The organism is Kitasatospora sp. NPDC051702 (assembly GCF_040681575.1).
Lineage (GTDB): Bacteria > Actinomycetota > Actinomycetes > Streptomycetales > Streptomycetaceae > Kitasatospora.
The window spans coordinates 54287-99250 of sequence record NZ_JBFAZB010000035.1; the positions used below are offsets into that span (position 1 = coordinate 54287).

Sequence of the window (44964 nt, forward strand, 5' to 3'; positions counted from 1 at the left end):
CGACCGCGGCGAGCATGCCTCCGAGGTGGCAGCCGATGCTGCCGGCGCCGAGCACCGCGATCCGCGCTCTCCGCTCCACTCGCAGCCCCACCCGTAGCTCCTTTCCGGGAACGGTCCGCCGACGCCCGGTCAGCCGGCCAGGTCCGGGTCGGTCGCGCGGATCTGCTCGAACAGCGGCTGCGCCTGGAACCAGCCGGCCAGCTGCCCGCCGACCTGCCCGCGGGTGATCAGCGCGGTCTCCCGGTCGATCGACTTCGGGCTGCCGGCCGCCATCGCGAGCAGCTGGGCCTGGCAGGAGCGCTCCATCGTGACGAACCACCAGACCGCCTCGGCGACGGACCCGCCGACCGTCAGCAGGCCGTGGTTCTGCAAGATCACGGCCTTGTACGCGCCCAGGGCGGCCGCGATCCGCTTGCCCTCGTCGACCTCGTTCACCACGCCGCGGTAGTCGCTGTACAGCCCGTGGTCCTCGAAGAACGCGCACGCGTCCTGGGTGAGCGGATCGAGGGTGATGCCGAGGCTGGAGAAGGCCTTGCCGTGCAGCGAGTGCGCGTGGGCCGCCGCGATCGCGTCCGGGCGGGCCGCGTGCACCTGGGAGTGGATCACGAACGCGGCCCGGTTCACCGGCCGGCTGCCGTGCAGCAGGGTGCCCTCGTGGTCCACGAGGATCAGGTCCGAGGCCTTGATCATGCTGAAGGGCATCCCGAACGGGTTCACCCAGAAGCGGTCGGGGTGTTCCGGGTCGCGCACGGTGATGTGCCCGGCCACCCCCTCGGAGAAGCCGAACCGGCCGAACAACCGGAACCCGGCGGCGAGTTGTTCCTTCCGGTACTGGCGTTCCGCGGCCACCGAGTCGAAGCTCGGCGGGAGCGGCAGGGTGACACCGGCGGGCAGTGGTCCGACGGCGGCGGCGAGCGCGGCGGGCAGCGGGGTGCCCGCGCCGGAGGGCGGTGGGGTGCTCATGGGCCCAGAAGATACAATGATGTATCCGATACGACAATGGATCCGATCTGCCGGCGGACCCGACCGGCGGCGACGCGACCGGCGTGGGACCGGATCTGCCGGCTCCGAGTGAACCGGGACGCCACCGATGCCCAAGGGTGAGACCAAACGACGTCCGCGCACCCGCGCCGCACTGCTCCGGGCCGCGCTGGAGACCTTCGCCGAACAGGGGTTCCGGGCCGCCACCATCGAGCAGATCTGCGAGCGGGCCGGCTACACCCGCGGCGCGTTCTACTCCAACTTCAGCAGCAAGGACGAGCTGTTCCTCGCGCTGTTCGACGAGCACAGCGACCGCATCGTCCGGCGGATGACCGACCTGGTCGACTCGATCGCCACCGAGGACCTCACCGTGCAGGCACTGGTCGACGTCCTCTGCGAGGTCGAACCGGCCGAACGCGACTGGTACCTCGTCACCACCGAGTTCACCCTGCACGCCATCCGCGACCCGCAGGCCGCCTGGGTGCTCGCCCAGCACGACGCCCGGCTGCGGGCCCAGCTGGCCCGGGCCCTCACGCACCACCTGGCGCGGGCCGGGCGCACCCTCACCGCGGACCCGGACGAGGTCGCCCGCCTGCTGGTCGCGATCCGCGAGGGCGGACTGGCCCAGAGCTACGTCGAACCCGGTGAACTGCCGCCGGGCAGGCTCGAACAGCGCTTCCTGGAGCCGCTGTTGACGGCGCTGACCACGGAGTCCGGCGCGCCCTGACGGCCGGAGCCGGCGCGCCCTGACGGCGGGCGCGGCGGCGTCGGGCCCCTCGGGGTCAGAGCCGGTCCGCCCCGTCCGCGGCCGGACGGCGGCCCCAGGCGGTGATCATGCCGGGGGAGAGGTCGGCCAGCTCCGGGGAGGCCAGGTAGGCGAGCGCCCGGTCGAGCTCGCCCGGTTCCAGGGCGGTGCCGGCCTCCAGGGCGTCGCGCATGCTGAGCCAGGTGCTCCGCCAGAAGGCGGTGACCGGCGCGTCGGGGGTCAGCGGCGGCACGTGGACCTCCGCGCCGACCTCGCGCAGGCCCAGGCCCCGCAGCACCTGCGGGTAGCGGGTCACCCAGGTGACGTCGGTGCCGATCCGCTCGCGCAGGGCCTGCCACATGGCCGCCATGGTGTGCCGGTAGGCGAGCTGCGGGGAGTCCGCCGTCGTCAGGTCGACGGCGTCGCCGACGACCAGCCAGCCGCCCGGGGCCACCCAGTCGGCCAGGCGCGCCAGCACCTCCGCGTGCTGGGGCAGGTGCATCAGGACGAAGCGGCAGTGCACCAGGTCGAAGCGGCCCGGTGCCAGCGCCGGATCGGTGACGTCGGCGGCCATCGTGTGCAGGCGGCCGACCGGGCGGGCGTTCACGAACCGCGGGTCGCGGTCGAGCGCCAGCACCTCGTCGACGCCGGCCTCCCCGGCCAGCCAGCGGCTGATCGTCCCGGTGCCGGCGCCCACGTCGAGGCAGCGCCACCCCGGCCCGACACCCAGGGCGGTGAGCCTGGCCCGGGTCACCGCGTCGTAGGCGAGGGCGCCGTAGTCGATGCGCTCGCCCTCGCCGGTCTCCTCCGGGGGGAAGAGGTCCGTGCCGTAGTGCCCCTCGTCCGGGGCTGCGGCAGCCGAGGACCGGGCGGCCCCGGCCCGGCCACCCTCGGGCCCGTCGTTCCGGGGCTGTTCGTCCAAGGGTCGGTCATCCACGGGAGCTCCTCACCGAAACACCGAAACGGGGCGGCGCGGCCCGGCGCCCGCCCGTCGCCCGGACAGCGGTCGACGACCTGTCACCGTCCCACCCGCGGCCGTCCCCAACCGCCCACCGCCCCGATCCGACCCGAACGGCCCCCGCCCGGCGGCCGGACGCCGGGCGCGACACGGCGGCCCCGGAACCGCGGAGTAGCCGCCGCCCGGGGGCAGAGTGGCCCCGTGAGTGAGAACGCTGTGCCGGTCGACGGCGAGGAGCACCGGGCCGGCTGGTTCGAGCTGTTCTTCGACCTGGTGTTCGTGGTCACCGTCGCCGTGCTCGCCCACGGCCTGCACGGCGACCCGGGCGCCGCGGACTTCGGCAGGTTCCTCGTCCTGTTCTTCCCGGCCTGGTGGGCCTGGGCGAACCTGACGGTGACCGTCAACGTGTTCGGCTCGGCGACGCCGCGGATGCAGGCCGTCCTCCTCGTGGCGATGCCCGGACTCGGCCTGATGGCGGCCGCCGCACCCGAGGGGCTCGGCGCGCGGGCGTGGGCGTACGCGCTGGGCGCGGCCTGGGTCCGGCTGGCCCTGTTCGGCATCTGGTGGGGCCACGCCCGGCGCCGGGACACCCCGCTGCCGCTGTGGCGCCCGCTGGCGTACTGCCTGCTGCCGGCCGTGATCTGGGGGGTCTCGGCGGTGTTGCCGAGCCCGGAGCGGTTCGTGCTGTGGGGTGTCGGGATCGCCCTGGAGGCGGTGCTGCTGGCCGTCCGGGCCGGGGTGTCGCCGGAGTTCTACGAGCGGATGTCGATCGAGCACCTCGTCGAGCGGATCGGCCTCTTCGTGGTGATCGTGCTCGGCGAGAGCGTCTTCACCGTGGTCTCCACGCTCGCCGACCACTTCACCGCCGCCTCGGCCGCCGCCGCGCTGCTGGGCTTCGTGGTGGTGGCCGAGCTGGCCCAGGCGTTCTTCCGCTGGGGGACGTCGGCCGCCGTCCGCGGGCTCGACCGGGCCCAGGCGGGCGGTGCCAACACGACGATCCGGGACACCGTGATGTACCTGCCGTTCGTGCTGGTCGCCGGTGTCACGGTGCTCTCGGGCGCGCTCGGCACGGCCGTCGCCGAACCCCGGCACCCCCTGCCGCCGGGCGCCCGCTGGGCCCTGTGCGGCGGGATCCTCGCCTTCTACACCGCCAACGCGGCCATCTCGCTGCGCTACGGGGACCGGGCCCGTACCGTCCTCGGCTGGTACGCGCCGGCCCTGGTCCTCGTCCTGGGGGCGCTGGCCCCGGCCGCCGTCCTGCTGCCGGCCTGGGGCGCGGTGGGGGTCGGGGCCGCCGTGGTGCTCGCGCTCACCGCGCTGGCCAAGCACCGCACCCGCGCCGGCTCCGGGGAGGGCTGAGCACGGGTGCGGACCCGGGGCGCAGCCCCCCGGGGCGTCCTCCTCGCGGGACCGGCTCCGCGAGTGCCGGGAACCGGCGGGTCCACCGGTGCCGTCAGCCGGACCGGCCCGCGCCGGTGCGGCGGGTGGCGATCAGGTCGGCGTACCGGCGGCCGCTGGTCTTCACCGTGCGCCGCTGGGTCGGGTAGTCGACGTGGACCAGGCCGAAGCGCTTGTCGTAGCCGTACGCCCACTCGAAGTTGTCCAGCAGCGACCACGCGAAGTACCCCGCCGGCGCGGCCCCCCGGGCGGCCGCCCGGGCGCAGGCCGCCAGGTGCTCCTGGAGGTAGTCGGCGCGCTCGGGGTCGTGCACGGCGCCGTCGGGGGCGACGGTGTCCGGGTAGGCGGAGCCGTTCTCGGTGACGAAGATCCGCCGCACCCCGTAGTCGTGCGCCAGCCGCACCAGCAGCTCCTCCAGGCCCGGGGCGTGGACCTCCCAGGGCATCGCGGTGTGGCGCGGGTTGGGGCCGGGCAGCTGGCGGAACCGGGGGGCCGGGCCGTGCGGGTCGTCGGCGACGATCTGGCGGAAGTAGTAGTTGAGGCCCAGCCAGTCCAGCGGCGCCGCGATCAGCTCCAGGTCCCCGTCCCGCAGCGGCAGGTCGACGCCGTACTCGGCCCGCATGTCCGCCGGGTAGCCGCGGCCGAGCACGGGGTCGAGCCACCAGCGGTTGACGTGGCCGTCGGCGCGGACGGCGGCCGCGAGGTCGGCTGGCGCGTCGGTCGCGGGCTCGATCGGGCTGAGGTTGTTGACGATGCCGATCCGCGCGCCGGGCGCCGTCGCCCGCAGGGCCCGGACCGCCAGGCCGTGCGCGAGGTGGAGGTGGCAGGAGGCCCGGACGGCCGCGGTGAGGTCGGTCAGCCCGGGGGCCATGGTGCCCTCCAGGTGCCCGATCCAGGCGGAGCAGAGCGGTTCGTTGAGGGTGGCCCAGTGCGTGACGCGGTCCCCGAGCCGCTCGCCGACCGCCGTCGCGTACTCGGCGAAGCGTTCGGCGGTGGAGCGGACCGGCCAGCCCCCGCGGTCCTGCTGGGCCTGCGGGAGGTCCCAGTGGTAGAGGGTCGGGAAGGGTTCGATGCCGGCGGCGAGCAGGCCGTCGACCAGCCGGTCGTAGAAGTCCAGGCCGGCCTGGTTGACCCGGCCGTCCGCGAGCGGCACCACGCGCGGCCAGGCGATCGAGAAGCGGTAGGCGTCCAGCCCGAGGGAGCCCATCAGGGCGACGTCCTCGGGCCAGCGGCGGTAGTGGTCGCAGGCGGTGTCGCCCGTGTCGCCCCCGGCGACCCGGCCGGGGGTGTGCGAGAAGGTGTCCCAGATGGACGGTGCGCGGCCGTCGGCGTCCACCGCGCCCTCGATCTGGTACGCGGCGGTGGCGGCCCCGAACAGGAAGTCGGCGGGCAGGGCGCTGAGGTCGGTCACGGGGCGGCCTTTCGGCGGGTCGGCGGGCTGGCGGGAGGAGGCTCCGGTGCGGGGGCTGGTTCCGGTCACTTGACGGCTCCGGCGGTCAGCCCGGCGACCAGGAAGCGCTGGAGCAGCAGGAACCCGGCGACGACGGGCACGCTCACCACGAGGGAAGCGGCCATCACCTGGTTCCAGTAGACGTCGCTGAGCGTCGCGTAGCCCTGGAGGCCGACGGCCAGCGTGCGGGTCGAGTCGTCGGTGAGGACGGAGGCGAACAGCACCTCGCCCCACGCGGTCATGAAGGCGTACACGGCGACCGCCACGATGCCCGGGCGCGCCGCCGGGACGATGATCCGCACCAGCGCCCGCACCGGCCCGCACCCGTCGACGAGGGCGGCCTCGTCCAGGTCGCGGGGGATGGAGTCGAAGTAGCCGACCAGCATCCAGATCGAGAACGGCAGCGAGAAGGTCAGGTAGGTGAGGATCAGTCCGCCGCGGCTGCCGTACAGCGGCACCCCGGTCGCGTTGCCGACGTTGACGAAGATCAGGAACAGCGGCAGCAGGAACAGGATCCCGGGGAACATCTGGGTGGACAGCACCGTCACGGTGAACAGCCGGCGCCCGCGGAACCGGTACCGGCTCACCGCGTACCCGGCGAGGATTGCGACCAGCACCGAGCAGACGGTCGAACCGGCGGCCACGATCAGGGAGTTGACGAGGTACCTGCCGAGCGGCACGGTGTGCCAGATGTCCAGGTACGGCCGGAGCGTCACCGTGCTCGGGATCCAGCGGAACGGGCCCTGGACGTCCCGGAGCGGTTTGAGCGAGCTGGAGAGCATCACCAGCACCGGGGTGGCGGCGAACACCGCCAGCACGGTGAGCAGGATCCGGCGCAGCCACCGGAAGGACGCGGACGCCCCGATCATCGCGCACTCCTCCGTCGTGGGGCCGCCCGCCGGGAGGTGAGCAGCAGGTAGCCGGCCGTCACCAGCAGCAGGAAGAGCAGCAGGAGCACCGACATGGCGGAGCCCGCGCCGAAGTTCCAGGTGACGAACGAGGACTGGTAGATGTGGACGGACACCAGGTCGGCCGCCTCCGGGGCGGACCTGCCGAAGAGCAGGTAGGGCGTGTTGAAGTCGTTGAAGGTCCAGAGGAACAGCACGAGCACCAGGACGAGGTTGACCGGCCGCAGCGACGGCAGGGTGATCCGGCGGATCTGCTGCCGGATGCCGGCGCCGTCGAGGGCGGCCGCCTCGTAGAGCTCGCGCGGGATGTTCTGCAGTCCGGCCGTCACGGTCAGGAAGGCGAACGGCCAGCTGCGCCAGACCGAGACGGTGACCAGGGCGGTGAAGCTGTTGTCGCCGAGCAGCCAGAACGGCTTGTCGTCGACCAGGTGGAGCTGGTCGTGGAGGACGTGGTTGAGCAGGCCGGTGTCCCGCTGGAACACGAACGACCAGGTGATGACCGCCGCGTACACCGGCAGCGCGTACGGCAGCAGGAACAGGGCGCGCAGCAGGGCGCGGCCGCGGAACGCGTCCTGCAGCAGGACGGCGGCCACCGTGCCGAGCAGCCAGGAGAGGCCGACGGCCAGGACGGTGAACGCGCAGGTGACCCAGAAGGAGTGCAGCAGCGCCCGGCCGACCGGGGCATGGAAGTCCACGGCCACACGGTAGTTGGTGAACCCGGACCAGGGTGCGGCGGACCAGTCGCGGAGGGTGAACTGGGTGAGCTGCTTGAAGCTCATCGCCGCGCCGACCACCATCGGGGTCAGGTGGACGAGCAGTTCGAGGAGCAGGGCCGGCAGGAGCAGCAGGTAGGGCAGCGCGGCGCGGCGGCGGGCGCGCCGGTCGGGGCGCTGGGGGCCGGCCGCCGGCGGCGGCGCGGGCGCGGGGGAGGCGGCCGGCGTGGCGGACGGGCGGGCGGTGGCGGGTCCGGACACGTCAGCGGGCCGGCATCTGCTGCTGGGCCTTGCCGAGCTCGGCCCGCACCGTGTCGTCGGTGACGGGCCGGCCCGCGGCGGCGGCACCCATCAGGTTCTTCACCGCGGTGCCGACCAGGGTCTCGAACTGGCTCTCCTCGGTGACCTGGGGCAGCGGCGCGGAGCTGGTCCTGAGCACGTCGGCGAGGGTCCTGAGCTCGGGCGTGGCGAAGGCCGGGTCGGCCTGGGCCTCCTTGACCGGCGGGATCGAGCCGTAGGCCCGGTTGAGCTGGACCTGCTCCTCGGTGCCGGTCAGGAACTTCACGAACTTCAGCGCGCCGTCGGCGTTGTGGCTGTTGCGGAAGACGGCGAGGTTGATGCCGGCGACCATGGAGGTGGTGGCCCGGGCCCCGGCGGCGCCGGCGGGCGCGGGGACGGGGGCGACGGCGTACTCCTCGGGCTTCATCCCGTGCGAGGCGAGGTTCGCCCCGGCGGACTGCCACAGCAGCATGGCGGCCCGGCCGGTGGCGAAGTCGGTGACGGACTGGTTGTTGCCGTACTCGGCGTTGCCCGGGGCGGCGATCTTCTCGGTACCGAGCAGTCCGACGTACTGCTTGACCGCGGCCACCGCGCCGGGGCTGTCGAAGGCGGGCCGGCCGGACGCGTCGAAGAAGTCGGTGCCCTGCTGCTTGGCGAGGGTGAAGGCGTGGTGGACGTTCTCGGAGACGTTGCCGCCCTCGAGGGCGAGGCCGTAGCGGTCCCCGGAGGTGAGCCGGTGCCCGTCGGCCACCAGCTCCTCCCAGGTCGCGGGCGGGTGGTCGATGCCCGCCTCGGCGAAGAGCCGCTTGTTCCAGTACAGGCCGTAGGCCATCGAGTAGAGCGGCAGGGCCGCCGGGTCCTGCCCGGCGGCGCCAGTGGAGGCGAGTGCGGAGGGCAGGAAGCGGTCCTTGCCGCCGGTCCGGTCGAGGGCGGCGGCGTCGAAGGGCAGCAGGGCGCCGGTCGCCTGCAGGGAGGCGGACCAGGTGTTGCCGATGTTGAGGACGTCGGGCCCCTGGCCGGAGGTGGTCGCGGCGAGGATCCGGTTCAGCAGGTCGGACCAGGGGACGACCTCCAGCTTGACCTTGATCCCCGTCTGCTGCTCGAACTTCTTCAACTCGGCTTCCAGGACCCGGCGGTCGTCGTCCAGGCTGGTGCCCTGGTTGGACGCCCAGTAGGTGAGCGCGGTGGGGCTGCTGTTGTCGCCGGCGCCCTGGCCGCCGCAGGCGGTGGCGGTGAGGACCAGTGCGGCGGCCAGCGAGGCGGCCGCGGCCGTGCGGCTGATGGGCATGATGGTGGCGCCCCTCTCGGACGGGTTCGGGGGAGGGAATGCGATCCGGAGACGAAGGGAAGTACGCTGTGCAGCGGCTTACTTCACGGCGTGATTTAAAGGCCGTGGGTCGCCACGCGTCAAGGGATCGGACAATCGGTGACTGATCGTCAGGAGGGGTGCCCGTGACCGGGCGAGGCTGGAACACGGTGCGCGACCTGCGCAGGGGCAGCCGGTCCACCGTGCTGCGGAGGCTGTACTTCGACGGGCCGCTCAGCCGGCAGGAGCTGGGCGCCCTCACCGGGCTCAGCGCGGGCTCCGTCAGCAACGTGACCGGTGAGCTGCTGGCCGACGGCCTGATCGAGGAGTGCGGCTCGGTGGGTTCCGACGGCGGCCGTCCGCGGACCATGCTGCGGGTCGCCGCCGGCCGGGCCAGACTGGTGGGCGTCGACGTGGGCGAGACCCAGGTCCGGGTCGGCCTGTTCGACCTGACCCGCACCGAACTGGCCGCCAGCGACCGGCCGCTCACCGACCGGGGCCGCGACGCCGGCCACGTGGCGGAGCTGATCCTCGCCGGCCTCGCCGACGTGCTCGAACGCACCGGCACCGCCCCCGGGGCGGTGCTCGGCGTCGGCGTCGGCGTGCCCGGCATCGTCGACCAGGGCGCCCCCGGCACGGACGGGCTGGGCGTCGTCGTGCACGGCCAGACCGTCGGCTGGGACGCCGTCCCGCTCGGCCGCCTGCTGCGCGCCGGCACCGCGCTGCCGCTGTTCGTCGACAACGGCGCCAAGACGCTCGGGCAGGCCGAGATGTGGTTCGGCGCCGGGCGCGGCGCCCGGCACGCGGTGGTGGCGCTCTTCGGCTCCGGCGTCGGGGCCTGCGTCATCGCCGACGGCGCGCGCTACCGCGGGGCGAGCAGCAGCGCGGGGGAGTGGGGGCACACCAAGGTGCACGTCGGCGGGCGGCGCTGCCGCTGCGGCGCCCGCGGCTGCCTGGAGGCCTACGTCGGCGCCGAGGCCCTCGTCGAACGCTGGGGCGCGGCCCCGCCGGGCGACGAGAAGGCCGGGCTGGCGGCGCTGCTCGCGGCGGCCGAGGCCGGGGAGCCGGCGGCCGTCGGACTGCTGGACGAGGCCGCCGAGTACCTCGGGGCGGGGATCGCCGACCTGGTCAACCTGTTCAACCCGGAGCGGATCGTGATCGGCGGCTGGGCCGGACTGCTGCTCGGGCCCCGGCTGCTCCCCGGCATCCGCGCCGCCGCCACCGGGTACGCGCTGCGCTTCCCGTACGAGCACGCCCTGATCGTGCTCGGGACCCTTGGGCCGGAGGCCGTGACCATGGGGGCCGCCACCCTGCCGCTGTCGGACTTCCTGGATTCCGGCGGGCGGACCCCGGATCGTTCGCATCTCTCCGATGCCAGCGCATAGTTCACGCCATGACGAAAGTGGGGCGGGACGGGTTGACAGTGCGCTGCGGCGGCCGGAGACTCCCCGTCAGGGACGGTCCCCGGACCAGAGGCCCGGGCGATCCCCCGACCCGTCCCGCCGGTGGACCCCCATCGCCGTGGCCCGGTGAGCCCGCCCAAGGGCCGGTGCCGCGGCCGCGCGCCACCGGCCACCCCCACCCACCTCACCAAGGGACATGCCGATGAGGCATTCTTCAGCACGCCGGCGCCCGTTGCCGGGCGCCGTCCTGGGCCTGCTCGTGTTCCTCGCGTCAGCCCTGGCGGTGCCCTCCCCGGCCGCCGCCACCCCCGCCCACCCGGCCGCCGCCGTTTCCCCGGCCGCCGGTGCCGCCTCCGCCGCCGCCCCCGTTGCCGCGGGCGCGGACTGCGGCACCGACAACGCGGCCAAGGGCCGGCCCGCCACCGCCTCCAGCACCGAGAACGCGGGCACGCCGGCCGGCGCGGCCGTCGACGGCGACCCCGGCACCCGGTGGTCCTCCGCCTTCGCCGACCCCCAGTGGCTCCAGGTCGACCTCGGCGCGGTCCGCCAGGTCTGCCGGGTCGTCCTCGCCTGGGAGACGGCGTACGGGAGTTCGTACCAGATCCAGGTGTCGGACGACGGCTCCTCCTGGCGCACCCTGTACGGCACCACCAGCGGCAAGGGCGGCACCGAGACCATCCCGGTCACCGGCAGCGGCCGCTACCTCCGCCTGAACGGCCAGGCCCGGGGCACCGGTTGGGGCTACTCGCTGTGGGAGCTCCAGGTCGGCACCTCCGACGTGCCGCCGGTCCAGGGCGGCGGGGACCTCGGGCCCAACGTGCTCGTCTTCGACCCGTCGACGCCCGGCATCCAGGCCACCGTCGACCGGGTCTTCAAGCAGCAGGAGTCCAACCAGTTCGGCTCCGAGCGCTACGCACTGCTGTTCAAGCCCGGCACCTACGGCGGCAACCTCAACGTCCAGCTCGGGTTCTACACCTCCATCGCCGGCCTGGGCCTGCGACCCGACGACACCACCGTCAACGGGGACGTCACCGTCGACGCCGGCTGGTTCAACGGCAACGCCACCCAGAACTTCTGGCGCTCCGCCGAGAACCTCGCCCTCAACCCGGTCAACGGCACCGACCGCTGGGCCGTCGCCCAGGCGGCCCCGTTCCGCCGGATGCACGTCAAGGGCGGCCTCGACCTCTCGCCCGCCGGCTACGGCTGGGCCAGCGGCGGCTACATCGCCGACAGCCGCATCGACGGCAGCGTCGGCAACTACTCCCAGCAGCAGTGGTACACCCGCGACAGCGCGATCGGCGGATTCACCAACGGCGTCTGGAACCAGGTGTTCTCCGGCGTCCAGGGCGCGCCCGCCCAGAGCTTCCCCAACCCGCCCTACACCACGCTGGACACCACACCCATCTCCCGCGAGAAGCCCTTCCTCTACCTGGACGGCGCCGACTACAAGGTGTTCGTCCCGGCCAAGCGCACCGACGCCCGCGGCGTCTCCTGGGACGGCACCCCCCAGGGCGAGTCGCGCCCGCTCAGCCACTTCTACGTCGTGAAGCCGGGCGCCACCGCGGCGACCGTCAACGCGGCCCTCGCCCAGGGCCTCGACCTGCTGTTCACCCCCGGCGTCTACCACCTCGACCGGCCGATCGCCGTCACCCGGCCCGACACCGTGGTGCTCGGCCTCGGCCTGGCCACCCTGGTGCCCGACAACGGGGTGACGGCCGTCCAGGTCGGCGACGTCGACGGCGTACGGCTCGCCGGCCTGCTGGTCGACGCCGGCCCGGTCCGCTCCTCCGTCCTGGTCCAGGTCGGACCCGACGGGGCCAAGGGCAACCACGCCACCGACCCGACCACCCTCCAGGACGTGTTCGTCCGGGTCGGCGGCGCCGGCGCCGGTGCCACCACCACCGGCATCGTCGTCAACAGCAACAACGTGATCGTCGACCACACCTGGATCTGGCGGGCCGACCACGGCACCGGCGTCGGCTGGGACGTCAACCCCGCCGACTACGGCCTGGTCGTCCGCGGCGCCGACGTGCTCGGCACCGGGCTGTTCGTCGAACACTTCAAGAAGTACGACGTCGAGTGGTCCGGCGAACGCGGCCGCACCGTCTTCTTCCAGAACGAGAAGGCCTACGACGCCCCCGACCAGGCCTCGATCCAGAACGGCTCCACCCTCGGCTACGCCGCCTACAAGGTCGACGACAACGTGACCGTCCACGAGGGCTGGGGCCTCGGCAGCTACTGCTACTTCAACGTGGACCCGACCATCCGCATGGACCACGGCTTCGAGGCGCCGACCCGTGCCGGCGTCCGGTTCCACGACCTGCTGGTCGTCTCCCTCGGCGGCAAGGGCCAGTACAACCACGTCATCGACGGCACCGGCGCCGCCACCTCCGGGACCTCCACCACGCCGTCGACCGTGGTGGCCTACCCGTAGGGCCGGCACCCGCACCGTCGGTCGGGCTGCCGTCGGTCGGCCCGGACGAGGAGCCCGGTACGGCCGGGGCCGCCACCACCCGGTGGCGGCCCCGGCCCCGTGCCGTCCCGGGCCCTCCGCGCGCCCTCCGCGCGACCGCCGCCGCCGCGCCAGCCGTCGCGCCCGCACGGGTGAGCGGCCCGGCGTGTCGGTGCGGCCGACCGCGGACGCGCTGCGAGCCTGGTCCGCGGCCAGGTGTCGGACGGGCCGCACACCGGCACCCCGATCCGACTCCAGGAGCCCCCTTGCGCATCCGGTCGTCCCTCCCGCGGCTGGCCGCCGCCGTCATGGCCGTGCTCCTCGGGCTCTCCGGATGCTCCAGTTCCGGCTCCGCGCCGCGCCCGGCCGGATCGCACGGGAGCTCCCCGCCCGCCGACGAGACCGCCGCCGGCGGCCCGCTGGTCGGCGACCCCGCCCTCGTCCAGGACGAGCGGTCCTGCGCCGCCCAGGAGGGCAACGCCCCCTGGTACCCGACCATCGCCGCCTTCGAGGTGCACGACTCCAACCGGACGCACCGCTACGGCTGTGCGCACTACACCGGCGCGCCGTCCGGGAACCAGGTGTACGCGTACAGTTCGCAGCAGGTCTACGCCACGCCGTACAACATCGTCGACCGCGGCCCCGACGAGCTCTACGTCTACGGCGGCGGCTACGGCGACGACCCGGGCGCCTCCGGCTCCTTCGTCTCCCGGGTCGAACCCGGCACCTACAACGAGGTCTGGCGCAGCGTCCTCATCAACACCAACGCGACCGACGAATGGAACTACCCTGGCGTCCTGAACGTCCTCGCCGACGGCAGCCTGGTGGTGATCTACGGCTACCACATCGCCCGGATCGACCCGGCGACCGGCGACGTCCTCGCCCGCACCACCCTCCCCACCGGGCAGTCGGCCCCCCGCGACACCGCCTACAACGGCTACGACGCGCTCCCCGACGGCACCATCGTCGCCAAGACCGTCAACCGCCAACCCGGCTGCACGGAGCAGGGGTTCAGCGCCTTCCTGAACTGCCCCGACCCGACGTCCGCACCGCCCTCGGTCATGGTGGCGATCGACCCGAAGAGCCTCCAGGTGGTCTCCCAGGTCACCCTGCCCGAGATGATGGGCGGGCGGATCACCACCGCGACGCTCAACGGCACCCAGGAGATCTACCTGCCCGGCGCCACCAAGCTCTACCGCTACACCTACCAGAACGCCGCCTTCGCCCCCGACCCCAGCTGGGGGCCGGTGCCCTACCTCAAGAACGGCCAGACGGCCGCCTCCGCCATGGCCGTCATCAACGACTACGTCGTCGCGATGACCAACGGCGGCAAACCGACGTCGACCCCGATGAGCGTGGTCGCCGTCTCCCAGAGCGACTCGACCAAGGTGGCGAACGTCCAGCCCTTCGCCGACAGCGGCACCAAGAACAGCTTCATCCCGTCGATGGTCTCGGTCGACCCCGAGAACAACCGGGTCTACGCGATGGACGCGGGCGCGGGCAAGCTCGCCGGACTCGACCTCACGAACGGCACGCTGTCGGTCGCCTGGACGCAGGACCAGACGACGCTCAGCTTCACCACCCTGCTCGGCCCCACGAACCAGCGCGTCCTGATCGGCACCGACATCCCCGTCAAGTTCTTCCAGGGCCTCAAGAAGTACACCACCGAACAGGTCGTGTGGCGCGACGCCGGCAGCGGCGCCGAACTCGCCCGCTCCAGCCAGCTGCCGAAGATGACCCAGGGCATCCTCGTCACCCCGGGCTACGCGGGCCTCCAGTACTTCCTCACCGCCGACGGCCACATCACCGGCCTCCAAGTCGCCCCCGCCCCCACCACCCCCTCCCCGACACCCCCCACCACCCCGTCGACCGCGTCCACCCCCGCCACCCCGTAGGGGCGGCAAGAACCACCTCCCCACCTCCCGGTGTCCCTGGTACCAGGTGCTCAGGCTCGGCGGACTCACCGCGTAGTCTTCACAACCGCCCCTGTCAGAACCGTTCCCACCCACCGAGGAGCCCCGTGGCCACGCATGCCGAACTCGCCGAGCTGTTCAGCCCGCAGGGGGTGATCAGGCTCGACCGTGGGGAGGCCGTCCGGCACGGGATCGCGGGCGCGGACGTGGAGACGCTGGCGGGGACGGGTCTGCCGGCGCGGCTCGACGTGATCTTCGGCCTCGACGTGCCCGGGGAGCCGTCGGCGTTCTCCATGGTGCCCATCGACACCGGCGACCAGGTGGTGCAGGTCCTGTGCCTCGGTGGTCCCACCGGGGCGACGGACATGCGGTACTGCCTCGACCTCGAGGACGGCTACGTCATCCTCCTGACGCTCGGGGAGGAGCCCGCCGCCGAGGTCGTGAACAGCACGCTCGCGGACTTCGTGGAGTTCCTGTACCGCGTCGGCCTGCGTCTGGAGCACATCAGGAAGGTCACCGACGAGCAGATGGACGAGTACACCCGGGAGCTCCGCACCTACCTCTCCGCCCAGGACCCTCGCGCGTTCGCCGAACCGGACAGCTGGTGGAGCATGGTCTTCGACCGCCTGCTGGGCGAGGACCTCTAGCCCCCGCCGCGACCCGCCGGTGGGGGCGGGTGGGTCAGGGGGTGGGGAGGGCGTCGATCTCGGCCCAGACGGACTTGCCGTCGGCGTGGGGGACGGCGCCCCAGCGGGTGGCGGCCTTCTGGACGATGAAGAGCCCGTGGCCGCCGGGCAGGCCGGGGCGGTGGGGCACGCGGGGCTCCGGCAGGGTCGTCGAGCCGTCGGCGACCTCGATGCGCAGACGGGTCTCGGAGGCGTCGAGGAGCAGGAACACGGGGCCGCCGGCGTGCAGCATGGCGTTGGCGACCAGTTCGGCCACGAGCAGGACGATGTCGTCGGCGCCATCGGCGTCCGTCGGCCACGACCAGTCGGCGATGGCCTGGGCCGTGAACGCCCTGGCGCGGGCGACGGGTTTGGGCAGCCCGGCCAGGTGCAGTCGCCGGCGTTGTCCGCCGGGTGGCAGCGTGGGGCCGGCGTCCGGACGGTCGTCGTCCAGGGTTGCCCGGCTCGTCGTCATGTGCGGGGGCCCCTTCGGAGTCGGCGCTGTGGTCCGTGTTGCCTGCTCGGTTTCCCGGTCACTGACGGATTATGCGTGTCGTGGGCCGGTTCCGTCCCCGGGGGGGGCCGGTGTCGATCGGGAGCGGGCCGGTCAGAGCGGTGCGGTGAGTGCGGTGTCGAGGGTCGGGTGGATGGAGAACACCGTGTCGGCGCAGGTCAGTTCGAGCAGCCGGAGCACCGTGGCCGAGGGGGCCGCGAGGCGGAACTCCACCTCCGCGGTGGTGGCCGCCATCCTGGACTGCAGCAGCAGGTTCAGGCCGGAGGAGTCGCAGAAGTCGACCCGTCCGAGGTCGACGACGAGCAGCGGCGGGTGGCCGCGCAGCAGGTCGTCGAGCGCCGCCCTGGCGGGCGCCAGGGTCTCGATGTCGAGGTCGCCCGCGAGGGCGCACACGGCCGCCCGGTCGTCGGTGTGCCAGGTCCGGACGTCCAGGTCGGGTTCGGACAGGGCCTTCGGCTGGTAGTGGCCGGCGACCGGCACGGTCGTGGACTCGTTCTCTGCAGGCATCGTCATCTCGGCTGGCATCGTCGTCGTGTCCCCTCCACGGGTGTGCTCCACGAGCCTACGCACGTCACCCGGGGCTCGGCCAGGCCCCGGGTGACGTGCGCAGCGTCGGGCGTGCTTCTCGCACCGCGTTCCGGCTCAGGCGCTGGTGGTGAGGTCCTCGCGCAGTTTCCTCAGCGTGCGGCTGAGGAGGCGCGAGACGTGCATCTGGGACAGTCCGAGGCGGGCGCCGATCTGGGACTGGGTGAGTTCCTCGCCGAAGCGCATGGACAGGATGAGCCGGTCGCGTTCCGGGAGGGCGGCGATGAGGGGCTTGAGGACGACCAGGTTCTCGATCGTGGCGAACCGCGTGTCCTCCAGGCCGAGGCGCTGGGCGAGCGGGCTGGCCTCCTCCTCGCCCTCGATGGCGGGGGAGTCGAGCGAGCCCGCGGTGTGGCCGTTGGCGGCGGCGAGCCCCTCGATCACCTCCTCCTCGGACAGGTCGAGGTGTTCGGAGAGCTCACGGACCGTCGGTGCGCGGCCGAGGCGCTGGACCAGCACGTCGCGCGCCTTGGCGAGGTCGATGCGCAGCTCCTGCAGGCGGCGCGGCACGTGCACGGCCCAGGTGGTGTCGCGGAAGTGCCGGCGGATCTCGCCGAGGATGGTCGGCAGGGCGAAGGTGGTGAACTCGGCGCCGTAGTCGGGGTCGAAGCGGTCGATCGCCTTGATCAGGCCGACCGAGCCGACCTGCAGCAGGTCCTCGTCAGGCTCCTGACGGTTGCCAAGGCGCCGGATCGCGAACCGGACCAGGGACAGGTTGAGCTCGATCAGGGTGCCGCGCACGTAGGAGTACTCGCGGGTGCCCTCCTCGAGCGTGGCGAGCCGGGCCAGCAGGACCCGGGTCAGTTCGCGCGCGTCGGCGGGTGCGACCTTGCGCGGGTCCTCGATCCCGGCGAGCTCCGGCGCGACGGCGAGTTCCCGGGCGCCGGATCCGGCGACGCCGGGCACGTCGACCGCGGGGGCCTCGTTCCCGGCCGGGGCTGTCACGCGGTGGAGGAGTTCGTCACTGGTCGTGGCCATGTCGGTCCTTTCCCCTCGGCGTACGGTCCGTCCCTGGGTACCCGCCGAGGCCGGAGGCATGCGTCTTCCGGGTGTGAGGATTGTGTGTGGACGATCGGGCGGGTGCATGGCGGGACGCCCGGGCGGGCGGTGGGCGCCGGGCGGTCGCGGGCGTGACGGTGCCGCTGCGCTCCGTGCATGCCGGGCGGGGATCGGGGCACCCGGACCCGCGCGGGCCGTCGCGTCGGCGGCGGCCGCGGGGAGCGGTTTCCCGATGAGGAGGAGACGACGATGGGGCGGATCGAGGAGTCGGTCGAGGTGGCGGCGCCGCTCGACGAGGTCTACGGGCAGTGGGTCCGGTGCGAGGACTTCCCGCAGTTCATGCGGGGCGTGGTGAGCGTCGACGTGTCCGGCCCCGGGAGCAGCAGCTGGGTGGTCGAGACGGCGGGCGGGCGGCGGGAGTTCGAGGCCGTGACGACGGAGGTGGTGGAGGGCGAGCGGGTGGCCTGGGACGGCGGCGCCGGGGAGGTGCGGCACAGCGGCGTGGTGACCTTCCACCACGTGGACGACCGGACGACCCGGGTGATGCTCCAGCTGGAGATCGAGCCGCACGGGATCTGGGAGCACCTGGCGGAAGCGCTGGGCTTCGTCGACCGCCGGGTCATCGACGACCTGAACGACTTCAAGCACCACGTCGAGCGGGCCGCGGCCGGGCCGCAGGGCGACTGAGGCCGGGCCGTCGGAAGTCGGGTGGCATGAAGTGCGGGATCGGGGGCAGCCGAGCCGTCACGACACACCGGGCCCGCCGAGGGCGGCCCGGTCCGCGAGGAGACGAACGGAGGCAGTCATGACCGAGCGCCGTGACATCTGGGAGTTCCGCACCGCCGCCGGGCACACCGCCGGCACCGACCTCATCGGCTTCCACGTCGAGGCCACCGACGGCTCGATCGGCAAGGTCGACAAGCTGTCCGAGGTGGTCGGTGAGCAGTACCTGGTGGTCGACACCGGCCCGTGGATCTTCGGTCGGCGGGTGCTGCTCCCGGCCGGCACGGTGACGCGCATCGAGATCGCGGAGCAGCGGGTCTACGTCGACCGGTCCAAGGACGAGATCAAGAACAGCCCGGACATCGACGAGGACGGCCCCGAGCAGGAGGCCGACAGCCGCGCACGCTTCGGGGCCTACTACGACCCCTTCTACGGCGGTCGGATCATGTGATCGAGGAGCGGTGACGCGCGCCGGGCGCGCGGAACGACCGCATGCACAGCCCACGAGCCACACCCGCCCGGCGCGGCCCGCCGGACGCGCCGGAAATGAAAGGCCGGTCCGGGACGGTCACGGGAGTCCGTGGCCGCCCCGGACCGGCGGAACCCGGGAAAGGGGAACCCACTCCATGGAACGTCTTACGGCCCGGATCACGATGCGGTTGATGACCGGCGACGAACGCAGCCGGGACCTGGACGTCGACTGGTCCTTCCGGGCCGACGCCCCGCACACCGTGGACCTGGACTTCGGCTCCTACCAGGCGGGCTCGGTGTGGACGCTCTCCCGCGACCTGCTCATCGCCGGCCTGCGGGCGCCCGCGGGCGAGGGGGACGTGCACATCGAGCTGTTCGACGACACCCGCGTGCTGATCGCGCTCGCCGGCGCCGAGGGCATCGCCCTGCTCGCCGCCTCCGTCGACGCGGTCGACGGGTTCCTGGCCGCGACCGCCCGGGTCGTCCCGCCCGGGTCGGAACACACCCGGATCGACTGGGACCAGGGCCTGGCGGACCTGCTGGCCGCCTGACCCGCCGCACCACCGAGAGGAACACCCGATGACCGTCGCACCCGCCCAGCCCGGCCTCCCGCCGCCGCCCCCGGAGCCCCCGGCACCGACCCGGCCGCCCGGCCCTCCGGTGGTGCCCGACCCCCCGGCGCCGCCCGGCTCGCCGGTGCCGCCGCCGGATCCGGCCCCGGGGCCCGGTGGCCCGGACACGCCGCAACCGGTCCGTCCCCGGGTGCCCGAGCCGCCCGACTGAGCCGCCCGCCCGAGCCGCCCGAGCCGCCCGAGCCGGGCGAGCCGCCCGCACCGCCGACGTGGGAACCGGAGCGGGAACCAGAGCGGGAAGGAGAGCAGGAGAGATGTGGTGGAGTCTGCTCCGCCTCGCCGTCGTCGGCGTCGCAGCCGCCCTCGTCACCTACGGCCTCGACCGGCTGGCGCGGGTGGTGGCGCGGCGCCTGGAGGCTCCGGGGAGCGCCACCGGCGTGTTGAGTACGGTGCGCAGGTGCCGCCGGCCCGTCCTGGCGCTCACCGGGTGCCTGCTGCTCGCCGCCGCGCAGCCCTGGATCGACGCGCCGCCCGCCGCCCGCGAGGGCCTGCGGCACCTGAGCGTGATCCTCGCCATCGCCTCGGGCGGGTGGCTGTGCGCCCGGCTGGTGGTGCTCCTCGTGGACGGCGCCGTCCGGCTCGCCGTGCACCGGCGCGACCCGGCCTGGGCGGGCCGCGCCCGGACGCAGGCCAGCCTGCTCGGCCGGATCGGCCAGGCGATCGTCGCCGTCGCGACCCTGGGCGCCGTCCTGATGACCTTCCCGGTGGTCCGCGTCGTCGGGACGAGCCTGCTGGCCTCGGCGGGGCTGGTCGGCGTGGCGGCGGGCGTGGCCGCGCAGAGCACGCTCGCCAACGTCTTCGCCGGGGTCCAGATGGCCTTCGGGGACCTGGCCCGGATCGGCGACGTCGTGGTGGTGGCCGGCGAGTGGGGGACGGTGGAGGAGATCACCCTGACGGCCGTGGTGATCGCGACCTGGGACCAGCGCCGGCTGGTGATGCCGATGTCCTACTTCGTCGGCCGGCCGTTCGAGAACTGGTCCCGCCGCTCCAGCCGGATCACCGGGACGGCGCTGCTGCACCTGGACCACCACGCCCCGGTGGGCCTGCTGCGGGAGGAGTTCGAGGAGTTCCTGGCCAAGAGCGAGCTGTGGGACGGCCGGGGCAGCGCCCTCCAGGTCGTCGACACCACCCCCACCACGATCGTCGTCCGGGCGCTGGCCACGGCGGCCGACGCCGACGACGCGTTCGAGCTCCGCTGCCGTCTGCGCGAGCACCTCATCGGCTACCTGCGCGACCACCACCCCTACGCGCTGCCCCGCCTCCCGGTGGCGGAGGCGCCCGCGCGGCAGGCACCCGCGCGGCGGCCACCCGCGCCCCGGCGCGGCGACACCTCGTAGCGGGGCCGCGCACGCCGGTGCCCGGCCTGCTACCCGTCGGGAGCGGCCGGGCACCGGCGTGCGGACGGCGGGGGCGGGCCGGGCGTCAGGCCGCCCGCAGGAGCGGGCGCAGCGCCCCGCCGCGCAGCCGGCCGACCGCCGGTGCGGCGAGGCTGCGGGCCGCGGCGGTCACCGCGAGCGAGACGAGGGCGCCGGTGACGAGCGCGACGCCGACGTCGTGCGGGTAGTGGGCGCCGACGTAGACCCGGGAGAAGGCCATCAGCAGTGCGGCGAGCGCGGCGACGGCGGCGAGCCGGCGGTCGACCAGCACGAGCGCCGCGGCGACGGCGGCCGCGACGGTGGTGTGGTTGGACGGGAAGGCCCAGTCGTCGGGGGCGGGGCAGGCCTCCAGGAGGAAGTCGTGCGGCAGGGCGCGACACGGGCGGGGCTCGGTGAAGACGCTCTTGATGGCGTCGTTCGCGAGGTAGGCGAGGACGGCGGCGACGGGTGCGGCGAGCGCGGCGGCCATGACGCGGTCGCTCCCGCGGCGGGCGGTCCACCAGCCGGCCAGCATGAACAGCGCGAACAGGCCGATGCCGTAGCTGGTGTAGGCGGTCATCGGGCCGTTCAGCCACGCGGTGTGCCGGGCGAAGTCGGTGACCGTCGTGTAGAGGCTGCCGTCGATGCCCGCGCCGTCGAGGGCGGCGAGCTGGGCGGGAGTGGTCATGGGTGCGCTGTTCTCCGAAGGGTGCGGGCGGCTGGCGGGCCGCCGTGGCGAACGGGTCCTCTCCCCGGCCGGTCGTTCAGGTTAACGGCAGTCGGCTGGGGAGTGAACGTCTACAGCGCCGTAGACGCGCGCGGTGCGCGTGCGGTTGCGCGGACGGTCGACGGAGTGCCACCGGCGCCGGCCGGTCGACGGAGCGCGGCCGGCGCCGGACGGTGGACCCGTCCCCCCGGTCAGGCGGAGGCGCTCCCGGCGGGACCGACCGGACCGCCGGGACCGGCGGGACCGGCCGGGGGAGCGGGCGGCGCCGGGGGCGCGGGCGGTGCGGAGGCCTTCGGCGGCGCCGGGGTGACGGGGTAGGCCGGGGCGAGGAACTCGCGGATCGCGAAGGCCAGCAGCACCACCACGGCGAACCAGAACACCACCATGGCGGTCGGGTGGTCCCAGAAGGCGAAGATCACGGCGGCGACGACCAGGATCGCGACGCCCGTCCAGCGCTTGTAGCGGCGGACGAAGCGCTCCACCGGGCCGCCCCGGAAGCCCACCGAGTCGGCGGAGGAGCGCAGCGCCGCGACGCCGTGCCCGGACACCGAGCGGACGGTCGCGGCGGCGCGGGAGGGGCCGATGAAGAACGCCCCGAGCGCGACGACGAGGGCCAGGAAGCCGACCACCCGGACCCCGGTCCGCAGGTAGGTCACCAGGGCGTCGTAGACGGCGGCCGCCGCGGACGGGGAGGCGTCGGACGGCAGGTGGTCGAGGAAGTACGAGCGGAAGACGGTCAGGGCGATGCCGAGCAGCAGCATGGCCGCGGCGATGCCCAGGGCGGTGCCGACGAGGGCGCGGCGCCGGTTGAAGGCGGTGAGCACGGCCGCGGCGGCGACCAGCGCCGTGATGACCGGCATCCAGCGGCCGAGGATCTCCAGCAGCCGGAACCCGCCCTTGATCTTGGCGAGGTCGGGGGAGGAGAAGACCACGAAGTCGGTGTGCACCTGCGGGATCTTGCTCGCGGGCGCGAAGCCGGCGTCGACCAGGGAGGTCTTGACCCGGTCGACCATCGGCCCGATGTCGATCACCACCTCGTCGTTCTTGAGCTGCACCGCGCCGCCGCCCTGGCCGGTGAGCGCCTTGACCATGGTGGCGTGCCCGGCGCGCACCGCCTCCTGCCACACGGTGGCGAAGGCGTCGCTGGTGACCACCTTCTCGGCGGCGCTGTGGACGAGGTTGGTCAGCGCGCCCTCCAGCGGCCCGGTCAGTCCGCCCAGCAGCTGGGCGAGCTTGGGCGGCACGCCCTGTTCGGCGGCGGCCTGGGAGAGGTCGTTGACGAGGGCCTTGACGTCGATCTGGTCGGTCGCGGCGGTGGTGATGCGGTTGGCGAGCGCGTTCTGCACGTCCGGGTTCTTGGCCAGGGGTGCCATCGTCGAGACGAACCGGTTGGTGTCGGTGATCTCGTCGTGCGCCCAGACGGCGATCACGGAGAGCAGGGCCAGCAGGGAGGCGACGATCGCCAGGACGACCGAACCGGTGGTGCGCAGCCGGTGGTGCTGGGGTCTGGCCCGGGCGTCGGCCTCCAGCTGGGCGACGCGGCGGTGCAGCGTCGCCAGCTCCTCGGTCTCGGCGCCGCCCGGCTGGGGCTGTGCTGGTTGCGGACGGCCCGGCTGGGGCCGGCCCGGTGCCGGTTGCCCCGGCTGCGGCCCGCCGGGCACGGTCTCGCCCGGCTGCGGTCGGTCGGCCTGCGGCTGGTCCGGCTGGGGTTGGCCGGGCTGGGGCTGACCCGGCTGGGGCTCGCCGGCCTGCGGTCGGCCCGGCTGGGGCTCGTCGGACGGCGGCTGGTCCGGCTCGGTCGGCGGCATGGGCGGTGCTCCTCGTCCTGGACGGCCCGGGTGGTACGGCGGCGCCGGGAGAGGAGGCGCCACTGCACCAGCCAAGGACGGTGCGCGGCGTTCGGCGAGCAGGGCTACCCCACTGGGGTGACCCCGGTACGGGGGGCCTCACCGCTGCGCGGGTGCGCGCCGGCTCCCGCACCCGGAGGCGTCCACCGCCCGGAAGGCGCGGACGCCCGGTAGCTGGCAGCATCGGCGGCATGCGGTCCGGCGCTCTGCCCCGGTTGCCGCACCGGACGGCCGGGAGGCGCAGTGAACCGGTGGAAGACCCTGATCGTGCTCGGGATCGCCCAGTTCCTGATGGTGCTCGACGCCTCGGTGATGAACGTGTCGATCAGCCAGCTGGTCGAGGACTTCGACACCGAGGTGACCGCCATCCAGGCCGTCATCACCCTGTACACGCTGGTGATGGCGGCCTTCATGCTGACCGGCGGCAAGATCGGCGACATGTTCGGGCGGCGGCGGGTCTTCGTGGTCGGCATGGTCGTCTACGGGATCGGCTCGGGCCTGACGGCGGTGGCGCCCACGGTGGGCGTGCTCGCGCTGGGCTGGTCCGTGATCGAGGGCCTCGGCGCGGCCCTGGTCCTGCCCGCCCTGGCCGCGCTGGTGGCCGGCTCGTACACCGGGCGCGACCGGGCCGTGGCGTACGGCGTCATCGGCGGGCTCGCCGGCGCGGGCATCGCGGTGGGCCCGCTGCTCGGCGGCTGGGTCACCACCTACCTGACGTGGCGGCTGGTGTTCGCCGGCGAGGTGGTGCTGGTGGTGGTGATCCTGCTGCTGATGGGCTGGGTGCCGCAGCCGACGAACGAGCCGGACCCGGCCGAGCGGCCCCGGCTCGACGCGGGCGGCGTGGTGCTGTCCGCCGGCGGCCTGGCCCTGATGGTCCTCGCGGTGCTGCAGAGCGGCACCTGGGGCTGGGTGGAACCCCGCAATCCGCCGTTCACCGTCCTGGGGTTCGCGCCGACGCTGTTCGTCATCGGCTTCGGCGGCGTGCTGGTGTACGCCTTCGGCCGGTACGAACGACGGCGCGAGCGCCGGGGCCTCAGCCCGCTGGTCTCGCTGGATCTCTTCCGCAACCGGACGCTGCGTTCGGGCCTGGCGACCCTGTTCAACCAGAACACCGTCCTGCTGGGCCTGTTCTTCGTGATCCCGCTCTACCTCCAGGTCGTCCAGGGCCTGGACGCCTTCGAGACGGGGCTGAAGCTGCTGCCGGTGTCCGCCGCGATGCTCGTCGCCTCGATGTGCGGCACCCTGCTGCTGCGGATCGCCTCGCCGCGCACCGTCGTCCGGGCGGGGCTGCTGGTCCTGTTCGCCGCCACCCTGTGGCTGATCACCACCATCGGGCCGGAGCTGCACGGGGCCTCGTTCGCCGCGTCGATGGCCCTGTTGGGCCTCGGTATGGGGATGCTCGCCTCCCAGTTGGGCAACACGGTGCAGTCCAGCGTGGAGTCGGAGGAGCGGAGCGAGGCCGGCGGCCTGCAGTACACGGCGCAGAACCTTGGGTCCTCGCTGGGGACGGCCCTGATCGGCGCGATCCTGGTCGGTGCGGTCGCGAGTTCCGTCACCACGCTGATCGCCGAGGACCCGCGGGTCTCGACGGCCGTGGCCGAGCAGGTCGGGATCAAGGTCGAGGCGGGGCTGTCCTTCGTCCCGGCCGACGACGTGGCGGCGGCGCTGGCGGAGCAGCCGGGGCTGCCGCCCGAGGAGGCGGCCGTCCTGGTCGAGCACTACCAGGACGCACAGATCCAGGGGCTCAAGGCGGCCATCCTCGGGTGCACCTGCATCACGGCGGGCGCGCTGCTGTTCACCCGTCACCTGCCGTCGGAGCGCCCGGCCGGACGGGCGCGCGCCGGTGGGCGCCGCCGTCCGGATCCGGACGGCGGCGCGACCGGCTGAACCCGTCGGCCGGGGTGCCCGTACTCCGCCGTCACCTGCGGTTCCGTGCCCGGGGCCGCCCGGGCGGCGCACCGGTGGTGTGTCCCGAAACCGTCCGTCGGGTGGGGTCGGAGGTCCCGGTCGGGGCACCGCGCAGTAGCGGTACGTTGATATGGCATGTACGCTGCGTGTCGCTGGTTGAACAGCATGCGGGCCTGGTCGCCACTCCGTGGGGGGAGTCACGTCCAGGCCCGGTCGCCGGCCAGGGTCCGGTTGGCCTCGTGGGGGAGTGCCAGCCGGGCCCATCGGTGGGCTGACGGCGTTATGCCCATCCGGGCGCTGTTTCAGTCATGACAATCCATCATCTTCTTGATGGCGGGCCCTTCTTCGGGCTCCATCCGGCCGTCCGGCGGCGCCCGCGGAGCGCCCTCCCGGGTGGCCGCGGCCGGTGAACGTCCAGGTGGCAGGCGGTCGTTCGGGTCCGGACGGGCCGGCTTAGCGGCCGGGTTCGGCGCGAGTGCGCCAGTAGGCGGCTTCGAGCGGTTCGTCCTCGGCGTCGGCCAGCTCGGCCAGGAGCAGCAGGACGGCGGGCGGGAGCGCGTCGTCCGGTGGGAGGTCGCCACCGGGCAGGGCGGGGCGCCCACGGGCCGGCACCGGCGTCGGCTTCGCGATTGCGGCGAGGGGGGCGCCCCCGGGGGCCGCTCCGGAGCCGACGGCCGGCGCAGGCTCCGCGGGCACCGCGGCAGGCTCCGGGGCGGCCGCGGCGAGCACCTCCAGGGCGCGGGCGTCCTCGCCCCGGCGCTGCAGCTGCACCGCGTAGTCCGCGCGGGCGCGCCCGGCGGCGTCGGGGTCGCCGCAGCGGATCGCGGCCTCGAACCAGCCGGCTGCGTCCTCCTCCCGGCCGGGCACGCTGTCGACGACCCGGGCGAGCAGCAGCAGCGCCTCCGGGAGGTGTGGGCTGTCCAGGGACCCGGCGACCGGGAGCAGCACCTCCTCGGCGCGGGCGAACTCGCGCAGGCGGAACAGCGTGCTGCCCAGGTACCGGCGGACCAGGTCGTGGAGCGGCGGATCGGCGGTCTCCAGGGCCTCGGTCAGGACGTCCCGGGCGCGGACGGTGTCGTTCAGCGCGCGGAACGCGATGCCGAGCAGGGCCGTCGCGCGGGGGGTGTCGGGGCCCGGCGGCAGGGCCCGTGCCGCCTCCAGCAGCAGGACGGCGGGCTCCGTCTCGCCGACCTCCAGCAGCAGCTCCCCGGCCGCGACGTGGGCGGAGACCGGGTCGCTCGTGCCGCCCGCACCGCCCGCACCGCCCGCACCGCCCGCACCGTCAGGGCCGTCGGCTCCGTCCGGGCCGTCCGGGCCGTCCGGGCTTTCCGGGTCGACCAGGAGGTCCGCCGCCGCGGGCCCGTCGCCGCGTGCCAGCAGCAGCGCGGCGAGTCGGGCCCGCGCGAACCCGGTGACGTCGGAGGGCTCGTCCTCGACCACCGCGCGCAGCAACTCCTCGGCACCGGCGTCGTCCCCGGCCCCGATCCGCCGGATCGACAGGTGGAAGCGGGCGAGCTGCAGGGCCGGGCCGACGGCGGTGTCGACGGCGCTCTGCAGGTGGGCGACGCCCTCCGCGGTGCGGCCGGGGGTGAGCACCAGGAGCACGCCCAGCAGCGCCGTGCCGATCCCGGCGGCCACCGGGTGGCCGGAGGCGACCAGTTCGACCAGCAGCGGCTCCGCCTCCTCGGGGCGGTCGAGGTCCACCAGCAGGACGGCGAGGTCGATGCGGGCGACGAGGGACCACTCCGGGTGGTCCGTCGCGACGGCCCGCCGGTAGGCGTCGACGGCCTCCTCCCAGCGCTCCTGGGCGGTCAGGAGGTCGCCGAGCAGGTCGGCGGCCTGCGGGCCGAGGTGGGGGTGGGGGCAGCGGGCCGTCTCGGCGAGCAGGGCCAGGGCCTCCGCGACGTCCGCGTCGGTGACCAGGCCCTCCGGCACGGCGGACTCCCCCGCGCCGTAGGGGAGTTCGAGGCCACCGGAAAGGCCCGAGCCGTCCGCCTCGCCCTCGTCGGCCCCGCCGTCGCCCCCGTCGACGGCCGGGGGCCCGGCGTCGCCGATCCCGGAGACGAGCAGCAGCGCCAGGTCCACCCGGGCCTGCCAGGACCACGCGTGGTGACCGGAGGCGATCGCGGTCCGGTAGGCCCGGGCGGCCGGCGACCGACGGCCCTCCTGCGCGTGGACGTCCCCGAGCAGGTCGGCCGCGTGCGGCGCGTGGTCGCGGTGGCCGGTGGCGACCACGTCGGCCAGCAGCTCGCAGGCGGTCTCGTCGTCCCCGTCCCGGGTGTACAGCAGGCAGGCCAGCCCGGCCCGGCCCATCAGGCTCCAGTCCCGGTGGCCGCTGGCGACGGCCCGGCGCAGCCAGTGCGCGGCGTCGTCGGGGTCGTCCGCCAGCCGGTAGTGGCCGAGGACGGCCATCGCCTCCGGGCCCCGGTCGGGGTGGCCGGAGCCGGCCACCTGCCGCAGGTGCGCGAGGCCCTCCTCGGTCTCGCCCAGCAGGACGCGGGCGATGCCGAGGCAGACCCGGGCCCCGGGCTCCAGCCACGGGCCGCCGTTCGCCACGGCGACCTCCAGCAGCTCCGCCGCACCCCGGTGGTCGCCGCGCACGATCAGCAGTTCGCCCAGGGCGGCCCGGGCGATCGGCCGGGCCTCCGGATTGCCGTCCGCGAGCACCGAGCGCAGCAGCTCCTCGGCGCGGTCCAGCTCGCCGCGCAGGACCAGCATGCCGCCGAGGCCGGCCCGCGCCATGCCGCTGATCGACGAGCCGACGGAGGACCCGACGGCCCGTGACAGGCTCCACGGCTGGTCGGCGGGCGGCTCACCGGCGGGGGTGCCGCGCAGCGCCGGGGTCCGCTTCCCGTACTCGGGCGTGCCGACGCCCGGCGCGTCGGTCAGCACGGCCGCGCTGCCCTGGCCGACCAGTGCCTGCCCGAGCCGGGCCGTGGCCTGCGGCGGGATCTCCTCGACGCCGTGGGCGAGCACGGCCGTCAGCATCCGCTCGGCCTGCTCGACCTCCCCCGACTGCCAGAGCGCGCCGGCGAGTCCGATCTGGGCGAGCAGCGAGACGTCCGGGTCCTGGGCGGTCACGGCCCGCTCCAGCAGTGCCCGGGCCGCCTCGTGCTCGCCGCGGGCCGAGAGGAGGGTGGCCAGTTCGCCCTGGGCCAGCTCGGAGATGCTGGGCAGCCCCGAGTCCGCGGCGTGCCACAGCACCGTCTCGGCCTCGGTGAACTCCCGACGGTAGATCAGGGTGGTGCCGAGCAGCAGGGCCGCGGCGCCGGTGAGCTCCTCGTCCTGGTCCTCCCGGACGACCCGGCGCAGCTGCGCCTCGGTGACGTCCGGGCGGTTGCGCACGGCGGCCACCATGCCGAGGGTGAGCAGGTCCTCGGGGGCGGTGAGCAGCCGGGCGGCGGTCTCCCAGGCCGGGTCGGCGACGGCGGCGTCGCCGGGCGCGGCGTCGGCGTACTCGGCGAGGTACGGGAAGACCTGGTATCCGCCCTGACCGCCGTCCAGCCGGGCCCGCACGAGCAGCGCGATGCCCGCCTGGGCGCGGTCGCGGGACCACGCGAGCGCGTTGCGGAACCGCTCCTCGCCCGGGTCCAGGTCGAGCGCGGGGAAGTGCGGCAGGTACCGGTCGAAGAGTTCGCGCAGGGCGGGCTCGTCGAGTGGGACGGGTGCGCCGATGCGCGCCCAGTCGGTGGCGGCGCGGACCAGCAGCCAGCCCTCCGGGCAGCTGTCCAGGCCCGCCTCGAAGCGGGCCTCCAGCGCGGGTGCGGCGACCAGCATCTCGCCGATGCCGCGCAGCGAGAAGTCCTCCTGCGGGTAGAGCTCGGAGGCGTTGCGCCGTTCCTCCTCGGACAGTTCGTGCGGCAGGTGGACCACCCTGGCCCGGCGCAGCACCTCGCGGGTCGCCCGGCCGACCTCGTTGTCCAGGCCGGTCAGTTCCTCGCGGTGGCGGTGGGTGAGGGTGCCGACGACCAGGCAGGGCGGGTCGTGGCGGAGCAGCAGCTCCAGCCCGTGGGCGTCGAGCGCCCCGGAGAGCAGGTAGTGGTGCAGGTCGTCGAGCCAGACGACGACCCGGCCGGCGGACTGCGGCAGGGCGCCCCGGGTGAGCGCCTCCAGGTCCCGCCGGCCGCGCCTGGGCACGACGATCCGGGCCTCGCCGTGGGCGCGGGCGAGCCGCTCGTGCAGGGTGCGGGACTTGCCCGCCTTGGACCGTCCGACGACGAGCACGAAGCCGCCGGCGGCGAGGGCCGCGTCCACTTCCCGGTCCGCGGTGGGGCGCTGCACGTAGGGCTCGTAGCCGTTGGCGGTGTAGACGGACTCGCTGACGCCGAGGTCGTGCCGGTCGACCTGGTCGAGCCGGGGCAGTTCGCCGCTGGGTGCGAGCGGGACGGCGAGCAGCCGGGCGAGGCGTTCGCGCCGCTCCTGCGCGGAGACGTCGCGGACGAGCGGGCCCAGCGGGGGCCAGAGCCGGACGACCGGGTCCAGGGAGAGCGCGAAGCCCACCCGGCGGTCGGCCCGGCCGGGCTTCTGCCGCCGGCCGATCACGCCGATCACGCCCTGCAGGGTGTGGTTCCACAACGGGGCGCCGGAGAAGCCGGGTTCGGTGGCCCAGCCGGTCTGCGCGGTCGACTCCAGCTGGAGCCAGTCGCCCTCGGCGTAGCCGACGATCTCGCCGCGGATCGGCACCCCGCCGACCTTGTGCTCGGCGGGGAACCCGTACGAGCGGAAGGTGTGGCCGAAGACGTCGGCGTCGGTGCGGCGCAGTGGCGCGGGCTCGGCACCGGGCGGGGCGGGGGAGTCGAGCCGCAGCACCGCGATGTCGCCGGTCCACTCCCGGGGCGGGTGCCAGCCGTCGGGGATCACCCGGGCCGGGATCGGCTCGTGCGGCGGCAGGAACGGGAAGCGGACGAGCACCGGTGCGGTCGGGGCGGCCGCGGGGGTGCCCGGGTCGACGACGTGCGCGCAGGTGAGCAGCAGGCGGTCGGTGATCAGGGTGCCGCCGCCCTCCGGGAGGTTCCGCCCGTGCGGCTGGATGCTGACCACCCAGGGCGCGCGGGCCGGGTTGAGCGCCATGCCGCGACCCCGCCCGCCCCCGGCTCCCGCCCCTCAGCTCTCGTCGGCGGCCGGCGCGGACCGCCAGCTCATGGTGACGTCGAAGTGGCCCTCGGCGGCGGTCTTGGCGATGACGACGCCGGCCTCGGCGTTCAGCTTGATGCCGAAGGAGACCTCGATCTGCTCGGGCCTGAGGTGCTTGAGCGCGGCCAGGACGGACTCGATGGTGGGCCGGCAGGCGGTGAGCGCGTCGTCGAGCTGGTGCGCGGCCTCGGCGATGCCCTCCGCGGACCGCGAGACCAGCTCGATGCCGGGCGAGTCGTCCTCGACCTCGACGATCAGGGAGGAGTCGTCCGGACCCTGGAAGCGAAGCAACTCCGGCATGGTGACCCCCGGTTGACGATACGGTGTGTCGGCTCGACGACCGCAGGATAGCGCCGGGCGGGGAGCGGCGGCGGCTGTTCGCAGAGCTCGCCGCCCCGGCTTCCGGGGCCGCAGGCGGCGGCGGGGGCGGCGCGGGCGCGCGGCGGCCCGACCGGGGTGCCCCGGGCGCGATCGCCGCTACCATCGGGCCCGGCGGGGCCCGGGTGCGGGCCGGTGGAGGGCGTGACTTCGGGGGTGGGCGTGGTGTCGGGGGTGGCAGTGGAACGGGCCAGGCGGGACATCGCGGAGGCCCTGGAGGCGGCCGGGGGCGACACGGGCACGGCCTCGCTGCACGCCCTCGGGGCGGCGCTGACCTGGGTCTGCGCCGAGCTGGGCGGGATCGAGCCCGGCCCCGGCGGGGTGTCCGCGCTCGAGGCGGTGTACGCGCTCGACGACGCGCTGACCGCCGGGGCCGGGCTGGGGGACGCCGTCGCCGGGCTGTTCGACGCGGCCCTCGCCGGGGCGGCCGTCCGCCGGGACGTCGGCGAGCTGGCCGACCGGCTGGCCGAGGCCGGACGCGCGGTGCGCGCCGAGCGGACGGCCCTCGACGAGCTGGCCGGGCGCGAGGCGGAGCTGCGCCGCAGGCTCGCCGAACTGGCCGGACTCCGGCGCCAGGTCGACGAGTTGCGGCGGCTGGAGCGGATCGTCTCGGCGCTGGACGCACTGGCGCGCCAGCAGGAGGCGATCACCGCCCGGCTGCTGGTGCTGCGCGGCAAGGACACCGGTGTCGAGGACGCCCTGCGCACCAGCGCCGACCGGCTGGTCCGGCTGACCGAGGAACAGTTGGCCGCGCTCGCCCCGCAGACCCGCGAGGGGCTGGCCCGCGCGAGCGCGGTGGACGAGCAACTGGCCGTCGAACAGCGGAGGTTCGACGAGGGCGAGGCTCGCCTGGCCGGGTTGCGGGACCGCCTGGACGCGCTGCGCGCCCAGCGGGTCGAACAGTTGGCGGCACTGCGGCTGCACGCCCGCGCCGACGTGGAGCTGGCGCGGGCGCTCGCCCCGGCCGGGCCCGACCCGGCCTCCCCGGCCCCGGACGGGTCCGGGGAGGCCCGGACGGCGCTGGCCGAGGCCGAGGCGCTGGTGGCTTTGCTGGACGCCAGGCTCCACCGGGTGGACGGGATCCTCGCCGGCCTCCTGGATCAGCGCGACCGGCAGGACGGGCGGGAGCGCGCCGCCCTGCCCTGGACCGACGCCTGATCACCCGCGGCGGGGTCAGCGGGGCGGCGGCACGTCCTCGCCGAGGAAGGTGATCGGCTCCCCGACGGCGCCGTCCCAGCCGTCCGGCCCCAGCCGGCGTGCCAGCCGGGTCTCCATCTCCCGGAGCAGCCCGGCTACCGCCCGGGCGTTGCCGAAGTCCCTCGGGCTGGCGGCGCGCTGGGCGTCGAACCACGCGGCGGCGCGCTGCGCGGCCCCGTCCGACAGGAGGTAGCGCTCCGTCGCGGCCTGCCGGCGCAGGATCTCCACCAGGTCGGCGGTCGGGTAGTGGTCGAAGTGCAGGGTCTGGCCGAAGCGGGAGCGCAGCCCGCTGTTGGCGTCCAGGAAGCGCCGCATCTCCAGCGGGTAGCCGGCCGCGATCACCACCAGCCGTCCCGGGTTCTCCATCATCTCGCGCAGCAGGGTGTCGACCGCCTCCTGGCCGAAGTCGTCCTGGTCCGTCCCGGAGGCGAGGCTGTAGGCCTCGTCGATGAACAGCACCTTGTCCAGGGCGGAGCGCACCACCTCCCTGGTCCGCACCGCGGTGTGGCCCTGGTAGCGCCCCACCAGGTCGGCCCTGGTCACCTCGACCACCTCGTCGGTGTGCAGCAGCCCCAGGGTGTGGCAGATCCGGCCGACCAGGCGGGCCACCGTCGTCTTGCCGGTGCCGGGCGGGCCCAGGAAGAGCAGGTGCGGGGCGGTGGTGTCGGGCAGGCCGCGGGCCTGGCGCATCGCCAGCCGTTCGGTGAGCCCGGTCAGGAACTCGCGCACGTCGCGCAGGCCGACCAGGTGGTCCAGTTCGGCCAGCAGTTCCCCGGTGGTGGGGACGGGCCGGGGGAGGTGCGCCCGGTAGCGTTCGGGCAGGTCGGCCGGCAGCAGCGGCAGGTGCACCTGCCGCTGGACCCGGCCGGCCCAGGTGTCGAACAGGTCGTCGGCGAGCAGGCGCATCGTGCCGGCGTTGCCGAACCCCTCGCCGGCGACCCGGCGCAGGCCGGTGACGACCTGGGACAGCAACTCCCCGGTCTCCGGGGCCGGGTGGATCCGGCGGTCGGCCAGCATGCCGAGCAGGATGGTGTGCAGGGTCGCCGGGTCGTAGTCGGGGAAGTCGATCCACGCCCGGATCCGGCGGTCGAGGCCCGGGTCCGACGCGATGAACTCGCGCATCCGTTCCGGGTACCCGGCCAGCACCACGACCAGTCGGCCGCGGTCGTTCTCCATCCTGGCCAGCAGCGCCGTGACCGCCTCCCGGCCGAAGCCCTCGCGCTGGTCGTGGAGCGCGTAGGCCTCGTCGAGGAACAGCACGCCGTCGAGCGCCCGGTCCACCAGGGCGTTGGTGCGTTCGGCGGTCTGGCCGACGAACCCGGCCACCAGGGCGGACGCGTCCGCCTCGACCAGGTGGCCGCGGCGCAGCAGGCCGAGGTCGCGGTAGATCTCGCCGACCAGCCGCGCCACCGTCGTCTTGCCGGTGCCCGGGTTGCCGCTGAAGACCAGGTGCTGGGTGGCCGCGTCGCGGCGCGCCGGGAGCGCCCGTTCGGCTTCGATGCGGTTGGCCAGCAGGCGCAGGTGCCGCTTGACCGGCGCCAGGCCGGGCATGGCGTCGAGCCGGGTCCAGGGGCTCTCGCCGTCCGTCGTCACCGAGGTCACCAGACCGCGGTCGAGGGCGGCCCGGCGCTCCAGCGGGGTGCCGTCGGCGGCCAGCCGGCGCAGGTCCTCGCGCCAGGCGGAGGCCCGCCGTGGGCGGTCGGCGAAGGAGCGCAGCAGCGGTGCCAGCTCCCGCCAGTCGCCGATCCGCAGCCGGTCCCGCAGGCGCAGGTGCTGGACGAGGCGGCCGAGTTCGGCCTCGTCCGGGTAGCCGATCCGGAAGGCGCCGCCGCGGCCGGGGTGGTCGAGCTCGGCCCGCAGGAAGGCGGCGAGCGCGGGGTAGACCCGGCGGTCGGCGACGGTCCGTTCGACCCCCTCGAGCGTCGACGCGCGGAAGACGAAGATCCACCGGTTGTGGCCGAGCCGGTCCTGGGCCCGGTCGGCCAGCGCCGCGGCCAGCTGCCGCGAGGCCTGGTTGTGCAGCAGGATCTCCTCGGCCTGGGTGTAGACGACGGCGGTGCGGGGCTCGGGCCGGCGCAGCAGGCCCAGGTGCGTCATCACGGCGAACGGATCGGCGACGGCGCTCGCCGGCCGGGCCTGCGGGGCGGTCGCGGCGTCCGCCGAGCCGGGTCCGGCGCCGGGTCCGGTGGGCAGCCGGACGGTCCCGAGCGGGCCGCGGAGCCGGCGCATCCGGCCGGTGGCGGGGGCGGCGCCGGTCCCACCCGCGGTGCTCCCGCCCTTCCCGGTCGCCGCCCCGTTCTCGGCGGCGCCGCCCCGCCCGTCCGGTTCCGCCCGTTCCCAGCCCGGGCGGCTCAGCCGACGCGACTCCGGATCGCGGAAGTACAGCGGGCGGCTGAGCGAGGAGAAGACGATGCGCCGGTATCCCTCGGACCGGAGCAGCCCCCACAGGGTCTCCTCCAGGGCGCGCACCCCGTAGTCCGGGTCGACGAACACGTCGTCGACGCCGGGCCCGTAGAGCACGGTGAACGGCTCGTCGGTGCTCAGCCGCAGGTCCCGGAAGCGCTCGCCGCGCGGGGTTGCGGTCATGCGCCCGGTCCGGGCTGCCGGCGGCCGGGCTCCCGCTGCGCCGTCAGGTCGTAGCGGGGGTCGTCGGTCCTGAGGTCGGGGGCGCCGGGCTGGGGCAGCGGCAGCGGCGCGGGGGCGTGCGCCTGGTGCCCGTTCTCGGCGAGCAGCCGGTGCACCGCGTCGGCCCGGGCGCGCTGGTCGGCCTCCGACTCGGTGTCGCGGTCGGAGGAGATCACCCGGATCACGTTGCGCCCGGACGCGGGGTCGGCGGTCTCGATGTCGAGGACGATCTCGTTGCCGTTCTCGTGCCGGAGCCGGGTGATGTGGGCCCCGCGGGCGTCGGCGTCGACGAAGGCGTCGTCCACGTAGCTGTAGAAGGCCGTCTCGGCCAGCGCCTGGATCACCTCGTCGGCGAGGTTGACCCGGATCTGGGAGGCGAGCTGGCTCAGGCGCGCCCGTCGGACGGTGTCGGCCAGCTGCATCTCCAGGGCCGGTGCCTCCTCCCGGCAGATCCGTTCGGCCTCCTCGGCGGCGGTCTCCTCGGCGCGGGCCCGCTCCAGCAGCGCGTCGAGCCGTTCGCGCAGCTCCGCCAGCCCGCCGGCGGACCAGTAGTCGACGTCCAGCGCCACGTCCGGGATCTCCTGCTGGTCCGGGCCGAGGACGGGCAGCTGAGCGCTGCGCCGGACCTGCTGCTCGACCAGCAGCACCGCCTGGACGGCCTCGGCCTGCCAGGACCGGCGGTGCAGGTCGGCCTGCTCGACCCGGACCCGCAGTTCGCTGAGCCCGAGGTAGTTCTCCTGGGCCACGGCCAGGGCGGCGTCGTAGCGGCCGAGGTCGTGGTTGCCGCGGGCCTGGTCGAGGCGGGCCCGGAGCGAGGCCAGCTCGCCGGGGGCGTGGCGCTCGTGCGGAAGGGTGTCCGCGACGAGCGCCGCGATCGCCTCGGCGTCGGTCAGCCAGCCCGCCGACAGCTCCCGGGCGTGCTCCCGGTCCTGCGTCATCACCTCGACCCGGGAGGCGAGTCCGGCGATCTCGGCGCGGCGCTCGCGGCGTTCCCCGTCGAGCTCGGCGGCGAACGCGAGGCGCTGCCGTTCGAGCTGCTCGTGGGCCTCGGCCCGCAGCCGGCCGGCCGTCTCGGTGATCCGCTGCTGCGTCCGGGCGGCCTGTTCGCGCAGCCGCCGGTTGGTGTCCTCCTCCAGCGCGCGGTTGCGGGCGCTGAGCGTGCGGACGGCCTGCTCGCTCTGGTCCTGCCGCCGCCGCACCGCGTCGAACTCGCCCGCGAGGTCGGCCCGGGTCTGGTCGCGCACGCCCTGCAGCAGCTTGGGGAGGTCCCGGCGGACCACCTTCAGCTCGTCCGCGCTGCGCAGCAGCCGGTACCACTGGGACTCGTCCACCTGGATCTGCTTCCTACCGCTCACGTCCCTCTCCCGTCCCTCTCCTGCCGTTCCCGTCGTGCCGTGCGTCGTTCCCGTCGTGCCGGCCGTCCGCCGTCCGCAGTCGCCGGCGCACCACCGCGACCGCCGTGTCGAAGGCCGCCAGCAGGCCCTCCGGCGGGACGCCGACCAGCAGCGCCGCCGGACCCTCGACGGCGATCTCGGCGCTGCGCGGGCCGTTCTCGTAGTCGTAGGGCTCCTCCTCCGGCCGGCCGCGCAGCCGGTGGACCCGCTGGTTGGCGCTGCCGCGCAGGCCGCGGCCCTCGTTGCGCCCGGCCACGTACAGCCCGTCCACCAGGACGTCCAGCCGGTCGAGCAGCCGGGGCACCCCCGGGTTCGGCGGGGCCTCGCGCAGCCGTTCCAGGCGGTACCCGGTGAAACAGAGCACCGAGACGTCGCGCCGCTCGCGCGCCCGGTCGACGGTCTCGGCGAGGGCGGCGGCCTGCGCCATCGGCTCACCGCCGGAGAGCGTCAGTCCGGTCACCCGGTCGTCCGCCAGCAGCTCGGCGGCCAGGTCCCCGGGGGCGACGCGACGGGCCGGCCGGTCCGGGATCCACTCGGCGGACATGCAGCCGGCGCAGCGGAAGGGGCAGCCCTGCACCCACACCACCGAGCGCAGCCCCGGGCCGAGCGCCCGGGTGCCGACCCGGGTGGCGGCGACGTTCACCCGCGCAGCGGTGCCGCTCACGGCCGCCACCCGGCCGGCTCGGTGACGGCCGTCGGGCCCTGCGCCCCGTTGCGCCGGTAGAGGAAGGCCGTCCCGGCGACCACCACCCGGCCGTCGGGGGCACAGGTGACGGTGCCGGCGCGGGCCGGGTCGCCGTCCGGGGTGTAGCGGATCCTGAGGTCGATCCGGGAGCCGAGCCCGGTGCGCCGCCGCCGGCCGCGCACCAGCCCGGACCCGCCCACCGCCGGGCGCAGCCGCACCCGGCGGCCGGAGAGCGCGATGCGCTCCGGGATCCGCCCGCCGAAGGCCGGTTCGACGAGCAGGACGCCGTCGAGCGGGGGCCGGTGCACCCGCAGCCACGCGAGGCCGAGCAGCAGCAGGACCAGCAGGGGCACGCCGACCGTCAGCGGCAGCGCCGCGGCCGAGCCGACCTGCGCGGAGACCCGCACCGGGAGGTCCGGGTGCAGCAGGGCGGCGGGCACCTTGAGCGGGAGGTCCGGGGCGAGGGCGGGCTGCCAGGGCGAGCCGACCGCCCCGGTCAGGTGCAGGACGGCGTCGGCGTGCGCGACGTGCCGCGGCGTCAGCGGGCCGTCGTCGAAGCCGCCGCCGATCCGCACCGGAACGGTGGTGCCGGCGCCGGGTTCCAGGGCGAGCGACGTCGGCAGGCCGGACACCCGGAAGCGCCCGCCGGACACGGTGGCGCCCAGGCCCTCGACGGTGAGCGGGAGGTGGCCGGTGTGCGAGGTGAAGGTGATCGCGCCGGCCACCTCGCCGTGCGTGAGGTCGAGGGTGTCGGGCCCGGTCCAGGCGGCGTCGACGCCCTGGCCCAGGTCGGCGGCCAGGATCGCGCGGGCCTGGCGCAGCCGGGTGTCGTCGCCCGCCCGCTGCAGGTAGGCGCCGAGGTTCTGGATGCTGCCGGGGACGAGCTCCCGGGTGTCCGTGACGACCTGCCGCAGCAGCCCGGCGCCGGTGGCCCCGGTGGCCAGCGGGAGGGCGTAGCCGACCAGGTCGGTGCGGCCGGCGAGCTTGGCGGCGCGCTCGTGCAAGGCGGCCGTCCAGGCGGTGGTGCCGGCGGTCGGGTAGCGGGTGCCGGTCGGCGGAGCGTTCTCGCCGTCCGTCATCAGCACCACGGAGGCGACCGGCAGGGCGTCGCCGCGTTCGAGCTCGGCGAGGGCGGCGTCGAGCGCCGCCCCGATGTCGGTGTCGCCCTTCGCCGGCGGGGCGGCGGGCAGCCGGGCCAGGATGGCGGCCGGGTCGTCGGCGGCGCCGATGTAGCGGGGCACCACGGTGCTGTCGAAGGTGTAGAGGGCGACGTGGTCGGCGGACGTCAGTCCGGACAGGAAGGTGCGCAGCGTCTGCCGGACGGTCTCGTAGCGGCCCTGCTGGGCCATCGACGGGGAGGTGTCGACGAGGACGATGTGGTCGGCCGGCTGGTGCTGCAGGCCGAGTGACCGGTAGATCTCGCCGCGCGTCGGGTTGCCGCCCGCGGCGTCGGCCCGCGCGCCGAGCGCCGGCAGCAGGGCCAGCAGGAGGGCGGCCAGCAGGGCCAGGGGTGCGGATCGCTTCACCGGGACTCTCCCTCGACGACGCCCGGCAGCTCGCCGAGCGGGTGTTCGTGCGGTTCGCCGTGGCCGCCCACCGGGCGCAGCACGAGCCGGGTCCGGCCGCCCGCGGCCATCGCGATGCCGACGTGGAACCGCTCGCCCTCCGCGCTCGCCGGCAGCGTCACGGCGCCGACCCGGACGGCCCGGCCGCCCGCGGCGTCGCGGACCCGGACCTCGGCCTCCCGGGCGTGCGCGCCCGCGCCCCCGACGGCCAGCCGGCGGCCGTCCCGCTCGGCGAAGACCGTCGCGCCGCCGGGGACGAGGCGGCCCGGGCCGCAGAGCACCACCTCGGTCGCGGCGAGCCGGCCGTGGCGGACCAGCCGGGCCCCCAGCAGGACCTCGTACGGGTAGCGGTCGGCGGGGTCGACGCGGCCGGCGGCCACCAGGGCGGCGCCCAGCACCGCGGCCAGGGCCGGATCCGTCCCGGCGGGCAGCGCGGCCTCCCGGCCGGCCCCGGCGGCCGCGCGGCGGATCGCCGGGATCCGGGCCGGGCCGCCCACCGCGACCACCGGCAGGTCGTCCAGCCCGGACTCGGCCGCCGCGTGGCCGACCTGCTCGCGCAGGACGGCCAGGGCCCGCCGGGCCGCCCCGGCCGGGACCTCCCGGGTGCCGATCCACAGGACGGGCGTGTCGTCGTAGCGCGCCGGCTGCCGCTCGGCCCGGGCGACGGTGCGGTCCCAGCGGGCGGCGGCGCCGGGCACGGACCGGGCCACCCGCAGGGCCTCCAGCCCGGCGCCGCCGTCGGAGGCGCCGCCGGGCCCGTCGTCCGGGGCGGCGGCGTCCAGCAGGGCGGCGTCGAAGGCCGAGCCCAGCCCGCCGTCCGGGGTGTGCCGGACGAAGCGCCGCACCCCCACGCTGCGCGGGGCGACGACGCACACGCTGACCTCGACGGCCGCGGTGCCGAGCACGCAGACCGCCCAGGTGCCGTCCGGCGCCGGTCCGTGGTGGCGCAGCAGCGCCAGGACGGCGGTGGCGGGCCGCAGTTCGCGGACCGGGGCGGTGGCGCCGAAGGCCGCGGTGACCTGGTGCAGGTGGCCGGGCGGCATCGCCTCGGCCGCCACCAGGACGACCTGTGCGGGCGGGCCGTGCCGTTCCCGGAAGGCCGCGCAGGCGGCGGCCAGGACCTGCGCCGGGTCCTGGCCGACCAGCACGGGCAGGCCCTCGCCGGGCACCGTACCGGGCAGGTCGGCGAGCGCGGGCAGCCCGTCCGGCCCCGGGTGGGCCAGCCGGACGAACCGCGTGCCGACGTCGATGGCGAGGGTCATCCGGCGCACCCCGGGGGAGAGCGGCGGGGCCGGCGGCGCGTCGGGGCGGGGCTGCGGGTCATCTGCGGAACCTCCAGGGCAGGAGGCCGCGGCGGTCGGTGGGCGGCCGCGAGGGCTGGGGCGGCGTGCCGGCGGGCGGGTCCTTCGGCCGGTAGCCGTCGTAGGCCAGCACCTCCTGCGCGTACTCCAGGCGCCGCAGCTCCTGGTGGCCGTGGTCGAGGAGGCCGACGCGCAGCCGCGCGGCCGCCGTGGTGTGCAGCATGCCCTGGTACAGCTGCTCGGCCAGGGGCTGCGCCTGGCGCCACAGTTCGGCGGCGAGGCGGTCCACCTGCCGGGCGCTCCAGCCGCCCAGGGCGGGCACCACCTCGGCGGTGAGGTCGACGGGGAACCTGCCGTGGTGGGCCTCGACCAGGGCGGCGGCGAGGACGTCCGGGTCGGCCGGGCCGCGGGCGGCGTGGCGGATCCTCGTCAGGAGGACGATCCAGCGGCTGCCGGGCCGCTGTTCGAGCGCGGTGACCACCGCGGGCGGCAGGTCCAGGTCGAACCAGGCCGCGTCGCCGGTGAGGAGCCGCTTGTCCAGGGCCTTCACCACGGCCTCCTCGCCCCGCGCCTGGCGCTCCACCAGCCGCCGCAGCACCGGGGAGCGGGCCGGGTCGGGCCAGTTGCCGAGCACCTGTTCCACCACCCGCTGCCACAGCAGGTCGGAGGCGGCGTTGGACAGCCGGTCCGCCAGCCGTCCGGCGTAGCGGCCGGCCCAGCCGGCGTCGCGGCCGTGGGCGCCGGTGCGGGGGGCGGGCTGCACGGGCTCCCGCGCGAGCAGCCGTTCCAGCCCGCCGAGCGGGACCTCGTGGTCGGAGGCGGCGAGCCGCAGCAGGTCCAGGTCCGCCGCGCAGACGGCGCGCGAGGACCCGGCGTCCTCCTCCAGGCTCTCGGCGTACCGGGCCAGCAGGGTGGCGAGCTCCTGGCCGCGGGGGCCGAGCGCCACCTCCCAGTACGGGCCCCACAGGTGCAGCAGCGTCAGCGGGCGGTGGTGCCGCACGGCCAGTTCGAGGATCGCCGGCCAGAGCGTGGCGGGCAGCCCCCGGGCGAAGTCCGCGGCGTCGTTGGGGCCCATCAGGCCCTGCTCGTCGAGGATGCCGCACAGGTAGGCGGTGAAGCGCAGCCAGCCGGTCGTGGTCCGGAGCCGTTCGCCCTCGGCGGCGTGCAGCAGGTGGACGAGGACGTCCGGGTCGGGGCCGCCGTGGCCGATCGTCGTGTGCGCCCAGGCCCGCCCGAGCTCCGGGTACCGGACCAGGACGTGGGCGGCGGGTTCGGCCTCGGCGCGGTAGGCCTTCTGGGCCCGTTGGACGACGGTGGCGATCCAGGCCGAGTGCGACACGGCGGCGGGCGCGGGCCCGCTCGGGTCGATCACGGTGGTGAACATGGACGCGAACTCGGCCGAGCCGGGCCCGTACAGCTCGCGGAGCAGGTCGAGCCAGGCGAAGCACCGCTCGAACCCGTGGGCGGCGTCGGCGAGCACCGCCCGGGCCAGCCACCCGGGGAGCTCCGGCGCCCGGTGCGCGTGCAGCAGGTCGACGGCCCGTTCGTCGCGCGGGGTCTTGCCGACGGGGGCGGCGGCACGGGCGAGGAAGAGGAAGAGCTCCCGGCGGTGTTCGGGTTCGAGCCGGGCGGCTCCGCCGAGGCCGAGGGCCCGCGCGACGTCCTCGATCCGGCCGCGGCCCTCGCGGACCTCGGCGAGCACGGCCTCGGCGAGGTCCAGCTCGCGCAGGGCCCGCAGCATCTCGGGGCCGTCGCCGCGCCGCAACGGGGTGGTGGCGGCCAGCAGGTGGCGGATCAGGTCGGCCGTCGTCAGCCCCTTGGCGCGCAGGCGCTTCAGCTCGGCGAGGTAGGCGGCGGCGCCGTGGCCGGTCGGCGGGGTGGCGGGGTGGCCGTAGCGCACGGCGGTGCGGCCGGTGCGCGCGGTCTCGGCGAAGGTGAGCTGGACCCAGTGCTCGGCCTCGCCGGTCCAGTTCGCGGCGCTGAGCCAGCTGCGGCAGCCGTAGGGCAGCAGGGCGGCGATCGCGTCGACGATCCGCACCCGCCGCTCCGGGCCGGGCAGGTTGCGGCTCTCGCCGGTGAGGGTGACGTGGTGCCCGTCGGTGAGCAGGGCGGCCACGCACGCGGCCCAGTCGAAGCCCACGTCCTCGATGACGGCGGCGAGTTCGGTGGCGGAGGCGGGGTGGACGCCGAGCTGCAGCGGCGGCCCGGTCGGGGGGTCGCCGGGCTGCGGCCAGCGCACGCCGGCGGCGGCCGAGGCGAGGCCGGACCAGCTGACGCCGGCCCCCGCGGCCTGCGGCCATTCGAGCAGGAGCAGGCGGGAGGTGATGATCGGCGCCCCGGTGCCGTCCCGGCTGCTGCGGTCCCAGTCCTGTTCCACCATGGCGCAGGCCGCGGTCCGTTCGCCCTCGACGCCGCTGAGGAAGATCCGCCAGGGCAGGCCGCCGGTCTCCTCGGGGTGGCGGACGTCCGGGGTGCCGGTCTGGGCGCCCCACAGGTAGCGCCCGGCGCGGTCCGGATCGAGGCTGGTGCCGAGGATCTCGTAGCCCATCGGCCGCCCGGGGTACTTGCCGAGGACGGCCCAGTGCACGGTCACGGGGGCGGCGCCGGGCCGCTGCGTTCCGGTCACCGCAGCTTGACCCGGCGAGTGCGGATCCGCCGCTCCAGGTCGACCAGCGGCTCCAGCACGTTGATCGGGTTGGGCGAGGTGGCGATCTGCGGCTGCCCGTTGACGTCCTGGACGTTGGCGAAGAAGCGGTAGTCGAAGATGCCGTCGGGGTTGAGCCGGAAGCCGATGGCGGAGGTGGCGTAGTAGGTGATGCGGTTCGGGTGGAAGTAGGTGTGCAGGGCGTCGCGCACCAGGGTGGCGGTCGAGCCGCGGAAGGTGTCGCAGATCCAGGCGAAGTAGCCGGCGGCCTGTTCGGCCGGTACCCGGGGGATTCTGGCGCCGACGCCGTCCTGGGTGACCCAGCGGGCGTCCACGGAGGGCCGGAAGAGCTCCGGGTCGTCGAACTTGGCGACGCAGACCGCGACGTGGTGCGGCAGCCGGCCGCCGGCCATGCCGCGCCGGTCGCGGACCCGGCTGGTGATCGCGTTCAGGGTCGCGTAGAAGAACTCCAGGCTCTGGGTGCCGCGTTCGCGGTCGAGCAGGGGGTCGAAGAGGTAGATCAGGCCGCTGGAGTTCGCCAGTCGGTCGACGATGGCGGCGTGCTGGGGGTGCTCCGGGCGGAAGTACTCGCCGCTGACGTCGTGGATGTCGAGGACGAAGCCGACCTGCCGGGTGCCGCCGATCATCCGGGGCTCCTCGCCCTGGAAGGCCCAGCTCATGCCCTGCGCACCGGTGGTGGCGCCGGGGAAGCCGCGGTCCACGGCGAGCAGGCGGACCCCGCGGTTGAGGAAGTCGCCGGCCTCCGGGGTCATGCCGCTGATGACCCAGCGGCCCTTGCCGTGCCGGGCGTGCTGCAGGGCGGCGATGGGCAGCGCGGAGAGGTAGGTGGTCTTGCCCGAGCGTGGCGCCCCCCAGAGGCCGATCCGGACGGCGCCGGGGCCGTCGGGGCCGATCTGGCCGGGCGGTACCGGCACCTCGAGCGGGGGCAGGTAGCCGTCGGGGAAGGCGCCGTGGGCGGCGGCGTGGCCGTCGACGACGGTCGGCTGCGGCGCCGGGGCGGGCGGGCCGTAGCGCAGGCCGGGCGCGCCCGCGGCGCGCGGGCTCTCCCAGGCGGGGGCGTCCCGGTCGGGCACCGGGCCCTTTCCGGGCACGGGGTCGGTGGGGTGGTCGGACATCGGCGGTCTCCTCGGCGGGACGGTCGGTCAGAGCAGCGAGCGGGCCAGGGCCAGCCGGCAGGGCGGTCCGTCGACGTGCCAGGTCGGGACCAGGTCGTGGGCGGTGGCGGCGGGCGGCCGGTCGGGCGGGAGGGCGCCGTCGGCGCCGAGCGCGCACCAGCTCAGTTCGGTGTAGTCCCAGACCGTCTGGCGGGACCGGTCGGTGGGCCGGGGGCCGACCGGTCCGTCGCGCCGGGTCAGCACCCGGACGCCGGCGTCGCGCAGGGCGGTGAACTCGGTGCGCCAGTCCACCCCGAGCGGGCAGGCCGGCACCCGGCCCTGCTGGGCGGGCTCGCCGGGGGGACGGGCGCCCAGGACGAGCACGGTGCGCTGCGGGCGGAGCCGGCCGGAGGCCGCCCAGGCCGGCGTGGCCGCCTGCAGCCGGATCGCCTTCAGGGCGTCCTCCAGGGCGGAGACGGTGTCCTGGCCGCGGCGCACCGGCTCCCACCGGTCGAGTGCGGCGAGCGCGGCGGCCGGCGGGCCGAGCGGCAGGGTCTCCAGCAGGGTGGGCCGGGGCGTGTAGCGGTTCTCGCGGATGTGGTGGTCGTAGTAGCCGACGAGGGCGACGTCCACGCCGGCCGCGGAGGCGGCCGGGTCGGCGAGGGCGGTGACGAGCTCCCGCGCGTGGCGGACGCGGGCCGCGACCTCGTCGGGGGAGGTGGCGTAGCAGAGTTCGACGGCGAGCAGGAGTTGCAGCCGGGGCGGCCGGGCGAGGCTGCGCGGGAGACCCTCGATCAGGGTGTCGAGGTCGGCGCGGATCCGCTCGGCCGCGGTGCCGTCGGGCAGCAGCACCTCCACCTCGCCGGGGCCGTGCAGGACGAAGGTGAGGTTGGCGGCGCGCAGCGCGGGCAGGCGCACGCCGTGGGCGGACACGGCGTCGTGCCGGGTGCCGTGGCCGGCGGTCACCACCGGCAGGGTCAGCAGGGTGTCCGCCTCGATGGAGCCGTACACGGTGACGGGCACGGCGACGGTCTCCCCGGGTCTCAGCCGGGCGCCGGCCGGGAACAGCAGCGTGGCCTCCGGCCGGACGGCTCCGCTGATCGCGTCCACGCCGGCCAGCATCAGCGCGTGGTCCCGGCGCAGCGGTGCGCCCCGGAGCAGCCGGCGCACCCCGGCGACGCCGCCGGGGGCGGGGCCGAGTTCGGCGTCGGGGGCGCGCAGGGTGCGGGCCGTGGCGGCGGCCCTGGCCAGCAGCGGCCAGTCGGGGCGCTGGTCGAGCAGCACGGTGCGCTGGCGCGGGCCGGTGGGCAGCAGGGTGGTCAGCAGTCGTCGGACGGCGGTGTCGAGGGCGGTGCGGTCGACCGGCGGGAGGTCGCCGATCCCGCCGGCGAGCTGGAAGGCGCGCCGCTCGGGGTCCTCGGCGAAGGCCGGGAGGAGGTCGGTCCAGGCGGCGCCGCCGGCCTCGGTGACCAGGGGGATGCCGTTGGCGTCCGCCTCGGCCCTGATCAGCCCGACCCGCTCGTCGCCGAGTTCGACGAACCAGAGGACGGCTCCGGGGATTTCGACGAGTTCCTCGAGCAGGCGGTCCCAGGCCCCGCCCGGTTCGGGGCCCGGTTCGGGCCCGGCGGCCGCGAGGGCCTCGGCCCGTTCGTCCCAGGCGGCGCGGCCCGCGGCGAGCGCCTCCTGCTCCCGGCGCAGGTCGTCCGGTCCGGGTTCGCCGAGGAACACCTCGCCCGTGATCCGCCACCGGCAGTCCGGGCAGAACTCGGCTTCCTCGTCCGGTCGGTGGCAGACCGGGCACGCCTGGTCCGGTCTGTTCGAGCCCCCGGTCACTTCTCGCCCCCAGCTCGACGTGTTCGGCGCAGGGCGGCACGGCCGAGATCGGCGGCGGCCTGCCCCTCAGGGGTCCTCATGGTGGCACAACGCCGGGGTGCGCAGTGGATGTTCGCGGAAAAGGTCGGTGGCGGTCCGAGGGGGGCGCACGCGCCCCCCTCG

At 75.4% G+C, this 44964-nt stretch carries 34 protein-coding genes (1 of these 34 running past the window's edge); 12 read left to right on the top strand and 22 right to left on the bottom strand.

All coding sequences use genetic code 11. The features are described 5' to 3' along the window. On the bottom strand, positions 1-91 hold the 5' portion of the coding sequence (locus AB0N04_RS26120; RefSeq protein WP_360214690.1) for a 2-dehydropantoate 2-reductase. The gene continues 938 nt to the left of window position 1, outside the view; the window shows 91 of its 1029 coding nt (coding positions 1-91); the start codon lies at positions 89-91; the stop codon falls past the left edge of the window. A 38-nt stretch (positions 92-129) separates the two neighbouring features. Beyond that, positions 130-963, bottom strand: coding sequence for a class II aldolase/adducin family protein (locus AB0N04_RS26125; protein WP_360214692.1), 834 nt, complete (start codon positions 961-963; stop codon positions 130-132). Positions 964-1090: 127 nt separating this feature from the next. Here AB0N04_RS26125 and AB0N04_RS26130 point away from each other — a divergent pair, with 127 nt between their 5' ends. Next, positions 1091-1708 (top strand): TetR/AcrR family transcriptional regulator, encoded by a 618-nt coding sequence (locus tag AB0N04_RS26130; RefSeq protein ID WP_360214694.1) that lies wholly within the window; start codon positions 1091-1093, stop codon positions 1706-1708. 55 nt (positions 1709-1763) lie between these two features. Here the strand turns inward: AB0N04_RS26130 and AB0N04_RS26135 are convergent, their stop codons facing one another. Beyond that, the gene (locus AB0N04_RS26135) at positions 1764-2663 is read right to left on the bottom strand and encodes a methyltransferase domain-containing protein (protein WP_360214696.1); all 900 of its coding nucleotides are present in this window, start codon (positions 2661-2663) and stop codon (positions 1764-1766) included. Between the two features lie 222 nt (positions 2664-2885). Between AB0N04_RS26135 and AB0N04_RS26140 the strand changes: the two genes are divergently transcribed. Then, positions 2886-4043, top strand: a complete 1158-nt coding sequence (locus AB0N04_RS26140) for a low temperature requirement protein A (protein ID WP_360214698.1) — start codon at positions 2886-2888, stop codon at positions 4041-4043. A 94-nt stretch (positions 4044-4137) separates the two neighbouring features. Here AB0N04_RS26140 and AB0N04_RS26145 read toward each other — a convergent pair whose 3' ends face one another. The 4 genes from AB0N04_RS26145 to AB0N04_RS26160 form a co-directional block, all read right to left on the bottom strand. After that, the gene (locus AB0N04_RS26145) at positions 4138-5493 is read right to left on the bottom strand and encodes a GH1 family beta-glucosidase (protein ID WP_360214700.1); all 1356 of its coding nucleotides are present in this window, start codon (positions 5491-5493) and stop codon (positions 4138-4140) included. Between the two features lie 65 nt (positions 5494-5558). Beyond that, positions 5559-6401, bottom strand: a complete 843-nt coding sequence (locus tag AB0N04_RS26150) for a carbohydrate ABC transporter permease (RefSeq protein WP_360214702.1) — start codon at positions 6399-6401, stop codon at positions 5559-5561. Then, complete coding sequence (locus AB0N04_RS26155; RefSeq protein WP_360214704.1) at positions 6398-7414, bottom strand: sugar ABC transporter permease; 1017 nt, start codon at positions 7412-7414, stop codon at positions 6398-6400. The genes AB0N04_RS26150 and AB0N04_RS26155 overlap by 4 nt, the downstream gene beginning before the upstream one ends. 1 nt (position 7415) lies before the next feature. Continuing rightward, positions 7416-8720 carry a sugar ABC transporter substrate-binding protein gene (locus AB0N04_RS26160; protein WP_360214706.1) on the bottom strand — a complete coding sequence of 435 codons (1305 nt, stop codon included), beginning with the start codon at positions 8718-8720 and terminating at the stop codon, positions 7416-7418. Positions 8721-8884: 164 nt separating this feature from the next. On the opposite strand from AB0N04_RS26160, the gene AB0N04_RS26165 reads away from it, so the two are divergent. From AB0N04_RS26165 to AB0N04_RS26180, 4 genes are all read left to right on the top strand, one after another. After that, a complete protein-coding gene (locus AB0N04_RS26165; protein WP_360214708.1) occupies positions 8885-10123 on the top strand; it encodes an ROK family transcriptional regulator in 1239 nt (412 codons plus the stop codon). A gap of 220 nt (positions 10124-10343) precedes the next feature. Beyond that, positions 10344-12575, top strand: coding sequence for a discoidin domain-containing protein (locus tag AB0N04_RS26170; protein WP_360214710.1), 2232 nt, complete (start codon positions 10344-10346; stop codon positions 12573-12575). 284 nt (positions 12576-12859) lie between these two features. Beyond that, entirely contained in the window at positions 12860-14488 is a 1629-nt protein-coding gene (locus AB0N04_RS26175; RefSeq protein WP_360214712.1) for a hypothetical protein, read from the top strand. A 125-nt stretch (positions 14489-14613) separates the two neighbouring features. Next, a complete protein-coding gene (locus tag AB0N04_RS26180; RefSeq protein ID WP_360214714.1) occupies positions 14614-15153 on the top strand; it encodes an SUKH-4 family immunity protein in 540 nt (179 codons plus the stop codon). A 34-nt stretch (positions 15154-15187) separates the two neighbouring features. Here the strand turns inward: AB0N04_RS26180 and AB0N04_RS26185 are convergent, their stop codons facing one another. From AB0N04_RS26185 to AB0N04_RS26195, 3 genes are all read right to left on the bottom strand, one after another. After that, a complete protein-coding gene (locus AB0N04_RS26185) occupies positions 15188-15646 on the bottom strand; it encodes an ATP-binding protein (protein ID WP_360214716.1) in 459 nt (152 codons plus the stop codon). Between the two features lie 132 nt (positions 15647-15778). Continuing rightward, positions 15779-16198: an STAS domain-containing protein gene (locus tag AB0N04_RS26190; protein WP_360214718.1), complete on the bottom strand. Its 420-nt coding sequence runs from the start codon at positions 16196-16198 to the stop codon at positions 15779-15781. 129 nt (positions 16199-16327) lie between these two features. Further along, the gene (locus tag AB0N04_RS26195; RefSeq protein WP_360214720.1) at positions 16328-17248 is read right to left on the bottom strand and encodes a SigB/SigF/SigG family RNA polymerase sigma factor; all 921 of its coding nucleotides are present in this window, start codon (positions 17246-17248) and stop codon (positions 16328-16330) included. A gap of 270 nt (positions 17249-17518) precedes the next feature. Here AB0N04_RS26195 and AB0N04_RS26200 point away from each other — a divergent pair, with 270 nt between their 5' ends. From AB0N04_RS26200 to AB0N04_RS26215, 4 genes are all read left to right on the top strand, one after another. Then, complete coding sequence (locus AB0N04_RS26200) at positions 17519-17956, top strand: SRPBCC family protein (protein WP_360214722.1); 438 nt, start codon at positions 17519-17521, stop codon at positions 17954-17956. A 118-nt stretch (positions 17957-18074) separates the two neighbouring features. Next, positions 18075-18443, top strand: coding sequence for a PRC-barrel domain-containing protein (locus AB0N04_RS26205; protein WP_360214723.1), 369 nt, complete (start codon positions 18075-18077; stop codon positions 18441-18443). A gap of 175 nt (positions 18444-18618) precedes the next feature. Further along, on the top strand, positions 18619-19014 hold the full coding sequence (locus AB0N04_RS26210) for an SsgA family sporulation/cell division regulator (RefSeq protein WP_363365384.1): 396 nt from the start codon (positions 18619-18621) through the stop codon (positions 19012-19014). A 335-nt stretch (positions 19015-19349) separates the two neighbouring features. After that, complete coding sequence (locus tag AB0N04_RS26215; protein WP_360214727.1) at positions 19350-20432, top strand: mechanosensitive ion channel domain-containing protein; 1083 nt, start codon at positions 19350-19352, stop codon at positions 20430-20432. An 85-nt stretch (positions 20433-20517) separates the two neighbouring features. On the opposite strand, the gene AB0N04_RS26220 is transcribed toward AB0N04_RS26215, so the two are convergent. After that, positions 20518-21138, bottom strand: coding sequence for a phosphatase PAP2 family protein (locus AB0N04_RS26220; RefSeq protein ID WP_360214729.1), 621 nt, complete (start codon positions 21136-21138; stop codon positions 20518-20520). Positions 21139-21368: 230 nt separating this feature from the next. Further along, entirely contained in the window at positions 21369-22985 is a 1617-nt protein-coding gene (locus tag AB0N04_RS26225) for a proline-rich domain-containing protein (protein ID WP_360214731.1), read from the bottom strand. Positions 22986-23267: 282 nt separating this feature from the next. On the opposite strand from AB0N04_RS26225, the gene AB0N04_RS26230 reads away from it, so the two are divergent. After that, entirely contained in the window at positions 23268-24911 is a 1644-nt protein-coding gene (locus tag AB0N04_RS26230; protein ID WP_360214733.1) for an MFS transporter, read from the top strand. A gap of 474 nt (positions 24912-25385) precedes the next feature. Here AB0N04_RS26230 and AB0N04_RS26235 read toward each other — a convergent pair whose 3' ends face one another. Together AB0N04_RS26235 and AB0N04_RS26240 are read right to left on the bottom strand one after the other, a co-directional pair. Beyond that, positions 25386-30002 carry a tetratricopeptide repeat protein gene (locus AB0N04_RS26235; RefSeq protein WP_360214735.1) on the bottom strand — a complete coding sequence of 1539 codons (4617 nt, stop codon included), beginning with the start codon at positions 30000-30002 and terminating at the stop codon, positions 25386-25388. 33 nt (positions 30003-30035) lie between these two features. Continuing rightward, positions 30036-30365 (bottom strand): CU044_2847 family protein, encoded by a 330-nt coding sequence (locus AB0N04_RS26240; protein WP_360214737.1) that lies wholly within the window; start codon positions 30363-30365, stop codon positions 30036-30038. 252 nt (positions 30366-30617) lie between these two features. Here AB0N04_RS26240 and AB0N04_RS26245 point away from each other — a divergent pair, with 252 nt between their 5' ends. After that, positions 30618-31601 carry a hypothetical protein gene (locus tag AB0N04_RS26245; protein ID WP_360214739.1) on the top strand — a complete coding sequence of 328 codons (984 nt, stop codon included), beginning with the start codon at positions 30618-30620 and terminating at the stop codon, positions 31599-31601. Positions 31602-31616: 15 nt separating this feature from the next. On the opposite strand, the gene AB0N04_RS26250 is transcribed toward AB0N04_RS26245, so the two are convergent. From AB0N04_RS26250 to AB0N04_RS26285, 8 genes are read right to left on the bottom strand one after another with little or no spacing between them, the layout of a single operon-like run. Continuing rightward, entirely contained in the window at positions 31617-34226 is a 2610-nt protein-coding gene (locus AB0N04_RS26250) for an AAA family ATPase (RefSeq protein WP_360214741.1), read from the bottom strand. After that, positions 34223-35620: a hypothetical protein gene (locus AB0N04_RS26255; protein ID WP_360214743.1), complete on the bottom strand. Its 1398-nt coding sequence runs from the start codon at positions 35618-35620 to the stop codon at positions 34223-34225. The genes AB0N04_RS26250 and AB0N04_RS26255 overlap by 4 nt, the downstream gene beginning before the upstream one ends. Further along, positions 35610-36323, bottom strand: a complete 714-nt coding sequence (locus tag AB0N04_RS26260) for a 4Fe-4S single cluster domain-containing protein (protein WP_360214745.1) — start codon at positions 36321-36323, stop codon at positions 35610-35612. Before AB0N04_RS26260 ends, AB0N04_RS26255 begins: the two co-directional genes overlap by 11 nt. Beyond that, positions 36320-37870 carry a vWA domain-containing protein gene (locus AB0N04_RS26265; protein WP_360214747.1) on the bottom strand — a complete coding sequence of 517 codons (1551 nt, stop codon included), beginning with the start codon at positions 37868-37870 and terminating at the stop codon, positions 36320-36322. The genes AB0N04_RS26260 and AB0N04_RS26265 overlap by 4 nt, the downstream gene beginning before the upstream one ends. Next, positions 37867-39171 carry a hypothetical protein gene (locus AB0N04_RS26270; RefSeq protein ID WP_360214749.1) on the bottom strand — a complete coding sequence of 435 codons (1305 nt, stop codon included), beginning with the start codon at positions 39169-39171 and terminating at the stop codon, positions 37867-37869. Before AB0N04_RS26270 ends, AB0N04_RS26265 begins: the two co-directional genes overlap by 4 nt. A gap of 58 nt (positions 39172-39229) precedes the next feature. Continuing rightward, on the bottom strand, positions 39230-41836 hold the full coding sequence (locus AB0N04_RS26275) for a hypothetical protein (RefSeq protein ID WP_360214751.1): 2607 nt from the start codon (positions 41834-41836) through the stop codon (positions 39230-39232). Continuing rightward, complete coding sequence (locus AB0N04_RS26280; protein WP_360214753.1) at positions 41833-42990, bottom strand: hypothetical protein; 1158 nt, start codon at positions 42988-42990, stop codon at positions 41833-41835. The genes AB0N04_RS26275 and AB0N04_RS26280 overlap by 4 nt, the downstream gene beginning before the upstream one ends. Positions 42991-43017: 27 nt before the next feature. Then, positions 43018-44802, bottom strand: coding sequence for a hypothetical protein (locus AB0N04_RS26285; RefSeq protein ID WP_360214755.1), 1785 nt, complete (start codon positions 44800-44802; stop codon positions 43018-43020). Positions 44803-44964: the final 162 nt, after the last annotated feature.

Bases quoted from the DNA above. Each gene is read 5' to 3' on its own strand.
- AB0N04_RS26130 (WP_360214694.1), top strand. From the start codon at position 1,091: ATGCCCAAGGGTGAGACCAAACGACGTCCGCGCACCCGCGCCGCACTG.
- AB0N04_RS26225 (WP_360214731.1), bottom strand. From the start codon at position 22,985: ATGCCGCCGACCGAGCCGGACCAGCCGCCGTCCGACGAGCCCCAGCCG.
- AB0N04_RS26200 (WP_360214722.1), top strand. From the start codon at position 17,519: ATGGGGCGGATCGAGGAGTCGGTCGAGGTGGCGGCGCCGCTCGACGAG.
- AB0N04_RS26150 (WP_360214702.1), bottom strand. From the start codon at position 6,401: ATGATCGGGGCGTCCGCGTCCTTCCGGTGGCTGCGCCGGATCCTGCTC.
- AB0N04_RS26185 (WP_360214716.1), bottom strand. From the start codon at position 15,646: ATGACGACGAGCCGGGCAACCCTGGACGACGACCGTCCGGACGCCGGC.
- AB0N04_RS26160 (WP_360214706.1), bottom strand. From the start codon at position 8,720: ATGCCCATCAGCCGCACGGCCGCGGCCGCCTCGCTGGCCGCCGCACTG.
- AB0N04_RS26195 (WP_360214720.1), bottom strand. From the start codon at position 17,248: ATGGCCACGACCAGTGACGAACTCCTCCACCGCGTGACAGCCCCGGCC.
- AB0N04_RS26170 (WP_360214710.1), top strand. From the start codon at position 10,344: ATGAGGCATTCTTCAGCACGCCGGCGCCCGTTGCCGGGCGCCGTCCTG.
- AB0N04_RS26125 (WP_360214692.1), bottom strand. From the start codon at position 963: ATGAGCACCCCACCGCCCTCCGGCGCGGGCACCCCGCTGCCCGCCGCG.
- AB0N04_RS26215 (WP_360214727.1), top strand. From the start codon at position 19,350: ATGTGGTGGAGTCTGCTCCGCCTCGCCGTCGTCGGCGTCGCAGCCGCC.
- AB0N04_RS26270 (WP_360214749.1), bottom strand. From the start codon at position 39,171: ATGACCCTCGCCATCGACGTCGGCACGCGGTTCGTCCGGCTGGCCCAC.
- AB0N04_RS26240 (WP_360214737.1), bottom strand. From the start codon at position 30,365: ATGCCGGAGTTGCTTCGCTTCCAGGGTCCGGACGACTCCTCCCTGATC.
- AB0N04_RS26220 (WP_360214729.1), bottom strand. From the start codon at position 21,138: ATGACCACTCCCGCCCAGCTCGCCGCCCTCGACGGCGCGGGCATCGAC.
- AB0N04_RS26235 (WP_360214735.1), bottom strand. From the start codon at position 30,002: ATGGCGCTCAACCCGGCCCGCGCGCCCTGGGTGGTCAGCATCCAGCCG.
- AB0N04_RS26210 (WP_363365384.1), top strand. From the start codon at position 18,619: ATGGAACGTCTTACGGCCCGGATCACGATGCGGTTGATGACCGGCGAC.
- AB0N04_RS26280 (WP_360214753.1), bottom strand. From the start codon at position 42,990: ATGTCCGACCACCCCACCGACCCCGTGCCCGGAAAGGGCCCGGTGCCC.
- AB0N04_RS26205 (WP_360214723.1), top strand. From the start codon at position 18,075: ATGACCGAGCGCCGTGACATCTGGGAGTTCCGCACCGCCGCCGGGCAC.
- AB0N04_RS26190 (WP_360214718.1), bottom strand. From the start codon at position 16,198: ATGACGATGCCTGCAGAGAACGAGTCCACGACCGTGCCGGTCGCCGGC.
- AB0N04_RS26250 (WP_360214741.1), bottom strand. From the start codon at position 34,226: ATGACCGCAACCCCGCGCGGCGAGCGCTTCCGGGACCTGCGGCTGAGC.